Genomic DNA, 57,671 nt, shown 5'->3' with positions numbered 1-57,671 from the left:
CTGCCAGAACCGCCACAGCGCCTCGGTATAACCAAAACTCACCGAGAGATAGTCACATCCCGCCGCCCTCGCCCACGCCCGCGCTATCAACTGTTGTCCGATACCCCCGCGCTGACGCTGTGGGTGGACCGCAACCCGGCTAATACGCCGCCCGATAAGCGTCGCGGCCAGCGGGCTGCCACCATGAGCCGCCAGTGACTGTGCTACCAGATTCCCTCGGGGACGACGAAAGCCCGCCCATACTGCCTGGCTCAGCTCGGGCGACAATCCGCCTTCATCGACCAGCCAGAGCGCACCAGCAAGCCCCTGCGGCGTTTCCGCGCTGATAAAATGCTGACCCGGCGCATCCATCATCCGCCGGAGGTCGAGCGGTGAGGTGCGGTAATGGGCGCCGGAAAGAAGCTGGTACAGCGCGGTAGGTTGTTCAGGGCTGGACCGCCAGGCGGATTGCGAAACGGGCACCAGCGTCACCTCACCGGTTGGCGATGTCGTGAACGCCTCATCGTGAAAAATCAGCGCATCGTTAACCAGCGCTTCCAGCGGGCACCCTGCCGCCCAGCGAATAGGCTGGTTGAGGGTGAAAACGTGACGTTCTGGAAACACAGCGCAGAGTTTAAGTAAAAAGCCGCGTCCGGTGCCCTCGTAACCCTGCACGGTTGTGGTCAGCAGCGTACGGGGAAAGCGAGCGATAAGTTTCTGGAGTAGTGGTGCGGGGATAGCAGCGGCTTCATCAACCACCAGCCAGTCGGCGCGTTCATCCGACGCCAGCAGCGCATCAGGAGCCATAAAGCGAAAACGATCGCCAGCAAAGGCGGCAATGACCTCCGCAGCAGCACGGGAAGGCGCGGTGACGATAGCCTCACCGGGCAGACGCTGGATGTGCATACCCGCCAGCGCTGACTTTCCACGCCCGCGTTCTGCCGTTATTACCGACACCGGTGCACTCGCGTTCGCCAACGCCGCTAAAATCGTCTGCTGCTCGCGTGCGGGCTCGCCGTTAGCGCGATGCCAGTCAGCTCTTACGGAGAACGTAAGGAACGGCAACGGCACGCCCTGTCGCCAGACTAACGTCTCGGGATGTCGGGAGAGCGACCGGCAAAAATGGTCGACAAAGTTCGGCGTAGCGATAGGTTCCGGCGTGTCGCTCCAGCGCAGCGAATCCACATCGGCCTGATGGGACCATTGGCCCCATTCCGGCACCAGCAGTATCAGCCAGCTTCCGGCCCGCAGCGTGCCAGCCAGTGCGGCAAAAGCGGAGACATCAAAGCCATCGCGGGCGTCGAAGATAGCGTGCTGGAACTCACGCCCCAGCAGCATCACCAGCTTAGATGACGGGCAAAAGGGCTCGGAGACCGGACTCAGGCCGACCCAGAGCACATCATCACCCACCGCGGCGCGAAACGCCGTGGCCTGCTGCTCGCTCCATGCGCGTTCGCCGCTTATCACCAGCAGGCGGCGAATTCCTTCCTGCGCCATGCGCTCAGCGTGCGCCAGCAGTTCATCCATGACCTTCGGCATGTCGTCAGAGCGATTTGCTAAAGGTATTGCACTGCGCCGGGTCACCGCTATCAAAGCCGCGTTTCAGCCAGGTATAGCGCTGCTGTGAGGTGCCATGCGTAAAGCTATCCGGCACCACACGTCCCTGACCCTGCTGCTGCAAACGGTCATCGCCAATGGCCTGGGCGGCGTTCAGCGCCTCTTCCAGGTCACCGGCTTCCAGAATGCCCTGCTTCTGCATATTATGGCCCCAGACACCGGCAAAGCAGTCCGCCTGCAGCTCCATACGCACGGACAGGCGGTTCACCTCCGCCTGCGACGCGCCCTGCTGCATTTGGCGCACCTTAGGCTCGATGCCCAGCAGCTTTTGTACATGGTGGCCGACTTCATGCGCAATAACATAGCCCTGCGCAAAATCACCGCCCGCGCCAAGCTTGTTTTTCATGTCGTCGTAGAAAGAGAGGTCGATATAGACCGTGCTGTCGGTCGGGCAGTAGAACGGCCCCATTACCGATTGCCCGGTGCCGCAACCGGTACGGGTCGCACCGCGGTACATCACCAGACGCGGCGGCTGATAGGTTTTACCCATCGCCTTAAACTCCTGCGCCCAGGTGTCTTCCGTAGTGGCAAGGATAACTGAGGTAAATTTCGCCGCCTCATCATCTTTCGGGCCGCTCACCCGCTGAGAGTTTTGCTGCTGGCCTACAGGTTCACCGGTCATGAGGCCCGTGAGGTCCACGCCATAGTAACCGGCCACCAGCACGATAATCAGCAGAACAATGCCGCCTTTACCGCTCGGGATGCGAAAACCAGGGCCGCGCCCTCCCATCATCGGGGATTCCGAACTGTTCCGCCGGTCTTCTACATTGTCACTTTCGCGACGACCTTGCCAACGCATAACTACCTCAGTCTTATTCTCAGAAATACTGATACGATCGTAGGCGGTTACGGGGGGGATTACCACTGGAAATGTTGTGCGGGGATTCCCGACGGTGAGGATGTAGGCCTGATAAGCGTAGCGCCATCAGGCAAGCAACCCACACCTTGCCGGATGGCGGCGTAAACGCCTTATCCGGCCTACGCGCAGGGCGAGGCCGGGGAGTGCATCACTTAGTCGAGCTTAACGCCTAAACGATGTGCCACTTCTTCGTAAGCTTCAATCAGGCCGCCCAGGCTCTGACGGAAACGGTCTTTGTCCATTTTGTCCATGGTCTTTTTGTCCCACAGACGGCTGCCGTCCGGCGAGAACTCATCGCCCAGCACCACTTCGCCTTTAAACAGACCGAACTCCAGTTTGAAATCGACCAGGATCAGGCCCGCATCGTCAAACAGCTTTTTCAGCACGTCGTTCGCTTTGAAGGTCAGTTCCTGCATACGCGCCAGGTTCTCTTTGCTCACCCAGCCGAAGGTTTCACAGTAGGATTCGTTAACCATCGGGTCGTGCATCGCATCGTTTTTCAGGAACAGGTCAAACAGCGGTGGATTGAGCTCGATACCTTCTTCAATCCCTAAGCGTTTCACCAACGATCCTGCAGCACGGTTACGCACAACGCATTCCACCGGCACCATATCCAGCTTTTTCACCAGGCATTCGGTATCAGACAACAGCGCTTCCATTTGGGTTGGGATCCCCGCTTCTGCCAGTTTGCTCATAATGAAATGGTTGAACTTGTTGTTCACCATGCCTTTACGATCGAACTGCTCAATGCGAGCACCATCCCCTGCTGACGTATCGTTACGGAATTCGAGTACCAACAGATCCGGGTTTTCGGTGCTGTATACGGTTTTCGCTTTACCACGATACAACTCAGCTAGCTTTTGCATCTTTGTCACTCCAGTGATGATTACGATAAATATTTGTGCATTTTCTGCCGACGCACACGATTGCGTCACTATACAGAAAAAAGGGCCGGATTGCTCCAGCCCTCTTTAATTACTTCGTAAATGCTGCCTGGAATGCTGCTACCAGGGCGTCATTCTGAGACTGCGTCAACGGATGGCCTTTCGGATCGATGAACTGCAGGCTACTACGGTTGTCCAGGTCACCGACCTGAAGTTTGTAGTCACCGGATACCATGCCCGGATCGCTTGCGCCCAGATCTCTCCAGCTGCTGTCGGACAGCGGTTTGTAAGTCACCGCGATGCTGCCCTGAGAGCGGGTGCTATCGGTCACTTTCATGCCCACTTTTTCCAGCGCTGCTGGCAGACGCTGCCACACCTGGTTGAACGGACCACGGACGACCAGCATTGGCAGACCGGTATCATCAGCAGCGCTCTGAACGTCGAAGGTTGCACCGGCAGAGCCTCTGGCGTTGTTCGCGGCATCCGTCGCGTTCTTATCCAGGCCCGCAGAGATAACGTTCAGCATTTCAGCGCTATAACGCTGCAGGGAAGCACGGTCAGCAACCGGCTTGCCAGCCTGTTCGAGGTTAATCAGCTTCACGTTTACAGCCTGCTGATAACCCTGAGGCTGTACGGAGATCTGATAGCGACCACGGTACTGCTGGTCTTCATCAAGACGGTTCCACTCAACCCAGTCCGTCGTCAGCGTCTGACTAGCATCATCACGTTTGGTGATGGTGTAGTTTTTCGCCTGAACGATGCTGACAACCTGCGGCCACAGAGAACCGCTACGGCTATTTTCTACCAGCAGCGTGGCGGTATCACCCGTAAACTGGGTACGCGCACCGGAAACCAGCGCCAGCGGCTGTGCCGGCGGACGGATATCCAGCGCTTTGCCGACGGCACCGCTGCCGTTGGCGACTGGAATGTTATAGTCGCCATTTTCAACCGGCAGAATCATGCCCGCAGGGGCGTGAAGTTCACTTAACGGTGTTGCTTGCAGGTAGGATTCATCACCGCTCACCTGGCGCTTATAGCGCGAGTCGGAACTACAGGCCGCAAGCAGTAAAACCAGCGATACCCCCGCAACCTTCGCCAGGCGCGACTTCTGTACTGAGTAAGCCATCAAATCTCCCTAAACTTTACAGCAAACCGGCATGCTTCAATGCAGATGCCACAACATCACGACCGTGGTCGGTGATAGGTGTCATCGGCAAACGCATGGTGTCGGTCGCCACAAGTCCCAATTCCTTACATGCCCATTTCACTGGGATCGGATTGGGTTCGACAAATAATTTATTGTGCAGCGGCATCAGACGCTGGTTAATGATACGCGCTTTATCAAACTGGCCATCAGCTGCCAGTTTGCACATTTCCGCCATATCACGCGCCGCAACGTTCGCCGTCACTGAAATAACGCCCTGACCGCCGAGCTGCATGAAGTCCAGACCCGTTGCATCATCACCGCTCAGCAGGATGAAGTCATCTGAAACCAGCTCTTTGATCTGATGAACACGGCTTAAGTTCCCCGTGGCTTCCTTAATCGCGATAATATTTTTAATCTTCGCCAGGCGACCTACGGTTTCCGGCAGCATATCGCAACCGGTACGGGACGGCACATTATACAGAATTTGCGGCAGGTCAGTATGCTCAGCGATCGTTTTGAAGTGCTGGAACAAACCTTCCTGGGTCGGACGGTTATAATACGGGGTAACGGTAAGACAACCTACCACGCCGCTATTATTAAAACGCTGGGTCAGGCTGATCGCCTCTGCGGTTGCATTTGCCCCCGTACCCGCGATAACCGGAATGCGGCCGTCGGCCAGCTCCAGCGTGGTCATCACGACATCGCCATGCTCTTCGTGGCTGAGCGTTGCTGATTCGCCGGTAGTCCCTACCGAGACAATCGCCGAGGTTCCGCTGGCGACATGGTAATCAATCAGTTTTTTCAGGCTTGAACGGTCGACATTACCTTTTTCATCCATCGGCGTGACAAGCGCTACAATACTTCCCGTGAACATGGGCCATCCTCTGTGCTGACGTGCGGACATGAATCTCAATGGTACGTTTGGTCTTGTAATAAAAGCAAGAGACTGAAGCCCTTCAGAATGTTGTATGCCGGTTTTTTTTATGCTTTCCTAAGGAATACCGCACCTTTTTAAAGGAAGAACAGGTTTGACAGCCTCATTACAACACTATCTGGTCATTACAGCCCTGGGCGCGGATCGCCCTGGCATCGTCAATACGATTACCCGTCACGTGAGCAGCTGCGGCTGTAATATCGAAGACAGTCGCTTGGCCATGCTGGGGGATGAGTTCACTTTTATTATGCTGCTTTCCGGTTCCTGGAATGCGATTACGCTGATTGAGTCCACCCTGCCGCTAAAAGGCGCAGAGCTGGATCTGCTTATCGTGATGAAACGTACCACCGCGCGTCCACGTCCGGCGATGCCGGCAACGGTCTGGGTGCAGGTCGAGGTGCCTGATTCGCCGCATATTATTGAGCGCTTTACCGCGCTGTTTGATAGCTGGGAGATGAACATTGCCGAGCTGGTGTCACGCACGCAGCCGGGCGATAACGAAGGCGTCGCACAGCTGTTCATCCAGATTACGGCCCACAGTCCCGCTACGAAAAATGCATCAAATATTGAGCAAGCGTTCAAAGCCCTATGTACAGAACTCAATGCACAAGGCAGTATAAACGTGATCAATTATTCACAGCATGACGAACAGGATGGAGCTGAGTAATGAACCCACTGAAAGCCGGTGATATCGCACCGAAATTTAGTTTGCCCGATCAAGACGGCGAGCAGGTAAATTTAACCGACTTCCAGGGACAACGTGTTCTGGTCTATTTCTACCCGAAAGCAATGACCCCTGGCTGCACCGTGCAGGCCTGCGGCCTTCGCGACAATATGGATGAGCTGAAAAAAGTGGGCGTTGAAGTGCTGGGCATCAGCACCGATAAGCCTGAAAAGCTCTCCCGCTTTGCCGAAAAAGAGCTGCTGAACTTCACGCTGCTCTCCGATGAAGATCACCAGGTTTGCGAGCAGTTTGGCATCTGGGGTGAAAAAACCTTTTGGGCAAAACCTATGACGGCATTCACCGTACCAGCTTCCTGATTGACGCAGATGGTAAAGTCGAGCACGTCTTTGACGACTTCAAGACCACCAACCACCACGACATCGTGCTGGGCTGGCTGCAGGCAAATTCTTAAGCCAATAACGTAGCCCGGCCGAGCGCAGCGACGCCGGGATTTCCCCGGGGTCGGCGTAAACGTCTCGCCCGGGCTACACGTCAATTCGACACATCTTCTTCCGTCACCAGCCCATCTGGCCAAGCGTGCACCACCGCTTTAATCAGCGTGGCCAGCGGAATCGCAAAGAACACCCCCCAGAAGCCCCACAGCCCGCCGAAAATCACTACCGAGAGAATAATCACCAGCGGGTGAAGGTTCACGGCTTCGGAGAACAGCACCGGTACCAGCAGGTTTCCGTCCAGCCCCTGAATAATCAAATAGACCGCGAACAGGCTCCAGAACTCGGTGCCCAGGCCAAACTGGAACAGCGCCACGCAGACCACCGGAATGGTAACCACAAATGCGCCGATATAAGGAATAAGTACCGACAGCCCAACCAGCACGGCAAGCAGCAGCGAGTAGTTAAGACCAAACATCAGGAAGCCAAGCCACGTAGCAACCCCAACGACGATCATCTCCAGCACCTTACCGCGTATATAGTTGGTAATCTGCTGATTCATCTCTTTCCACACCTGCCCCGCCAGGCCCCGGTTGCGCGGCAGCACGCGGCGCACGGCGTTCAGCATTTGCTCTTTATCCTTCACCAGGAAGAAGACCATCAGCGGCACCAGCACCAGATAGACCGCGAGCGTCAGCAGCCCGACCAGCGAAGCGACGGAATATTTGACCACCGAATCGCCCAGCGTCAGCATGCGCGTACGCATGTTTTCAGCCATCGCATCAATAATGCCCGCATCCATCAATGCAGGGTAACGACGCGGCAGCGTGGCGGCAAAATCGGAGAGTTTATTCAGCATGCCGGGCATATCGTGGATAAGGTTAATCCCCTGCTGCCAGGCAATCGGCATTACCACAAAGGCCATCAGCAGCAGAATGCCGATAAACAGCACCATCACCGCGGTAGTAGCCCAGGTACGAGACCAGCCCAGCCGCTCCAGACGGACGGTCGGCCACTCCAGCAGGTAGGCCAGCACTAGCGCAACCAGCAGCGGCGCCAACAGGCCGCTGAAGAAGAACAAAATGCAAAAACCTGCCACCAGAATAACCAGCAGCGCGATCGCCTCCGGGTCACTAAATCGGCGGCGGTACCACTGCATCAACATCTCGAGCATAAATCGATTCCCTGAACGTGTTGCTTTCACACAGAAGATGAATTGTATCGAAGTGTCACAAAAAAGACTCCGCTTTTTATATTTATCCCAACAATCACGCGATTATCATTTTCAACCCGTGAGCAGATAGATACACTCCCAGAGCAGCACATAATGGAACGTAACATTAGGCTGTTGGTCAAAACAGGCACATCCCCACATTACAGGACAGAGGTTATGTTCAGGCAGTTGAAAAAAACGCTGTTGGCATCCCTTATTGCAACGCTTGCGCTCGGGCAAATTGCTCCCGCCTTTGCAGATTCTGCGGACAACCTCCCGGATATGGGCACCTCCGCAGGAAGCACGCTCTCCATTGGTCAGGAGATGCAGATGGGGGATTATTACGTACGCCAGCTGCGCGGAAGCGCGCCGCTGATTAACGACCCGCTGTTGGTCCAGTACATCAACTCACTCGGCATGCGTCTGGTCTCGCACGCGTTTTCCGTGCGGACACCGTTCCACTTTTATCTGATTAATAACGACGATATCAACGCCTTCGCCTTCTTCGGCGGTAACGTGGTGCTGCACTCGGCGTTGTTCCGCTATTCTGACACCGAGAGCCAGCTGGCTTCGGTTATGGCGCACGAAATCTCTCACGTGACGCAGCGCCACCTTGCGCGCGCAATGGAAGACCAAAAGCGTAACGCTCCGCTGACCTGGGTCGGCGCGCTCGGCTCAATTCTGCTGGCTATGGCCAGCCCACAGGCGGGTATGGCCGCATTAAGCGGTACGCTGGCGGGCACCCAACAGGGCATCATCAGCTTTACCCGACAGAATGAAGAAGAAGCTGACCGTATTGGTATTCAGGTACTGCAACGTTCAGGCTTCGACCCACAGGCCATGCCGGCCTTTATGGAAAAGCTGCTCGACCAGTCGCGTTACTCATCGCGACCACCGGAAATGCTGCTGACTCACCCCCTGCCGGAAAGCCGTCTGGCCGATGCGCGTAACCGCGCGAACCAGATGCGCCCGGTGGTCGTGCAATCTTCCGCGGATTTCTACTTTGCTAAAGCACGTACGCTGGGCATGTACAACTCCGGGCAAAACCAGCTCGGCAGCGACCTGCTTGACGGCTGGTCGAAGGGCAATATTCGTGAACAGCATGCCGCCCAGTACGGACGTGCGCTGCTGGCAATGGAAGCCAAGAACTACGCCGAAGCAAGCAAACAGCTTCAGCCGTTGCTGAGTGCCGACCCGCAAAACGCCTGGTATCTTGACCTGGCAACGGATATCGATCTCGGGCAGAAGAAAACCAACGAGGCCATTACTCGTCTGAAGAATGCCCGTGAACTGCGCACGAACCCGGTACTACAGCTCAACCTGGCGAACGCCCTGCTTGAAGGCGGGCAGCCAGCGGAAGCGGCAACCATTCTTAATCGCTACACCTTTAACAATAAAGACGACACCAACGGCTGGGATTTGCTCGCCCAGGCGGAAGCCGCACTGGGTAACCGAGACCAGGAGCTGGCCGCTCGCGCCGAGAATATGGCGTTGGTGGGAAGGCTCGACCAGGCAATTTCCATGCTCAGCGCGGCCAGCGCGCAGGTGAAATTGCGCAGCCTGCAGCAGGCTCGTTACGATGCCCGTATCGATCAGCTGCGTCAGCTGCAGGAACGCTTCCGCCCTTATCAGAAAATGTAATAGGAGAGACGATGACGGATTCGGTCACGATTTATCACAACCCGCGCTGCTCAAAGAGCCGCGAGACCTTAAGCCTGCTGAAGGATAACGGTATCGACCCTGAGGTCGTGCTTTACCTCGACACGCCACCGGATGCCGACACGATCGGCAAGCTGATCAAGATGCTGGGGCTTGGCAGCGCACGCGAACTGATGCGCCAGAAAGAAGATCTCTACAAGTCGCTGAACCTTGCCGATAGCCAGCTCAGCGAAAAACAGCTTATTCAGGCGATGGTAGAGAACCCGAAGCTGATTGAGCGCCCTATCGTGGTCCACAACGGGCAGGCACGCATTGGCCGCCCACCGGAGCAGGTCCTGGAAATCGTCCGCTGATTCCCCCTAAAGCCGCAGCGCTTCCAGAAAAGCCTGCGGCGTCATATTCCCCAGTTTTTTCTGTTCCTTTCCGCCGTTAAATAACGCACACAGCTTCATGATGAGTTCGTCTGGCGTACAAGCACGCAGCGCGGGGATAATCGTCACCAGCGGTACGGTGACCGCCACCGCCTGATGCTTCCGTTCCGTCGTCGTTACGCTGACGTTTATCTCGCGCTCGGCCAGATGCTGACTTAGCGCGGTAATATACGTTTCGCTTAACCACTCATCACTTTTAATCTCAACAGATTGGATATCACCCGGAAACTGTTCCAGCACCGCATCCAGCCAGTGGATAACCAGCGGCGATGACATACCCGAGTAGATTCGCGCCGCACACCAGCCGCTTAAGGGCTCCTGCGCCCACAGCAGGTGATGGTCACCGTCATCGTCCATATGCAGCGACAAAAAGCGGTAATGCAACGTCAGCGTTTGTGGCTGAATGCCCGCTTTAAGCGCCTTCTTACCTTGCAGTATGGCCTCACCATTTTTCGGATAAGACGGCGTCAGGTAACGGCTGAGCGTCGCGCGGGACAGCGGAATGCCTAGCCCTTCCTGCACCATAAACAGCAGATCGTCTAACGGCGCGCGGAGGATTTCGCGCAGCGCGTTAATCAACACAATCTGCTCTTGTCTCATCGCTTTGTGTATCACCACAGGCGTCGTGCTTTTATCCGCCGTCTGCTCACGCTTACGCCAGCGCCGTACTGTCGTCACGGAAATACCCAGTTCCAGCGCCAGTTCACGGTCACTTTTATCCGATTCCTGGAGGTATTTACGAATACGCGGTGTCGTTGTCGCGTTAGCATGCAGCTTAATTTCCATGGCTTTCCTTAAGGTGTTTATAACTAATCATATGAGATTTATATGAATCAAGTCGGTGCATTGTGACCCGTTTCACCTTTCCGGGCCAGGCTTTCTCCCATAATCCCTTTCGTCGTTTTCTATTACATAACACACACAATGTCCGTTAATCTTATACGGAGTTCACAATGAACAATGTTCTGGGATTTTTAGAAGAGAAATTGATGCCGATTGCGGCGAAAACCGCACAGCAACGTCATCTTGGCGCCATCCGCGGTGCCTATGTTTCCTTTATGCCGTTTATTATCGTCGGCTCCATTCTGTTGGTTATCTCGTCGTTCCCGAATCAGGGCTATCAGCAGTTTATGTCCAGCACCTTCGGCGCAAGCTGGAGCGCCATTATCGAGATCCCGTTTAACGCGGTCTTCTCTACTATGTCGCTGTTTATCAGCTTCCTTGTCGCCTACCGACTCGCAGAGCACTACGGCGATGACCGCATCTCCAGCGGCATTCTGGCGCTGGTCTGCTTCCTGATCCTGACGCCGTTTATTAAGGTTGCCGAAAACGGCGGCATTACCGTGATGCCGGTTGAATGGATTGGCACCAAAGGTCTGTTCGTCGCCATGATTGGCTCACTGCTGTGGACCGAGCTGTTCTGCTGGCTGAAGCGCAAAAAACTGGTCATCAAAATGCCGGAAGGGGTACCACCTGCGGTACAGGAATCTTTCGCTGCGCTGATTCCGGCACTGGTGGTGATGATTCTGGTGCTGGCGATTCGCATCGGCTTTGAGAACACCCACTACAGCACCATTCATCAGTTCATTTATGACGTCGTCGCCACCCCGGTTCGCCATTTCGGCACCTCCTATTTTGGCGCACTGATGACCGTATTCAGCATCACCATTCTGTGGTCTGTGGGGATCAACTCGGGTTCGATGGTCAACGGCATCATCCGTCCGCTGTGGATGGAAAACCAGACCGACAACATTGCAGCCATTCAGGCAGGCGTCACACCGCCGCACATTATTACCGAACAATTTTTCGACATGATCTGGATGGGTGGCGCAGGGGCCACGCTGTCGCTGGTCATCGCCATGCTGATTTTCGCACGCAGTAAAAACATGCGCGAAGTGGCGCGACTGGGCGCGGGGGCATCCATCTTCAACATCAACGAACCGGTGCTTTTCGGCCTGCCGGTGATTATGAACCCCATCATGCTGATCCCGTTCAACCTGGTGCCACTGGTGCTGGTGACTATCCAGTATCTGGCGATGAAAGTGGGTGCCGTCGCCGTGACCACCGGGGTGTTTATCCCGTGGACGCTGCCGCCGGTGATCAGCGGATTTATCGTTACCGGGCATATTTCCGGCAGCGTGATGCAAATCATTAACCTGCTGATTGGCGCGATGCTGTACCTGCCGTTTATGCGCATCGTCGATAAGCAGTACCGTAATGCGGAGATCAGTACCGTTGAGGAATCCAGCACGCTAGCAAAACAGGAGTAACAAAAAGATGTGGGGAATTATTGCAACCTGGCGTATGGCGCTGGAAGGCGTAGAGGAGTCGGCGTCCGCGCTGGCAGCAGGCAGTGCAGCATCAACGTCCGTGGTGGATGCCGTGGTCGCAGTAGAAGATTTTCCGTTCTACAAATCGGTAGGCTATGGCGGCCTACCGACCGAGAACGGCGAGGTAGAACTGGACGCCGCCTGGATGGACGGCGATACGCTGGCCTTTGGCGCGGTGGGTAATCTGGTCGACATCGCTAACCCGGTGAAAGTGGCGCAGGCGCTGGGTCGCCAGCGCTACAACTCGCTGCTGGTCGGCCAGGGCGCGCGCGAATGGGCGCTGAGCCAGGGCTTTGCCGAGAAAAAAATGCTCACCGAACGCGCGATGCAGCACTACCGTAAACGCTGCCGCGAGACGCTGGACAAAGGGCTAAGCCCCTACGACGGTCACGACACCGTCGGCGTTATCGCTCTCGACAAAAAGGGATCGATGAGCGTGGCCACCTCCACCAGCGGCCTGTTTATGAAAAAACGCGGACGAATTGGCGACTCACCGATTATCGGTTCCGGCTTCTACTGCGACAGCCTTATCGGCGCGGCTACCGCCACCGGCGTGGGCGAAGATTTAATGAAAGGCTGCACCAGCTACGAAATCGTCCGCCGGATGGAACAGGGTATGACCCCGCAGCAGGCGGCGGATTCGGTGGTGTACGAACTGGAAGATAAGCTGATGTCGCGCTTTGGCCGTGCGGGGGATCTCTCCGTGGTTTGCATGAACCGCAAAGGCGAGTTCGGCGCGGCAACCAACATCAAAACCTTCTCGTTTGTGGTGGCCACCGCCACTCAGCCGCTGACGGTGTTCCGCGCCGAGCGCGTTAAAGAGAAAACCCATTATCAGCCGGTAGACGACGCCTGGATGCAGGCCTATGCCGACCGCATTCGCGCCCATATCGAGGAATAAACGATGATTAACTACCGCTTAGTGACGACGCTCGGAAGCGAGCAAGAACAGAGCCATCTCATCACCTGGCCCGACAGCCCTTTGCTCCAGCAGGATGTGCTGCGCAATAACCCGCTTATTGCCGAGATGACGGCGCGCGCAGCCCAGGGAAAGCTGGCGGACACCGGTTTCGGCTGTGGGCCATTCGCCCGTATCACCATCGTGCCGCAAAACGCCTGGCAGGACAGCCTGACCGACTCGCTGCTCACCTTCCTGCGTCCGCTGTTTGCCACGCCGATATGCAGCAACGTGCTGCTCGACTGTACGCACATTCACAACACGGTCCTGACTAAAACGTTGCGTTTCCTGTTTAACCAGGCCCACACCTTGACGGACCTCGGGCTAAAAACGTCCGCACGAAGCGATGTACGCCTGACGCATATTGATGCTTTCTGTTCCGACGCTGAACAGGCACGTCTTGAAACCCTGTTCAGCCAACAGCAGGCGATAGCCAACGGCATGATTGCCGCCCGCCGCCTGGCGGATACCCCTTCCGAGCAGTGCACGCCGCAGTATGTGGTGGAAGAAGCCCTGCGTCTGTGCGCCCCCTTCCCTACCCTGCGTTGTGAAGTGCTGGATGAAAAGGCCATTGTCGAGCAAAGCCTTGGCCTGCTGCATGCGGTAGGCAAAGGTGCCAGCCGCCCACCGCGCCTGCTAGCCATTCATTATGAAGGGGCAAGCCATGGCCCGGTGCGCAGCTATGTCGGCAAGGGCGTAACTTTCGACACTGGCGGCCTGTGGCTGAAAGAAGGCGCGGGCATGTACACCATGAAGTATGACATGTGCGGTGCAGCCAACGTCCTTGGGCTGATGCTTTGCATCGCTGAGCTTAAATTACCGGTGCGGGTGATGGGCGTGCTGGCGCTGGCGGAAAACGCCATCGGCCCCGACGCCATGCAGCCGGGCAGCGTGGCCCGCGCCTGTAACGGCATGACGGTGGAAATTAATAATACCGACGCCGAAGGCCGCCTGGTGCTCTCCGACGCTATCGCCTGGGCCAGCCAGCGTCATGCGCAAACGCAGTATATTATCGACCTCGCCACGCTAACCGGTGCTGTGGTTAAAGCGCTGGGCTATGATCTGAGCGGGCTGATGACCCAGGATAACGCGTTGCGTTCGGCCTTAACCACCGCCGGGGAACAGAGCGGCGATGAAGTCTGGTCGCTGCCGCTGGATGCCAGGTTGAAAAAGCAAACGGAGAGCGCCATTGCCGATCTATGCAATACGCCGACCAACAACGCAGCGATCAGCGCCTCTGCGGCCTGGCTGCTTCACCACTTCTGCCCGGCAGATATTCCGTGGGCGCATCTGGATGTCAGCGGTACGGCGCTGTGGCGCGAAGGGGGGAAAAGCGTGGCATCAGGCAGGCCAATTCCGCTGCTGATGCAGCATTTGCTTAACGATCTGGATATTAGAGAGTAAACCCGGCGTCACTGCGTTCGGCCGGGCTACTGCTTCGTGTAGCCCGGCCAAGCGAAGCGCCGCCGGGAAATGTACTACAGCTTCAGAATCTCTTTCACAAACGGAATGGTTAGCTTGCGCTGAGCGGTAATGGAGGCATGATCGAGCTGATCCAGCGTCTGGAACAGCGTGCGCATTTCGCGATCCAGGCGTTTAAGCATGAAGCGACACACATCGTCCGGCATTTCAAAGCCGCGCAGACGAGCACGTAATTGCAAGGCCTGTAATTTATCTTCATCAGACAGCGGCTGGAGCTTGTAGATTTGCCCCCAGTCGAGGCGCGAAGCAAGATCCGGCAGGCCCAAATTCAACTGACGCGGCGGACGATCGCCGGTGATCAGCAAGCGGGTGTTGCCCGACTCTAAGATCCGGTTATAGAGATTAAAAATCGCCATTTCCCACAATTCGTCTCCCGCCACGCACTCGATGTTATCGATGCAAACCAGCGAAAGCTGCTCCATCCCTTCCAGCACTTCCGGCACAAACCAGGTGCGTTTATCCAGCGGAACGTAGCCCACGGCATCGCCGCGCTGGGAGAGTTCTGCACAGGCCGCATGCAGCAAATGGCTGCGCCCGGCGCCTTCGCGCGCCCAGATATAGATGTATCCGCTGTGTTCCTGCCGCAGCACGTTTTGCAGTGCAGCAAGTAAAGAAGGGTTATCGCCTGGGAAGAAACTCGCAAAGGTTTCATCATCAGGAAGATAAAGTGGCAAAGAGAGCTGTGCCGGTGCGTTCAGAGGAGACCTCAACATGGGCTTACGAAAAAACGGGAAGAGTTTAACACAGAAATAGCTGGGGAGAGAACCGGGCGGCGATCCGCCCGGCTTTAGGATCACGACTTAGAGGTTTCACTGTCTTCCGCGTCCAGCACCACTTCTTCCGGGCGTAGGACGCTGATCAGTTTGAAGACCAGACTCAGACAAATACCCACGATCGTCGCCAGCGCCATGCCTTTCAGCTCAGCCGCGCCGATGTGCACTTTCGCGCCGCTCACGCCGATGATCAGGATAACGGAGGTCAGGATCAGGTTCTGCGCTTTGCTGTAGTCCACTTTGGATTCGATCAGCACGCGGATACCGGAAGCCCCGATGACCCCGTACAGCAGCAGAGAAACACCGCCCATGACCGGCAGTGGGATAATCTGAATCGCCGCCGCCAGCTTACCAACGCAGGAGAGCAGAATCGCAATGATTGCCGCACCGCCGATAACCCAGGTGCTGTACACGCGAGTAATCGCCATCACGCCGATGTTTTCGCCGTAGGTGGTGTTCGGGGTAGAGCCAAAGAAACCGGAGATCACGGTGGAGAGACCGTTAGCAAACATCGAGCGGTGCAGGCCCGGGTCACGAATCAGGTCTTTCTTGACGATGTTCGCCGTCACCACCAGGTGGCCGACGTGTTCGGCAATGACCACCAGCGCCGCTGGCAGGATAGTAAAGATGGCAAACCACTCAAAGCGTGGGGTATAGAAGGTTGGCAGCGCGAACCAGTGCGCCTCGGCAATCGGGGTGGTGTCCACGACGCCCATCACGAAGGAGAGCGCATAGCCCACCAGCACGCCGATAAGAATCGGGATAATAGCCAGGAAGCCACGGAACAGTACCGAGCCAAACACGGTTACCCCCAGCGTCACCAAGGAGATGATGATGGTTTTAGTATCCGCAGACTGACCGTCCGGCGGCAACAGACCCGCCATGTTAGCCGCAACGCCCGCCAGTTCCAGGCCAATAACGGCAACGATTGCGCCCATCGCCGCAGGGGGGAACATCACGTCAAGCCAGCCGGTGCCCGCTTTTTTCACGATGAAGGAGACCAGGCAGAACAGCACGCCGCACATAATAAAGCCGCCCAGCGCCACTTCGTAGCCTAACGGCAGCAGCAGCAGTACCGGGGAGATAAAGGCAAAGCTGGAGCCCAGATAAGCCGGGATTTTGCCTTTACAGATGAAGAGGTACAGCAGCGTCCCGAGACCGTTGAACAGCAGGACGGTGGCCGGGTTGATGTGAAACAGGACTGGCACCAGCACGGTTGCGCCAAACATGGCGAATAAATGCTGCAAGCTAAGCGGGATGGTCTGTAACAACGGTGGTCTTTCGCTTACCCCAATTGCACGGCGCGTCATTGTGTTTTCCTCTGTGTTATTAGTCTCAGTTTTTTTATTCAAAAAAAAGCCGACTATCAAAGTCGGCTCTTTTTATTTTTCGTTTACTTAGTACCAAAAATCTTATCGCCGGCATCGCCGAGGCCCGGAATAATGTATCCGTGCTCGTTCAGGCCCTGGTCAATCGACGCGGTGTACAGCTCGATGTCCGGATGCGCTTTTTCCAGCGCCGCGATACCTTCCGGCGCAGCTACCAGCACCAGCACCTTAATGCTGGAGCAGCCCGCTTTTTTCAGCAGGTCGATGGTAGCGATAACGGAACCGCCGGTTGCCAGCATTGGGTCAACGATCAGCGCCATACGCTCATCGATATTAGAGACCAGCTTCTGGAAGTAAGGAACCGGCTCCAGCGTCTCTTCGTCGCGGTACATACCGACCACGCTGATACGCGCGCTTGGTACGTTTTCCAGTACGCCGTCCATCATGCCCAGGCCTGCACGCAGGATTGGCACAACGGTAATTTTCTTACCTTTGATCTGGTCGATTTCTACCGGACCGTTCCAGCCTTCGATGGTCACTTTCTCGGTTTCCAGACCGGCGGTAGCTTCATAAGTCAGCAGGCTGCCGACTTCGGAGGCGAGTTCACGGAAGCGTTTGGTGCTGATGTCGTTCTCGCGCATCAGGCCCAGCTTGTGTTTGACGAGTGGGTGTTTAACTTCCACAATCTTCATTCTCTTTCTCCTTTAGATGGGGCAGCCACAAAAAAAATCGCGGGATTATACCGCTTTTTTCCGATTGCGCCATACCTATGATGATTGACCAGGATCAAGCAAAGCGGCGAATGGGTCCTCAGAGAGTATAAGACAGGATAAAAATAAACCCCGACTCGCGGGGTTTTATATTACGTATTCAGCGAGTTAGAGCTCGCTGCCGTTGGTCGCAATCACCTTCTGATACCAGGCAAAAGATTTTTTACGGCTGCGCGCCAGCGTACCGTTGCCTTCGTTGTCTTTATCGACATAAATAAAGCCGTAGCGTTTCTTCATTTCGCCGGTACCGGCGGAAACCAGGTCGATGCAGCCCCACGGGGTGTAGCCCATCAGATCCACGCCGTCTTCCACGACCGCTTTTTTCATTTCGGCGATATGCGCAGCAAGATAGTCGATGCGGTACTGGTCGTTCACCGTGCCGTCGCTCTCCAGCACGTCAATCGCGCCGAAGCCGTTCTCCACGATAAACAGCGGCAGCTGATAGTGGTCGTAGAACCAGTTCAGGGAGTAGCGCAGCCCCACCGGGTCAATCTGCCAGCCCCAGTCAGATTTCTGTACATACGGGTTGGAAACCAGACTGGTGGTTTCGTCGTAGTCGAGTTGCGGGTTATCGTCGGTAGCCTTAGTGGCAAACGACATATAGTAGCTAAAGCCGATGTAGTCGACGCAGCCTTCAGCCAGCGCCTGGCGGTCTTCATCGGTGATATCGAGTTCAAAACCACGACGCTCGAAGTAGTTCAGCAGATGCTGCGGATACTTGCCGCGCACGTGCACGTCGGTGAACCAGTAGCGACGGTGCATGGCGTTCATCGCCATCATCATGTCATTCGGCGCGCAGCTCAGCGGGTAGATTGGGCACATGGCAATCATGCAACCAATTTGCAGCGCAGGGTTGATTTCATGCCCGACTTTCACCGCCAGCGCGCTCGCCACCAGCTCATAGTGTGCGGCCTGATACATCACCGGCTCGCGGTCTTCACCCGGCTGATACTTCAGGCCAGAGTTGGTGAAAGGCGCAAAATCTTCGTGGAAGTTCGCCTGGTTGTTGATTTCGTTGAACGTCATCCAGTACTTCACTTTGTGCTGGTAACGGGTAAACACCACTTTGGCAAAGCGAACGAAGAATTCAATCAGCTTACGGTTGCGCCAGCCGCCGTACTCGGTGACCAGGTGATACGGCATCTCGAAGTGCGACAGGGTAATGACCGGCTCGATACCGAGCTTCAGGCATTCGTCGAACAGGTCATCATAGAACTGCAGGCCCGCTTCGTTCGGCGTCAGCTCGTCGCCGTTGGGGAAAATACGCGTCCAGGCAATAGAGGTTCGGAAGCACTTGTAGCCCATTTCGGCGAACAGCTTCAGATCGTCTTTATAACGGTGGTAAAAGTCGATGGCTTCGTGGTTCGGATAATTTTTTCCTGGCAGGACGCCGTTGGTAATTTCGCGCGGCACGCCGTGCGCCCCGGCGGTCATCACGTCCGCCACGCTCACGCCCTTCCCGCCTTCCTGCCAACCGCCTTCAAGTTGGTGTGCGGCTACCGCGCCGCCCCAGAGAAACCCAGCTTTAAATCCAGACATATCTTTCCCTCGTTAAACAGTAAGTTGTCGCTGCGAATAGTGCTGATTGAAATGGTAAACCGCGCCGATAAGCCCGGCATCGTTGCCGTGGCTGACGGTATCGATATATTCAGCGATGCCGAACCAGGCCAGATGTTCGCGCATCAGCGCCAGGAAGCCAGGCCGCTCCACGATGCCGCCACCAATGAAAATGGTCTGCGGGTCAAACAGGTTCACCAGGTTATAAAGGCCGGTGCCGATATCATTGAGAAACTCCGACACCAGTCGCTGGCAGACGGCATCCCCCGCCTCAAAGCGGTCAAAAATTTCCTCGCCCGTCACCTCGTCCAGCGTTTTGCCGATATGCTGCGCGTAGCGATAGCGCAGCACGCGCAACGTGCAGTTTTCATTCATCGAGTAGCGACGGACGTCGCGAGAGCCGGGACGGGTGGTTTGCATATATCCGAATTCGCCAGCGCGAAAACGGGCGCCGTGCACCAGTTGGTTGTTACAGAAGATAGCGCCGCCGATGCCGGTGCCGATGGTCATCACCAGGCAGTTAGCCATATCGCGAGCCTTGCCCTGCCAGCGCTCGGCCAACAGCACACAGTTCGCATCGTTCTCAATAGCGACCGGAAGCCCGGTTCGTTCTTCCAGCCACGCGTTAATGGCAAAGTTATCGAATTTACGAATGGCACCGCCCATTTCGATATAACCGGTATGGGGGTTAACGTAGCCCGGCGCGCTGATAGCGATACCGGTGCATTCAGGATGGGCCGCAATCCAACTTTCCATTACCGCCAGAATCTGGTCGCCATCGCTGTCGCTGATGGGCTGTTTTCCTTTTTCGAGCAGTTCACCGCTTGCGGCAACAACGCCCATCTTTAACGCCGTACCTCCAATATCAAAGGCAGCAATCTTCATTCCGTTCATCCCTTGTGGCCGTTTTCACATCTGCTATTGGCTCTGCTGAAACAAAGACAGAAACCGGTTTCAGTGACATGATGTGGATTCGCCGTAATGGATGCAAGAACAAGGGTGTACCCGGTTTCATTTTCGTGAGCAGTATCATATTTGACCGATATATTGATGGAAACGATGGAAAAACCGGGCCACGAAAATTGGGATCAGAATAGGCTCGCAAACGTTTGCCTGGACTGATAGAATTGCGCCGATTTTTCTTGCTATCGCAAACGCGTGGAGACTTAGCAGTGACCGACAAAACCTCTCTCAGCTATAAAGATGCCGGTGTTGATATTGACGCAGGAAACGCTCTGGTTGACCGTATCAAAGGGGTGGTGAAGAAAACTCGCCGTCCAGAAGTGATGGGTGGATTAGGCGGTTTCGGCGCACTGTGCGCGCTGCCACAAAAATATCGCGAACCGGTGCTGGTTTCCGGCACTGACGGCGTTGGTACCAAATTGCGTTTAGCGATGGATTTAAAACGTCACGACACCATCGGGATCGATCTCGTGGCAATGTGCGTAAACGACCTGGTGGTTCAGGGCGCTGAGCCACTGTTCTTCCTCGACTACTATGCGACCGGTAAGCTCGACGTCGATACCGCAGCAAGCGTTATCAACGGCATCGCTGAAGGCTGCCTGCAGTCTGGCTGTGCGCTGGTTGGCGGCGAAACCGCTGAAATGCCGGGCATGTACCACGGTGAAGATTACGATGTGGCCGGTTTCTGCGTCGGCGTCGTTGAGAAATCAGAAATCATTGATGGCAGCAAAGTGACCGACGGTGACGTGCTGATTGCCCTCGGCTCCAGCGGCCCGCACTCCAACGGCTATTCGCTGGTGCGTAAAATTGTTGAAGTCAGTGGCTGCAACCCGGACACCACCCAGCTTGAAGGCAAAACACTGGCTGACCATCTGCTGGCACCGACCCGCATCTATGTGAAATCTATCCTGGAACTGATCGCCAGCGTTGATGTTCACGCCATTGCGCACCTGACCGGTGGCGGCTTCTGGGAAAATATCCCGCGCGTGCTGCCAGACAATACTCAGGCCGTTATTGATGAATCCTCCTGGCAGTGGCCAGCAGTATTCAACTGGCTACAGGATGCCGGTAACGTGAGTCAGCATGAAATGTACCGTACCTTCAACTGCGGCGTGGGCATGGTTATCGCGCTGGCGGCTGACCAGGCTGACAAAGCCATTGCGCTGATGAACGAAAAAGGTGAAAACGCGTGGAAAATCGGCTATATCAAAGCCTCTGATTCCGAACAGCGTGTGGTCATCGAATAAATGAAAAATATCGTGGTGCTGATTTCCGGCAGCGGCAGCAACTTACAGGCGCTAATTGACGCCTGCGAGCAGAAAAGGATTCCTGGCACCATTCGAGCGGTATTCAGCAACAAGGCCGATGCGTTCGGCCTTGAGCGGGCGCGCGAGGCGGGCATTCCCCAGCACGCGCTGGCGGCAAGTCAGTTTGCCAGCCGCGAAGCCTTTGACCGCGAGCTGATGCATGAAATTGACGCCTATGCGCCCGATGTCGTGGTGCTGGCGGGCTACATGCGCATTCTGAGCGCTGAGTTCGTTCAGCACTATCAGGGCAAGCTGCTCAACATCCACCCTTCCCTGTTGCCAAAATACCCAGGGCTTAATACCCATCGTCAGGCGCTCGATAACGGCGATACGGAACACGGCACATCGGTGCACTTTGTTACCGAAGAACTGGACGGCGGGCCGGTCATTTTGCAGGCCAAGGTACCGGTTTTCGACGGCGATGATGAAGAGGAAATCACCTCTCGCGTTCAGGCGCAGGAGCACGCTATCTATCCTCTGGTGGTGGGCTGGTTCCTCAATGGTCGTCTCAAGATGCAGGATAACCATGCCTGGCTGGATGACGTGAAGCTGCCACCGGAAGGCCATGCAGCAGAATAAATCCTGTAGCCCGGACGAGACGCGTCAGCGTCGACTCCGGGGTATCTCCCCGGCGTCACTTCGTTCGGCCGGGCTACCTTACTAAGAGGGCCTTATGGCCCTCTTTTTTATGCAAATCAGGATAACTGTCATACTTAGATGACACAGTTGGACATAGCCCGGCAAAGCTAGCAATATAAACAGTGAGACGACTTTGCCGCGTCCCGTGAACAAACCGGAGTGTAAGTAGTAATGGGTCAGGAAAAACTGTACATCGAAAAAGAACTGAGCTGGTTGTCATTCAACGAGCGCGTCCTCCAGGAAGCGGCAGACAAAAGTAACCCGCTGATTGAGCGCATGCGTTTTCTGGGGATCTACTCCAACAACCTCGACGAATTCTATAAGGTCCGCTTTGCAGAGCTGAAGCGCCGCATCATCATTAGTGAAGAACAGGGCGTAACCACGCATTCCCGTCACCTGCTGAGCCGTATTCAGGCTCGGGTGCTGAAAGCCGATCAAGAGTTTGATGGCCTGTACAACGAACTCTTGCTGGAGATGGCCCGCAACCAAATCTTCCTGATTAACGAACGTCAGCTTTCCGTTAACCAACAGGGTTGGCTTCGTCACTACTTTAAACAGCATCTGCGCCAGCATATCACCCCGATTCTGCTGAACCGGGAGACCGACCTGGTCCAGTTCCTGAAAGACGATTACACCTATCTAGCGGTAGAAATCATCCGCGGCGACGAGATCAACTACGCGCTGCTGGAGATCCCGTCAGATAAAGTGCCGCGCTTCGTTAACCTGCCACCCGAAACGCCGCGCCGTCGTAAACCGATGATCCTGCTCGATAACATCCTTCGCTACTGTCTGGATGACATCTTCAAAGGCTTCTTCGACTACGATGCCCTCAACGCCTACTCCATGAAAATGACCCGTGATGCCGAGTACGATCTGGTACACGAGATGGAGTCGAGCCTGATGGAGCTGATGTCCTCGAGCCTGAAGCAGCGTCTCACCGCTGAGCCGGTACGCTTTGTGTATCAGCGCGATATGCCGGACGCCATGGTAGAAATGTTGCGTAAAAAGCTGACCATTTCCCGCTACGACTCCATCGTGCCGGGCGGTCGCTATCATAACTTTAAAGACTTTATTGGCTTCCCGAACGTCGGCAAAGCCAACCTGGTCAACAAGCCGATGCCGCGCCTGCGCCACGTCTGGTTTGATAAGTTCCGCAACGGCTTTGATGCCATTCGCGAACGCGATGTGCTGCTCTACTACCCGTACCACACCTTTGAGCACGTGCTCGAGCTGCTGCGTCAGGCCTCGTTTGACCCGAGCGTGCTGGCCATTAAGATCAATATCTACCGCGTGGCGAAAGACTCACGCATTATTGATGCGATGATCCATGCCGCCCATAACGGTAAAAAAGTCACCGTAGTCGTGGAGCTGCAGGCACGCTTTGATGAAGAAGCCAACATCCATTGGGCGAAGCGCCTGACCGAAGCGGGCGTTCACGTTATCTTCTCCGCGCCGGGGCTGAAAATTCACGCCAAGCTGTTCCTTATCTCCCGTAAAGAGGGCGATGACGTGGTGCGCTACGCGCACATTGGTACCGGCAACTTTAACGAGAAAACGGCGCGAATCTACACCGACTACTCGTTAATCACCGCCGATGCCCGTATCACCAATGAAGTGCGTCGGGTGTTCAACTTTATTGAGAACCCGTACCGCCCGGTCACCTTCGACTACCTGCTGGTATCGCCGCAGAACTCCCGTCGTCTGCTTTACGAGATGATCGACCGTGAAATTGCCAATGCGCAAAACGGCCAGGCCGCGGGGATCACCCTGAAGCTGAACAACCTGGTCGATAAAGGGCTGGTCGATCGCCTGTATGCGGCCTCCAGTTCTGGTGTGCAGGTTAATCTGCTCATCCGCGGCATGTGTTCTCTGATTCCAGAATTGGAAGGGATCAGCGATAATATTCGCGTAATTAGTATCGTTGACCGTTTCCTTGAGCACGATCGCATCTATATTTTTGAGAACGGCGGCGATAAACGCGTTTATCTCTCCTCCGCTGACTGGATGACCCGAAATATCGACTACCGTATCGAAGTAGCCACACCGCTGCTCGACCCGCGTCTTAAACAGCGGATCCTCGATATTATCGATATTCTGTTCAGTGATACGGTGAAGGCCCGCTTTATTGATAAAGAACTGAGTAATCGCTATGTGCCACGCGGTAACCGACGCAAGGTCCGCGCGCAGCAGGCGATTTACGATTACCTCAAATTACTTGAACAACCTGACTAACCTATGCCAATAAAAAGCAAAGCACCCCGGCCGCAGGAGTTTGCGGCGGTTGATCTCGGTTCGAACAGTTTTCATATGGTTATCGCGCGCGTTGTCGACGGCGCGATGCAGATTATCGGCCGTCTGAAGCAGCGCGTTCATCTGGCCGATGGGCTGGATGAAAACAACATGCTGAGCGAAGAGGCGATTGAACGCGGGCTGAGCTGCCTGTCACTGTTTGCTGAACGCCTACAGGGGTTCTCCCCTTCCAGCGTTTGCATCGTGGGTACTCACACCCTGCGTCAGGCGGCGAACGCCACCGAGTTTCTGACGCGTGCAGAAAAGGTGATCCCTTACCCCATTGAAATCATCTCCGGGAACGAAGAAGCCCGTCTGATTTTTATGGGCGTAGAGCACACCCAGCCTGAAAAAGGCCGCAAGCTGGTTATCGATATCGGCGGCGGCTCTACTGAGCTGGTGATCGGTGAAGACTTTGAACCTCGCCTGGTTGAAAGCCGTCGCATGGGCTGCGTGAGTTTTGCGCAACAGTTCTTCCTCGCCGGGACCATCAACCGTGAGAACTTCCAGCGTGCTCGCCTTGCGGCGGTGCAGAAGCTGGAGACGCTGGCATGGCAGTACCGTATTCAGGGCTGGAATTTTGCCATGGGCGCGTCAGGCACCATCAAAGCGGCGCATGAAGTGCTGGTCGAGATGGGCGAAAAGGACGGGTTTATTACCCCAGAGCGACTCGAGATGCTGGTTGAAGAGGTGCTGAAGTATAAAAACTTCAATAGTCTCAGTCTGCCTGGCCTGTCGGAAGAACGTAAAGGCGTGTTCGTACCCGGGCTGGCGATTCTCTGCGGCGTGTTTGATTCGCTGGCGATTAAAGAGCTTCGTCTTTCCGACGGCGCGCTGCGTGAAGGCGTGCTGTATGAAATGGAAGGCCGCTTCCGTCACCAGGACGTGCGCAGCCGCACCGCGCAAAGCCTGGCAAATCAGTACAACATCGACCGTGAACAGGCGCAGCGCGTACTGGAAACGACCATGCAAATGTACGATCAGTGGCTGGAGCAGAACCCTAAACTGGGCAATCCGCAGCTGACCGCACTGCTGAAATGGGCATCGATGCTGCATGAAGTCGGGCTGAATATTAACCACAGCGGTATGCATCGCCACTCTGCCTATATTCTGCAAAACAGCGACCTGCCGGGCTTCAACCAGGAGCAGCAGTACCTGATGTCGACGCTGGTTCGTTTCCACCGTAAGGCGATTAAGCTCGATGAGCTACCGCGCTTTACGTTGTTCAAAAAGAAACAGTTCCTGCCGATGATTCAGCTACTGCGCCTTGGCGTGCTGCTGAATAATCAGCGACAGGCAACGACAACGCCGCCGACGCTGAAGCTGACGACGGAAGCGAACCACTGGACGCTCTGCTTCCCGCACGACTGGTTTACCCAGAACGCGCTGGTGCTGCTCGATTTGGAAAAAGAGCAGCAGTATTGGGAAAGCGTCACCGGCTGGTTGTTAAAAATCACTGAGGAGCGGGAGCCCGACGAAGTCGTCGCCGCCTGATTCACACGCCGCTGTTTCCGCTACCGCCAGCTCCTCCAGGGGAGCTGGCTTGCCAATACCGTACCCCTGCAGATAATCAATCCCCAGCGCAATTGCCGCCGTGCGAATCTCTTCGTTCTCGACGTATTCCGCCACTACCCGCATTTTCTTCATCCGCGCCAGATGACAGATAGACGAGACAATCTGGTAATCCAGGCTGCTGGTCGCAATATTGCGGATAAAGCTGCCGTCGATTTTCAGAATATCGGCGCTAATATGCTTGAGACGCGCGTAGCTGGCATAGCCGGTACCGAAGTCGTCAATTGCCACCCGACAGCCCAGATCCTGAAGTTCATGCAGCGTTCGCCGCGCCTGATCGGCGTTAACCAGCGAATGGCTCTCGGTAATTTCAAAGACCAGCTGCCAGGCCTCAATACTGTACTCTGCCAGAAGGTCTTTAACCTGCTGAGAAAACCCGGTTCCGCTCGCGGTTGATGGCGAGAGATTCAACGCCAGACGCATACCCGGATTGCTCTTCCGACGACTCGCCATAAAGCGCAGCGTATTTTCCAGCACCCAAAGATCGATACGCGACGCCATGCCAAACTCATAGGCAACGGGCAAGAACAGCAGCGGTGAAATCAGCTCGCCATCGTCACCCAGCATACGCAGCAGGACTTCGTGATAATCATCGCCACGCACGCCGACAATCGGCTGCGCCATCAGGCGGAAACCATTGTTCTCCAGCGCCTGCTGCACCCTTACCATCATCGCAATCTTATCTTTCAGCTCCTGCTGCAGATACTGTGCACCACGGCGCTGCAGGTTTTCCGGCCGATTAGTGACCAAAGAGAGTTCTGCCACCGTATTCAGCTCGCCTAGCATTAAAGAGAGATGAGAGATTGGCGAATGAATATAACAGTAGCTGATCCCAACCTGCGGCTGGAGCGGCATCCCATTCCAGCTGTAGCGGAATTGCTGTATATGGGCATACAGGTCGTCAAGGCGATCTTTGTAGGATTCGGTATGCAACAGCATCGCCAAATCGCTACCGGTGAGCTGGTACACGTCCTCGCCGGGGCGAAGTACATCGCAGATATATTTAGCCAGATTCTGCTTGTAGTTAATGCGCAGCATAATGCCGTAGTGGCGTGTCAGTACTTCGAGGTCCGGCATTCGCAAAAAACAGAGCACCGACCAGGGAGTATGGTTAATCGCTCGGCTCAGCGCGCGCATATTGGGCAAGCTGACAACCGGATCGATAAACGCAATACGGCGTACGCGCTCATGAATCGCCCGCTGACGGCTGGAGAGCATCGCCATGTACGCGATAATGAACGAGAAAATAAGAAAGCTGGATGACGTAATCGCCATCTGCACGCTGTAGCCCGCGCTTCGAGGAACAAAGTGGTAATGATAGTGGATAGCCACAATCAGCATCATCGTCCAGACCACAGAGATAAAGCGGTAGCCAAAACGCATTGCGCCCCAGAGCATCACCGGCAGCAGCAAAGATATCGTGTAGTTCGTACTAAAAATCGAGCTCGCTTTCGTCAGTGGGGACATCAGCATCGAAAAGATACCGGCAACCATCACCGCCCAGACCAGCATCTCCAGCCCTGTCACCTTAGGATCGAAATCGCGTCGAACCTGCGATAAAAAGCTGCGGAAGTAGTTAGGATTACGGATTAAGCGAATCAGCAAATAGCACAGCGGTACCCCCGTGAGATACCCCATCAGCAGCGACTGATAGTTAATTAAATTACGCTGGGTCAGCGGCGAGGCCCACGCCGTATTCCTCTGGCTCGGGTAGAGCCCCAGGTATAAGGTAAACTGCAGCAAAAGCAGGAAAATAGTCGCCGGGATGAACATCTGCCAGAACAGCCTATACGCCATCAGCCGTGTATCGCCATGCGAGACCATCTTTCTCTGCTGGTTAAAAAACTGATAGCCTCCCCACGCCACTATCGTCGGAATGAGGAACTGTAGCGCGATGCCCAACTTTTCAACGAAGTGCATATCTTTCGTCAGATAGCAGCCAATACCGGCAATCAGACCAGGCAGTGCTTTCCAGCTAAAAAACAACATCATGCAAAGCATAAAAGGCAGAGGAAGGTAATAAAGATAAGTCCTGGCACCGCCAATATAGGTATATGTATTAGCAATTTTGATAACGGGTAACACAAGAAGAGGCAATATCAGGGGTAACCCCCACCATTCATCTCGATATTGCTTATATAATTTACAGAAATTCATAGATGCTCTAAGGATACCCCAAATCCGGCTGGGTATTTTCAGACAGGCATCCAACCTGGCTTAAAAAGGCCGCGATAGAAGCTATTACGCGGGTCAGGCGAAGATTTTAGTTATCGGTTACGAATGAAGTTTGATATGAGTCAACAAATAGCACACATCAAAACATTAATTTTCTATTTTTAGGTCTATCGCCAATTATCAACGCTAGCTTGTGAATACGAATAATATCTTATATAACATTAATTAATGTTTTATCTGACGGTTCTTTACATTCACCGCAATTGACCCCCGCCCCTCTCTGTGCCTTAATGTACCCATCGCCCGTCTATGGGTATAACAAAAGGACCCCTTTGTGAGCCAGGTTACCAGCCTACGCAAGCGACACCGATTTAACGGTCGAATGACCCGAATCGTACTGCTTATCAGCTTTATCTTCTTCTTCGGACGCTTCGTCTACTCCTCTATCGGTGCGTGGCATCACCACCAGGACAAAAAAGAATCCCAGCAAAGCAGCCTGTCGCAAAAGACGCCTCCCGCACAAACAGACGTTCGTTAACGCCCTGCACCCACCATTTTTTTACACCGAGATTCCTTACCGGATGGCTAACAACCCGACTTTTAACCATCCGGTAAGGAATTTGGCTACCCCTCTTTCTGGCTGAACCCCGATCTTTATCTGCCGATATTGGTAAAAAAACTAATTCCCGCACAATTACACAAACTTTTCTTTTTCTACAGTCGCAACATGCCGCGCTGATTTTTTACAGCTCTGATAAAGAGCATAAAAAAGAATCAGTAAGCGCACTAATAATCACCAAGGCATAACTCAAAAATCACCCCAATATATAAAAAATTTATATATGTTTTGAATATTTAATTGTTTTACCCACTATTAACTTTAACGCGACAGGGTTTGAGCATGACTGGTTTTACGTTATTTCCAAAAATAAAAAGCGGTCTGGAGTGGATGTCAGGGCACAGTGACGCCGTTATCCAGTTTGGCTGGAACATCGTTGCCGCGATTATTCTATTATTTATCGGTAAATTTATATCCCGCGTGCTCTCCCGTGGCCTGGAGAAACTGCTGTTAAAGCGCAAGGTTGATATCACCATTGTGCAGTTCTTTACCGCACTGGTGCGTTACATCACGCTCGCCTTTTCCGTGGTCGCCGCGCTGGGTCGCCTGGGCATTGAAACATCCTCCATCATTGCGGTCATCGGTGCTGCGGGTCTGGCCGTTGGTCTGGCGCTGCAAAGTTCGCTGTCAAACTTTGCCGCCGGCGTGATGCTGGTCTCCCTGCGTCCTTTCCGAGCCGGTGAAGTGGTGCAGATTGGCACAATGACCGGCACCGTTGAGAAGGTTCATATTTTCTCCACCACCCTGCTTACCGGTGACAGTAAAGAAGTGGTTATCCCGAACGGTAAGATCATCGCCGACAACATCATCAACTACTCACGCCACCCATTCCGCCGTATCGATCTGGTCATTGGCGTTGGCTATCAGAGTCGTATCGCTGATGTGAAAAGCGTGATTACGCACATCATCGAACAGGATAAACGTATCGACCAGAACCGGGGGACGACCGTACGTCTGGGTGAGCTGGGAGCCTCATCGCTGAACTTCTACGTTCGCGTATGGGTACGTAACGCCGAATACTGGAACACCTATTACGATCTGCTGGAAAACATCAAAGAAGCGATGGATGCCAATCACATCGACCTTCCGTACCCACAGATGGATATTCGCGTGGAGAACGTCACCAACCGGCCTCAGCGACAGCTGCACCGGGTAGGCTAACTGCCGTCTCCCCTCTTTTCAGAGGGGAGTATTCCACTCATGCTGCTGTAATAACCGGATAACTTCCGTTATCCCTTTACTGCGAATTTTATCCTGACGCAGCACCACACCCAGCTGACGATAAAGCAGCGGCGACAGCGACTGAACATGCAGCCCTTCACTATCGTAGCGACGCGCAACGGCCATACGCGGAATAATGCTGTACCCCAAACCTGCGGCCACCATTCGTTTAATGGCTTCAATGCTGCCAAGCTGCATCACGGGTGTCACCTGCAACCCGGCCTGCTGAAACCAGCCATCAATCAGCGTGCGCGTCCCGCTCCCGGCTTCAAAGGCAATCAGCGGCAGGTTCTGTAACGCCTCAGGGCTGAGTTCGGCCTGAGCACTAGCGCTAATAAACACAAACTCTTCGCGTAATACCGCCGTGATATCCAGACCGCGTCCGCTAGCAGGGAGCGTAACCAACCCCATATCGAGACGGTTCTCTTCCACCGCACGGGCAATATCCTGCGTATTACCGGTGGTTACCCCCACCACCAGCAGCGGGTATCGTTCACGCAGCTGCTGCAAAAGCGGCGGTAACAGATGAATACAGGCCGTGGCGCCGGTCCCAAGCGAAACGGTGCCGCTCACGTTCTGACTGCAGTCATTGACCGACTGCACCGCTTCATTCACCGCTTGTTCAATACGTTCACCATGCAACAGTAGCGCCATGCCCGCCGCCGTTGCCTTCACACCGCGCCCGGTACGTTCAATCAGCCTGGTCTGCAAAAACTGTTCAAGCTGCCGCACCTGTAGGCTCACCGCAGGCTGGGAAATACCCAGCACATCCGCCGCCGCGGAAAAGCTGCCGCGTTGGGCGACCAAACGAAACGTCGCCAGATATCCCAGGTTCAGCGTCATCATTCAAAGTTTCTCTTATCAGGGTCATAAACGGAGGGCTCTGCCTGCACAATAGCGCGCAGGTTATGCTGCCAGCAACTGCATAACTTACGGAAAGCTAATGAAAACACCTGCCGCACCGCTCTCCATCACGCTCGCTGCTGGGGGTAACCAGCTCATCAACTGGGGGATTTCATTTTATATGCCGGGCACCTTCGCCCGCGCGATTGCGCAGGATACCGGATGGGCATCAACGCATATTTATCTGGGACTGACGCTGGCGATGCTGATGATGGCGCTACTCTCCCCCTGGGTTGCCCGCCTGCTGGCGCATTTTGGCGGTCAGCGTGTGGTCGTGAGCGGCACACTACTGATAGCCGCTAGCTGCCTGCTGATGTCCGTGATTAACACGCTCATGGGTTGGTATGCCGCCTGGCTGATAACCGGTATCGGTATGCGGCTGGCGCTCTACGACGGGCTTTTCGCCGCACTGGTGAATTTGTACGGCCAGCGCGCCCGCCCGACACTCTCTCGCGTTACGCTTGCCGGTGGACTTGCTTCCGCCCTGTTCTGGCCGCTGGGTGCGGCGCTATTGACGGTCATTGGTTGGCGAGATGCGTTATTGGTTTACGCCCTACTGGGGGTTACCAGCGCCCTGCTGGTAACAACGTTGCCAAACCAAAAATTACCCTCGGTGAAGTCTTTACAACGCGCTCCCGCATCACAGCACGATCGCCACACCGGCCTGCTCTTCGCGTTGCTGATTGCGCTGGTGACCTTTATCTCCAACGGCACCTCCACGCACCTACCAGAGTTTATCGCGGCCCACGGTCTGCCCGTCACTATTGGCATACTCTGGGGCGTCGGGCAGACCGGCGCACGTTTTCTTGAGGTGGCCTCAGGCTCAGCGTTAACGCCGATGAAACTCACGCTGCTCACCACGTTTTCCATCCCGCTCTGTTTTCTTCTCGGCATCAGCAGCGCACATATCGCCTGGGCTGCCAGTGGCTTTGTTTTCGGCTATGGCGCTATCAATGGGCTAACCACCGTCTTTAAGGCCACCTTGCCACTGCAACTCTTCGCTGCAGAAGACTATGCCCGACGCACCGGCATATTGTTGATTCCCGCACAGCTGCTGGCCGCCGCTTCGCCGTTTGCCTATGCCTGGCTAAACCTGCATCTGGGCATCAATGGCAGCCTGATGATATCTGCCGTACTGGCACTTATCGTTGCGGGGCTGGCGGTGTCGATTGCGCTGTGCCAGGCTAGTCGCACAATAAAAACGCGCGATGAACAACCTTATCGACAAGGATAATCCCCATGCATCTGCAATCCGAACATCTCACCTTACGCCCGGCAACGGCAGACGATCTCGACGATCTTTATCGCATTTACGGTGACCCGGCGACCAACACCTTTAACCCCGCAGGCCCGCATGCAGATATCGCATATTCGCGCCAGGTGCTGTCGGGGTGGCTTGAACATATTGAAAGCTATGGCTACGGCAACTGGGCGATTAGCCTGCGGGCAAACCCGCAGCGAATCATTGGTTTTGGTGGTATACGCATTGTCGATTATCCCGACTTTACGGTGAACAACCTGGGGTATCGTTTTTCCCCCGAAGCCTGGGGCAAAGGCCTGGCAACCGAGTTTGCCCTGCTGGCTATCGATTACGCATTCAACGTGCTGAAGCTGGAAGACGTGGTGGGCATCGTGCGCAAAAACCATCTTGCCTCGCAGAAGGTGCTGCTAAAGTGCGGGCTGACGTTGGTGCGGGAGATTGATGATGTTCCGGGGAAAGAGCCGAGCTTGATGTTCAGGCGGTTACGTGGGTAAGAAGCAGCTATAAAAAAAAGCCTCTGCTAGCAGAGGCTTTTTAACGTCACTACCGCAGGAATATTATTCCCACTCAATCGTAGCCGGTGGCTTACCGCTGATGTCATACACCACGCGGGAGATGCCGTTGACTTCGTTGATGATGCGGTTGGATACGCGGCCGAGGAAATCGTACGGCAGGTGCGCCCAATGTGCCGTCATAAAGTCGATGGTTTCGACAGCGCGCAGGGAGACAACCCAGTCGTACTTACGGCCATCGCCCATCACGCCAACGGAACGGACCGGCAGGAACACGGTGAACGCCTGGCTCACTTTGTTGTACAGGTCAGCTTTGTGCAGTTCTTCAATGAAGATAGCGTCCGCGCGACGCAGCAGGTCGCAGTACTCTTTCTTCACTTCGCCCAGCACGCGAACGCCGAGGCCTGGACCCGGGAACGGGTGACGGTACAGCATGTCGTACGGCAGGCCCAGTTCCAGACCAATTTTACGCACTTCGTCTTTGAACAGCTCACGCAGCGGTTCAACCAGACCCATCTTCATCTCTTTCGGCAGGCCGCCCACGTTGTGGTGAGATTTGATGACGTGCGCTTTACCGGTAGCGGAAGCCGCAGATTCGATAACGTCAGGGTAGATAGTGCCCTGCGCCAGCCACTTAACGTCTTCCAGCTTCAGCGCTTCTTCGTCGAAGACTTCAACGAACACGCGGCCGATGATTTTACGTTTGGCTTCCGGATCGTTTTCGCCTTTCAGCGCATCGAGGAAGCGTTGCTCACCTTCAACGTGAACGATGTTCAGACCGAAGTGGTCGCCAAACATATCCATCACCTGCTGCGCTTCATTCAGACGCAGCAGACCGTTGTCGACGAACACGCAGGTCAGGTTTTTACCGATTGCGCGGTGCAGCAGCATCGCGGTCACGGAAGAGTCCACGCCGCCGGACAGGCCGAGGATCACTTTATCGTCGCCAACCTGCTCACGGATGCGGGTAACGGCGTCGTCGATAATTTTCTCTGGAGTCCACAGCGCTTCACACTGGCAGATGTCGCGTACAAAACGTTCCAGCATACGCAGACCCTGACGGGTGTGGGTCACTTCCGGGTGGAACTGCACGCCGTAGAAGCGTTTTTCTTCGTGCGCCATAATGGCGAACGGACAGGTCTCGGTGCTGGCAACGGTGACAAAGCCTTCTGGGATGGCAGTCACTTTGTCGCCGTGGCTCATCCATACGTCCAGCAGCGGTTTGCCTTCAGCGGTCAGGGAGTCTTCGATACCGCGAATCAGCGCGCTGTCGGTCTGCACTTCAACCTGCGCGTAGCCAAACTCACGCTCGGTGGAGCTTTCAACGTGGCCACCGAGCTGCATTGCCATAGTCTGCATGCCATAGCATACGCCGAAGACCGGCACGCCAGCGTTGAACACGTACTCTGGCGCACGTGGGCTGTTTGCTTCGGTGGTGCTTTCCGGGCCGCCGGAGAGGATAATACCGCTCGGATTGAACTCACGGATTTGGGCTTCAGTAACATCCCATGCCCACAGCTCACAATAGACGCCCAGTTCACGTACGCGACGTGCAACCAGCTGGGTGTACTGGGAACCGAAATCAAGGATGAGAATGCGATGTTTATGAATATTGTCTGTCATTTGACATTAATTCCGAGGCAAGTGAAACAATAACAAAGCGCCCGGTGAAAACCGGGCGCGGAAACTTATCAGGAGCCCATGCGGTAGTTCGGGGACTCTTTGGTGATGGTCACGTCATGAACGTGGCTTTCCTGGATACCCGCGCCGCTGATACGCACGAATTCAGCCTTCGTACGCAGCAGGTCGATGGTACCACAGCCGGTCAACCCCATACAGGAACGCAGGCCGCCCATCTGCTGGTGAATGATCTCTTTCAGGCGACCTTTATAGGCTACGCGACCTTCGATACCTTCCGGTACCAGTTTGTCGGCAGCATTATCGCTCTGGAAGTAACGGTCGGAAGAGCCTTTAGACATCGCGCCCAGGGAGCCCATACCACGGTAAGATTTGTAAGAACGGCCCTGGTAGAGTTCGATTTCGCCCGGGGATTCTTCGGTACCTGCCAGCATGGAGCCTACCATCACGGCAGCAGCACCTGCGGCGATCGCTTTGGCGATGTCACCGGAGAAACGGATGCCGCCGTCGGCGATAACCGGGATACCGGTGCCTTCCAGCGCTTCAACCGCGTCAGAAACGGCGGTGATCTGCGGTACACCTACGCCAGTTACAATACGAGTCGTACAGATGGAGCCAGGACCGATACCCACTTTAACCGCGCTGCAACCGGCTTCAGCCAGGGCACGAGCGCCTGCACCAGTTGCCACGTTGCCGCCGATGATCTGCAGGTCTGGGTATTTTGCACGGGTTTCACGGATACGTTGCAGAACGCCTTCGGAATGGCCGTGGGAGGAGTCAATCAGCAGGACGTCAACGCCCGCCGCAACCAGCGCATCAACGCGGTCTTCGTTGCCCGCACCTGCACCAACCGCCGCGCCTACGCGCAGACGACCTTTCTCATCTTTACAGGCGTTTGGTTTACGTTCTGCTTTTTTGAAGTCTTTAACGGTGATCATGCCCAGCAGGTGGAAGCTATCGTCAACCACCAGCGCTTTCTCTACGCGGCGTTCATGCATTTTAGCGAAGACCACTTCACGTGATTCGCCTTCGCGAACGGTAACCAGGCGCTCTTTCGGCGTCATATAAACGCTCACCGGTTGGCTCAGGTCGGTCACGAAGCGCACGTCACGACCGGTGATGATACCGACCAGTTCGTTTTCTTCGGTCACAACCGGGTAGCCCGCGAAGCCGTTACGCTCGGTCAGCTCTTTCACTTCAGCAAGCGTCGTGGTTGGCAGAACGGTCTGTGGGTCGGTAACCACGCCAGATTCGTGTTTCTTCACGCGGCGAACTTCTTCCGCCTGGCGCTCGATGGACATGTTTTTGTGGATAAAACCAATGCCGCCTTCCTGTGCCAGGGCAATTGCCAGGCGCGCTTCAGTCACGGTGTCCATTGCCGCAGAGAGCATAGGAATGTTCAGACGAATCGTTTTGGTCAGCTGGGTGCTGAGGTCAGCAGTGTTCGGCAGAACGGTAGAATGAGCGGGAACGAGGAGGACGTCGTCAAACGTCAGGGCTTCTTTTGCGATACGTAGCATGGGCAATATCTCACCTGGGAGGTTATTAAATATTGCCGCGGCATTATACAGAGCGTAAGCGATTGCATCTACACTTTTTTGCAAAAAATGCTTGCGATCGCCCCCCGGCAGGTTACTATCGACTGAATAACCTGCTGATTTAGAATTTGATCCCGCTCACATGTTATCCTCACAAAGCCCCTCAATTTTTACCGTTAGCCGCCTTAACCAGACGGTGCGTCTACTGCTTGAGCAGGAGATGGGCCAGGTGTGGATTAGCGGCGAGATTTCAAACTTCACTCAACCTTCTTCTGGCCACTGGTACTTCACCTTAAAGGACGATAACGCCCAGGTGCGCTGCGCGATGTTCCGCAACAGCAACCGCCGCGTGACGTTCCGCCCTCAGCATGGGCAACAGGTGTTGGTCCGCGCCAATATTACGCTGTACGAACCGCGCGGTGATTATCAAATCATCGTCGAGAGCATGCAGCCAGCGGGCGAAGGGTTGTTGCAGCAGAAATACGAGCAGCTGAAGGCGAAGCTCCAGGCCGAAGGCCTCTTTGACCAACAGTTTAAACAGCCGCTCCCCTCACCGGCGCACTGCGTTGGGGTCATCACCTCGAAAACCGGGGCAGCGCTGCACGATATTCTGCACGTGCTGAAACGCCGCGATCCGTCGCTGCCGGTGGTGATTTACCCTACCGCCGTCCAGGGCGAAGATGCGCCGGGGCAAATCGTGCGCGCCATTGAGCTGGCCAACGCCCGCGGCGAATGCGACGTGCTGATCGTCGGGCGCGGCGGTGGTTCATTGGAAGATTTATGGAGCTTTAACGACGAGCGCGTGGCGCGGGCTATTTTTGCCAGCCGTATTCCGGTGGTAAGCGCCGTCGGCCATGAAACCGACGTCACCATTGCTGATTTCGTTGGCGACCTACGCGCGCCGACGCCGTCCGCCGCAGCGGAAATCGTCAGCCGCAATCAGCAGGAGTTAGTTCGTCAGATCCAATCCGCTCAGCAGCGTCTCGGCATGGCGATGGACTACTATCTTGCCAACCGCAGTCGCCGCTTTACCCAGATGTTCCATCGCCTCCAGCAGCAGCACCCGCAGCTGCGACTGGCGCGCCAGCAGACGACGCTAGAACGTCTTCGCCAGCGCATGAGCACGGCGCTGGAAAACCAGATGAAGCAGGCCAATCAGCGCCAGCAGCGCACGCTACAGCGCCTGAATCAGCAAAACCCGCAGCCGCGCATTCATCGCGCCCAATCGCGTATTCAGCAGCTGGAATATCGTCTGGCCGAGAATATTCGCGCGCGCCTCAGCGAGCAGCGCGAGCGCTTTGGCAATGCGGTTACGCATCTGGAAGCCGTCAGCCCGCTAGCAACGCTTGCCCGTGGCTACAGCGTCACTACCGCCAGCGATGGCAAAGTGCTGAAGCAAACGAAGCAGGCGAAGGCGGGAGAGATGCTGACTACGCGTCTGGCAGACGGCTGGGTAGAAAGTGAAATCCGCACGGTCACCGCACAGAAGAAAACGCGAGCGCGTAAAAAAGCGTTGTAAGAGACCGATGATAAGGCCAATGCCTGATGGCGCTGCGCTTATCAGGCCTACTACCGGGCACAAACGCACGTAGGCCGGGTAAGGCGCAGCCGCCGCCCGGCATAAACGTGCTACCACCATAAAATTATTCGCCGACCGGCACCCACTCCACCCGCTTTTTCGATATCAGGCCGTGGCCGTTCTGGCAGAAGTAGTCCACCGCGCCGCAGGCTTTCAACACCTCCAGCGGTTTGTGGCATTCCGGGCAGCGCGCCTCCAGCGTAAAATCTTTCTCGCAGTGGTCGCAGTGTGCCTGGTTACCCAGCACCTCCAGCGAGGCCTGACAGGTTGGGCAGATGAATTCCATGACGACTCCTTAACGCGGTTCTTGTGCCACTATTTTACCACGACTCACCGCTCAGTGTTCCCCGCGTAGCTGCTGCTGGATACGTAAAAGCGTCTCCACTTCCGCCATGCGTCGCTGAGTGAGTTTTGCCACTTCATCCGGCGCGCGGAAAAACAGGCTACGCTTGCCGAGGATTTGCTCTCCGAGACAGTGCGCATAAATGGCACCCGGTCGCGTCCAGCGCATCACGCTATCGCCATCAATCAGCTCCACGCTTTCACCCCCGGGGGCACGGGTCTGGCTGATAATGCGCCCGTCGCGCAGATAAATACGGATCCCTTTGCGCTCAACGCCCGGCCCGGCGTATTTGTTCAGCCACAGGTTAACCGGAATATGACCCAGCGTGCCTTTGAGATGTGCCTCCCCTTCCGCCGTTTCGGTATCGCCATGCGCGATAGGCCGCCCCAGCCGGTCTTTCACCTGTTCCGCCACCAGCTGAATCTCATCGCTACCGCCGAGATAGCGCACCGTCTCACGCATCATCGCCAGCACGTGGGTGCCGATATCAACAATCACGCCATCAGGATGGCGAAACTCACGGGTGTCGGGCTCGCCGGTGGTAAAGTTCAGGGCGATAGGCTCGCCTGCGGCATTAAAGCCGCTCGGCTCCAGCAGAAAGCCGTCGATGCTGACAATATCGTCCAGCGAAGTCACCAGCGGCGCGGTCACGCTCGCCGAATCCTCCGGCCGCCAGCGGTCATCCATTTTCCCCTGCGCCAGACACCACGCGCCATCGCGAGCCATCCAGTGGTCCAGCGCCAGCACGCGTCGGGCATTGTCTTCATGGGCAAGACGTTGGCGCAGGCTATCAATTTGCGCAAGCGTGGCGGCGACCGGTTTCTCCACCACGATGCGGGGAATATCAGAGCGCAGCGCCTGCTCGAGCGCGGGCAGATGCTGCAACGAGACGGTGGTGATAAACAGCACATCAAGCGGCTTTTCCAGCAGCTCAGCCAGTGACGCGCAGGCGTTCACGCCCGGGAGCGTGCGCTGCGGATTCAGGTCGTATCCCCAAAGCGAGGAGATAGGGAATGACAATCGTGCTAGCGCAGGAAGATAGGCGGTTTCTACCACTGCGCCCAGGCCGATAAATCCAATATTCATAATTTCCGACTCACGTATAAGAAAACGACATTTAGCGCCATTATGCGTGAAGCGCCACCGTGAAGTATTGTCCGCGGTGGCGTATCGGGTTACACAACTGCACGTAATCGGGCAAAACCTTCGGCCAGATCGGTCTTCAGGTCATCCATATCTTCGAGGCCAATCTGAATGCGCAGCGTCAGGCCGCCCGGCTGCCAGGTAGTGGCGGTACGATAGTCAGCGCAGTTGAATGGAATCATCAGGCTTTCAAAGCCGCCCCACGAATATCCCATGCCGAAAATACCCATATGATCCAGCATGTTCGCCACGCCCGCTTTGGTAAATTCCGGCTTAAGGACGAAAGAAAACAGCCCCGATGAACCGGTAAAATCACGCTTCCACAGTTCATGCCCCGGGCATTCCGGTAGCGCCGGGTGCAGTACCTTCATCACTTCAGGGCGTTCACTTAACCAGTGCGCCATCTCCAGACCGCGTTTTTCCGCCTCTTTCAGCCGCAGATGCATGGTGCGCAGGCCGCGTAGCGCCAGGAAGCAGTCTTCAGCGCCGGGCAGCATCGCCATCAGATCGTAGGTCTGGCGAAGCTTAGGCCACCAGCTTTCATTAGCCGACACCACCCCCATCAGCAGGTCAGAATGCCCACCGAGGTATTTCGTCCCCGCTTCCAGCGACAGGTCGCAGCCGTGTTCGTGGGCGCGGAAGAAAATCGGCGTCGCCCAGGTGTTATCGATAATGGTGGCAATATTGTGCTTTTTTGCCGCGCGGGTCATCGCCGGAACATCCTGAATCTCAAAGCTTTGCGAACCCGGCGATTCCAGAAACAGCGTGGTGGTATTGGGCTGAAACAGGCTCTCAATCTCCGCGCCAATCAGCGGGTCATAGTAGGTGGTCTCAATGCCCATTTTGGTCAGCATCCCGGCGCAGAAATTGCGGGTTGGCCGATAAACGCTGTCGGGCATCAGCAGGTGATCGCCCGCTTTCAGGGTGGTCAAAAGCGATAGCGCAATCGCCCCCAGGCCAGACGGCGATAGCACCGTACCCGCCGCGCCCGCCAGCGCGCTCCAGGCATTTTCCAGGCTGGCGATAGTCGGCGTGCCCATCGTGCCGTAATTAAACTCGGCGCGATTATGCTCAAGATCGTTTACCGTCGGGAAAATCACCGTCGAGCCGCGATAGACCGGTACGTTCACAAACCCCGCCTGTTTGCTGGCATCCCGGCCAAGCTGGGTGATTTGGGTACTGATGTTAAAGTCGGATGTGGATCGATTACTCATGGATTACCTCATTAATTTCCCTGGTCGCGAAAACATCGTAACCACCGAACGTTACTCAAAGAACTTAAAGAAAGGCGATAAGCACAGCAAGATGCCGAAGAAAATGATGAACCAGACACCTACCCCTTTGAACTGATGCAGCACCTTCACCTTATAAACCAGATAGCAAGGGATCAGACAGGAAACCAGGCCAAATAGCGGACTCCCCAGTTGCATAAAGAACAGGATCGAAAAGCGCGTGGAGATCCAGACCCACAGCCCGAGGATCACCCCAATGCTGATGGCCACATGCAGCACCTTCTGGTTAATTTTTTCTTCTGGAATAAACCGGGTAATCACGTTAACAACGATCCCCTTGATGGCTTCCTGAAAACCAAGATAGATACCAAGAAACGCCGTCAGAATGGCAAAGATATTTAGCAGCGCGCTCATCGCCTTAACGACCGAACCAGGAATAACCTGAGCTGCAATAGCAAGCGCCGATATATTCTGTTCAAAAGCCGATACGGCCTGCTCGTGGCTAATGGCAAAGGTGAACGAAAAAGCAAAAAACAGTACCGCAACGGCCAGAATAATATAGGCCACTCGATTGGCGCGAATCGCCCGATAAGTCGCAATACGTTTATCGGCTTCTATCTTGCGATACGCGATATTCATTGGGCTTAATATCTGTACAAATAAAATAGAAAATAACGTAAAGGGTAGCGTCAGGAAAACGTCACGCATAAACTCCAGAACGGGCGGAAATGCGCTGATATTGCTGAAGTTCCAGTACGGCACCATCACCAGACCCAGCATTACGATAATACCGAACTTCACGCACACCATCGGGCCAGAAACCTTAAACAGCAGCTTTTCACCCTGCGAAGCAATGCAGACCAACACCGTCAGAATTATTAGCCCATACCAGATAGAATCAGACAGCAGCCCTTCCGTCAGGCCAAAGGTTTGAATATAAGATGCACTATCAAAACTTACCGCCAGCGAGTAAGAAAACATTCCGTGTAGCAGCATCAGGAAGTAGGCAATACCTAAGCCTATCCCCCAGTTTTTCCCCAGATATTGGGTGATGACGCTGGCGTAATCCTGGCAATCATCCGTTTCTGACAGCGTTTTCAGATAAAGACTCTGCAGGATGTAAATGGCGGGGTATGAAATTGCCACCGAAACAATAAAGACCCAAATCCCTTTAATACCTACCTGTACTGGCATAAAAACGATGCCAGAACCAATGGCCATACCAATGCAGAGAATCACCCAGCCAACATCATATTTCGTGAAGGGAATGGACTTATATAAATTATTAGATTTATTTTCGAGTATCTCAGCCATTATATGCATTCCTATTTATAAGTGTTATTTAGAATAGAAACTCAAAAAACCGTATTGATGTACCTGTCAGTACAAATGGTAGGGGATCTGATAGGGATAAAGAAAGGTCTGAACGGTGTTAATCACTAACAATACCTTTGCGTTTAACGCAAAAATTGACGAGCCTCTCGATTTTTATGAAGAGATAAATAACACCATTAAAAACAAAGCATTAAACCATAAAAAGATTCTATTTTTCTTTCCTGCTTCGTTCGGGTAAGGTAGCAGAAGACGGCGTTTTTTATTGCGCATAGCGAATAGATGGGGCGTCGAGTCATGTTTACTGTGATTGGCCTCAAATTTCAAAACCGTCATGGCTATAAATCGTTAAAAAAGGAATAGCGATGTCATCAAATAAAAATGCGGCACTCGCGAAATTAAAAATTGATAACTATTCCATTTTTCATCACCTGAAAACGTTTATCAAAGTGGTGGAATGCAATAGCTTTTCTGCAGCCGCACACAAGCTGAACCTGACTCCCTCTTCCGTGAGTCGCAGTATCAGCCAGCTTGAGGATCAGCTCGGTGTCGTGCTGTTAAAGCGAACCACCCGTACCCTAATTCTGACCGAGCCGGGGCAATATCTGCTGTTCCGCGCACAGCGCCTGTTAGAAGAGCTGGACGAGTCGTTGGCCAATATCGCCAGCTTCAACCATCACCCGCAGGGCAAGCTGCGCGTCACCTGCTCTATTGCCTTCGGCGTCTGCCATCTTATGCGAATTTATAGCGAATATCGCCAGGATAATCCGGACGTCACGCTCGGTGTCGATTTAAATGACCAGAACGTTAATCTTAACGAAGAAAATTTTGATATAGCCCTTAGGATTACCGCACACCCGCCGACCAATTTTGCATTGCGTAAAATCTGCAAAATAAACTGGGTGTACTGCGCCAGCCGGGACTATTTTGCGCGGTGCGGCATACCGCAAAGACTGGAAGATCTTGAGCAACACGACTGTCTGATAAACCCCAATGTTTCCGATAACTGGCGCTATCAGAACGTCAATGGCGGCTTTAGCGCGCTAAAGGTGAAGAGCATAATCGAAGTGAACAGTACGCTCGGGCTACTTCATGCCGCGTTGCATCATCAGGGGATTGTCAGCCTGCCGACCTACATGCTGGGCGATTCAATCGCCAGAGGGGAACTGGTGCCTGTACTGACGGAATACAGCGCACGGGAAAATGATTACAGCCTGTATGCACTGTATCATCCGGGGCATTACCAGGATCCCAAAGTCAGAAGTTTTATCGATTTTCTGGTCGAAAGCATCGGGGAAAACCCCGACTGGGATCGCTGGATGCAAAGCCCCGGAGAGGCGTAGCAAATTACTCGTTGCCCCACTCATTGAGGAAGTTGGCAATCTCATCAATACGCTGGGCGCTGATACCGGCTTCAGTCGCCATCTCCTGCTGCGCCTCTTCGCTGATCTCTTCGTTGTTCATTAAACGGGTCAGCAGCAGCTGGAAGTAATGCGCCAGTGAATCCAATTCAGACTCACCGACGGGCTTGGCTGATTCTGAGGCGTACTCTTCGGCAATATCGTAATACTTCAGTGGAATGTCATTATTCATACATCGCTCCTGGGGTTAGTCTCATTCTTCGACGCTGTACAGGTTTCAGACCTTCAGCATTTTCACCGTGGCTTCAATATCAATCTCATCTTCTGAGAAGATAAGCGTCGTGCCCTGGAAAGTGGTGATCGCCAGCTTCTTCAGCGTACGCATTTCACCCTTTTTCTCCGCCGATTTCGGCTTGATGCTGTTCATCAGAAGCCCCACGGACAGCACGGCATTCTCTTTATCAATCGGGGCATCGGCAGGTACTTCCTCACTGTAAACCAGGAAGGATTTGATCGACGTGAGCTTGATACGCTCGCCCGCGATATAGATATGCTTGCTTTCCGGAATGACCTTCACCGCATAAGCAGACAGCCCTTTGTTATTCGTCGTGGGTTCGAAGGTCACCGCGGCATCTTTCTTAATTAGATCGGGGTTGGCAACCTTAATCACATGAAAATAGCGGTTATCGCCGTTTTCATCTTTGATAAACCCAAAACCTTTATCTTTAAACCAGGTTGTGATTGTTCCGTTCATCGACCTTACCGCCTACTTTAATCGTTTATTGACTCAATTTTTGCAGCGCGCAGTGTAAAGCACAATGCGTGCACAAACTATGTCTTTGACTTAAGCCTGGGTGATAATTTTCAGCTACGCGAGCAAACTCCGTTATAAGCCACCGCTTAGGTTCATTTATTCTGACCACGGCCGGGCCACATTCAACCGTCGGTACATCGAAGGCGTGATGCCGACGCGTTTGATAAAAGCCCTTCGCAGCACGTCGCTGCTGGAATATCCGCACTGGCTGGCGATGGTTTTCAGCGGCAGCGTACCGCTTTCCAGCAGCATTTTCGCGCGGTCAATGCGCCCGGCCTCCAGCCACTCACCGGAGGCCATATTCATCTCCTGGCGAAAAAGCCGGCCCAGATGGCGAGCGCTCAGACCAATATGGTCGGCCATATCCTGCAGGTTCAGCACCGTTGCCAGATTCGCGAGCGTCCAGCGCTGTAAATCCTGGAACGCGTTGCGACCGGTCGTGGAGACTGCGCTGTGGCGTATAAAATGTCCCTGATTAACCGGGCGGCGGAAAAACATGACCAGATTACAGGCAATCTCCTGCGCCACCTCGCGCCCCAAATCCTCTTCCACCAGTCGGATGGCTAAATCCATACCCGAAGTCACGCCCGCCGCCGTTCTGACCGGGCCGTCCGCCACATACAGTGCATCCGCATCCACCTCAACGTCTGAAAACGTCGCCATAAACCGGGAGGTCATGGCCCAGTGCGTGGTGATTTTACGCTGGGTCAGCAGCCCCGTTTGCGCTAATAGAAACGCGCCGGTACAGACGGAGCCATAACGACGACTGTTTTCACAAAGTCTGCGGATACGCGCGATTTGCTCATCGTTCAGCGTCTGCTGCCAGACTTCCGGCGCACCGGCCAGCAAAAACGTATCCGGCTGAAGTGCATCTGTGTCTGCCAATCGCGCGTTCGCCACCAGCTTCACGCCAGACGAGGCGCTCACCGTCGTCTCCTCCAGCGCGATAACGGCAAACTCATACACCTCGCGATGCAGGATCCGGTTAGCCTCAGCAAAGACATCCAGCGGGCCGGAAACGTCCAATAGCTGAACGCCAGGCACGGCAAGAAGGGCAATAACACGTTTCATAAATGGGGGAGTCCTGATTCGATGCAATGTCTTAAATCGTCGTAAAACGACAATTCATGACATATAGAATGCCTTGTAAACTCCCCTTCAACAACCCGTGAGGAGGAAAATATGACTATCAACGTGCAAGGCATCCGTATTCCCGACAGCAAACTGGCCCGCGAAACCACTGAATTTATTCGCGATACCGAAAGCGATCTGCTGTTCCATCATTCCAGCCGCGTCTACTACTGGGGCGCACTGGCCGGTTTACGCCGCGAACTGAAGGTAGACCACGAGTTGCTGTATGTCGGCTGCATGTTCCATGATATTGGCCTGACACATGAGCACTGCAGCTGTGATAAACGTTTTGAAGTGGATGGCGCTAACGCCGCCCGCGCCTTCCTGGAAGGGCACGGCGTGGCACCCGCCGATATCAATAAAGTGTGGACGGCGATAGCGCTGCATACCACGCCGGGTATCCCGGAATTTATGGCACCCGAAATTGCGCTGTTAACCGCTGGTGTAGAAATGGACGTGCTGGGTATCGGTTACGAGGAATTTAATGACGAGAGCCGTGAAGCCGTGGTTCAGCAACACCCGCGCCTCGACAATTTTAAAGAGAACATCATCAGCGCATTCTACGACGGTATTAAGGGCAAAACGCAGACCACCTTCGGTAACGTAAAAGCAGACGTTATTGCCGACAAAGACCCAACGTTTGTTCCCGGCAATTTCTGCAGCGTGATTCGTCAGTCGCGCTGGAAATCTTAGCGCGGGCAACGTGCGCTTTGACGCCGGATGGCGCTCTGCTTATCCGGCCTACAGCGACCATAAAAAAACCCGCTTCCGCGGGTTTTTGGCTATTCGGCGCTAAAAGAATTGCTTATTTGCTCTTCTTAATGTGTCGAATCAGACGCTGACGCTTACGCATCTGGGTTGGCGTCAGCGTATTGCGTTTGTTCGCATACGGGTTCTCGCCTTCCTTGAACTGAATACGGATAGGCGTACCCATCACGTCCAGCGATTTGCGGAAGTAGTTCATCAGATAGCGCTTGTAGGAATCCGGCAGGTCTTTCACCTGGTTACCGTGGATAACCACAATCGGCGGGTTATAACCACCGGCGTGGGCATATTTCAGCTTCACGCGACGACCACGAACCAGCGGTGGCTGGTGATCTTCAGTCGCCATGGTCATGATGCGGGTCAGCAGCGCGGTACCGACGCGACGGGTCGAGCTATCATACGCTTCACGGATAGATTCAAACAGGTTACCTACGCCGCTGCCGTGCAGCGCGGAGATAAAGTGTACGCGAGCAAAGTCGATAAAGCCCAGACGGTAGTCCAGGGTCTCTTTCACCTGCTCTTTCACTTCCATGCTCAGGCCGTCCCACTTGTTGACGACGATAACAAGTGAGCGCCCACTATTGAGGATAAAGCCCAGCAGCGACAGGTCTTGATCGGAGATACCTTCACGGGCATCAATGACCAGCAGACAAACGTTAGCATCTTCAATGGCCTGCAGGGTTTTGATAACGGAGAATTTCTCAACCGTATCCGTTACCTTGCCGCGCTTACGCACACCTGCGGTATCAATAAGCACGTATTCACGCTCATCGCGCTCCATCGGGATATAGATACTGTCACGGGTAGTGCCCGGCATATCGTAAACCACCACGCGGTCTTCGCCGAGGATACGGTTAGTAAGCGTAGACTTACCTACGTTCGGGCGACCGACGATAGCGATTTTGATTGGCAAATCCTGCGGGTTGAAGTCGTCTTCCGGCTCTTCTACCCCTTCGCCATTTTCAGCGTCGAATTTGGCCCAATACTCGGCGTCTTCGTCCACTTCTTCCGGCGGGTTGATGTCGTCAACGAACGGCAGCAGAACGGTTTCCAGCAGGGTGGTCACGCCACGGCCATGAGAGGCCGCAATCGCGTGGATTTCACCAAGGCCCAGCGACCAGAAGTCAGCAACGGCCTGATCCGGGTCAATACCGTCCGTTTTGTTCGCCACCAGGAAGGTTGGCTTTTCACGAGCACGCAGATGTTTGGCAATACCTTCGTCCGCAGGCATCAGCCCCGCACGTGCATCAACCATAAACAGCACAACGTCGGCTTCTTCAATCGCCAACAGTGACTGCTCCGCCATGCGCGTTTCCACGCCCTCTTCCGTGCCATCGATACCGCCGGTATCGATACAGATAAACTCACGCCCTTCAACTTCAGCACGACCGTACTTACGGTCACGAGTCAGACCCGGGAAATCCGCAACCAGCGCATCACGAGTGCGCGTCAGGCGGTTAAAAAGCGTGGATTTTCCAACATTAGGGCGCCCGACAAGCGCGACCACAGGTACCATGTTAAAGCCTCATATACTCAAAATTTTGACAAAATCTATAAATAGCAAACGGCCCCTGAGCATTCAGGAGCCGTCCATTGCCGAATTAACGCCGGTGTTAACGCGTAATCGCGTAAACCGTACCGTCTTTCGCCTGAATCAGCAGTTTACCGTCGGCAACAACCGGGTCCGTCAGGAAGCCCGCGCTGTCAACTTTTTGCTGAGCCACGAAACGGCCATCTTCCGGGTTAATCCAGTGCATGTAGCCTTCTGCATCACCTACCACCAGGCTGCCATTATACAGCGCCGGAGAGGTCAGCAGACGGTGCAGCAGATCGCTCTGCGTCCACAGGGTCACGCCACCGTCGGTGGTCAGCGCCAGCAGACGGTCATTCTGGTCAACGATGTAGATACGGTCGCCGTCAACGATGAAGTCGTTCACCGAGCCCAGCTCGCGTTTCCACATAATCTGACCGCTACGCAGATCCAGCGCCGTCAGGTTACCATTGTAGGCTAACGCGTAGACAACGCCATTCACGATAACCGGAGTGGTATCTACATCGCTCAGACGGTCGATTTCGGTAGAGCCGGTAGCCTGAGAAATACGCTGCTGCCAGATCATTTGACCCTGCTGCATCAGTACCGCGCTCACGCGACCGTTATCGCCGCCAACAATCGCCGCGCCATAAGCAACAGCCGGTGCAGATTCGCCGCGCAGAGAAAGCGCTGGCATATCCAGGTTCACCGTCCATTTCACAACGCCGCTGTTTTCATCCAGCGCCTGCAGCTGACCGTTGCTGGTGTGAACCAGAACCAGGCCATCGCTGACGGTTGGACGAGAAAGCACTTCGCCTGCTGCCGTGGTTTTCCAGACAACAGCGCCGTCGCCCGCATCCAGCGCATAAACCTGCGCTTTTTCGCTGCCCACGTACACGTGGCCACCGGCAACGGTCAGGCCGCCGGAGAGCAGCGCTGGCTTACGAGAGAACCAGCCATCTTTTTCTGCCAGGTTAACGGACCACACTTCTTTCCCGTCATCCGCGTTCAACGCTTTCACGGTACCTTTACGGTCAGCCGCGTAAACCACGCTGTCCGCATAGGCCGGATGCAGGTTGGAGTAGAAATCACCGATACCGCTGCCGACGGAAACATCCCATGCGGTAGACGGCGTAAACTGGTTTTCTACGGTTGGCAGAGGAGACATTTTAACAACATCTTCTTCGCCGCTAAACAGTGAACAACCACTCAACAGAGTGACAGAAAGCAGTCCTGGCAAAAGTAATTTACGCAATTGCATCGGGTCCCTCTCAGACGGACAAATTATTAATTTTCATGCGCATCATTTCGCTCAGCGCGGGCGATGCATCGCTCTTAGCGCCAGCTTCCCACGCCGCACGTGCGCCCTGCTTGTCACCTTTACTGAGCAGGATTTCCCCGCGTAAATCAGCAACAATTGCCGTCCAGCCTTCGCCCTTCACGCCTTCCAGCGTTTTCAGAGCAACGTCAGGCTGCTTCAGCTGTAGCTGAACGCGCGCCAGACGCAGGCTGATAACGGATTTCAGATTATCATCAGATGCGGCTGCCAGGCCCTGCTGCAGCTGTTTTTCAGCCTGAGCAAGGTCGCTTTTGTCCACGAAGACCTGAGCCAGTTCCAGAGAGGCAAACGCACCATAGGTGTTTTTGGTCTCTGCGGCAAATTTCTGAGCCGCGGCCAGCGCTTCCGGTTTCCCTGAACTAAGAGAAGAAACGGCATTTTCGTAAGCCGCGGAAGATTCCCGGGCCGAGTCTACCTGATGGGAATTCCAGTAACGCCAGCCAACCAGCGCACCGATCCCTAAAATTACCCCAACGGCCAGCGCTTTGCCATTTTCAGCAAAGAAGCTTTTAAGCGCCTCAACCTGATCGTTTTCGTTATTTATTTCCACGCAGCCCTTCTCCTGATAATGATGTCCTGGAGATTAACCCAGAATAGTGCGCAAATGCGCGGCAACGCCTTCCTGCGTTACGGTTGTCTGCTCACCAGAGCGCAAATCCTTCACGACAACAGTGGCTTGCTCAACTTCTGACTCACCCAGAACCAGGGCAATACGTGCGCCCCATTTATCAGCGCGCGCGAACTGTTTCTTAAAGTTGCCGCCGCCGTGGTTGGTCATCAGTTTTACACCCGGTAATGCATCACGCACCTGTTCTGCCAGACGCATTGCGGCTGACTGAGTATCGGTGCCTGAAGCAACCAGGTATATATCGACAACAGGATCTGCTTTAAATTCCGGATTAACTGCCTGAACTAATAAAACAAGACGTTCCAGACCCATCGCGAAGCCTACCGCAGGGGTAGCGCGGCCGCCTAACTGCTCAACCAGACCATCATAACGACCGCCGGCACACACGGTACCCTGCGAGCCGAGGCTGTTGGTAACCCATTCGAAAACGGTACGGTTGTAGTAGTCCAGGCCGCGAACCAGACGCTGGTTAACGGTGTAGGCGATACCGGCAGCATCAAGCTGTGCGCACAGGCCAGCAAAGTGCTCACGGGATTCTTCATCCAGATAGTCGCCAAGCGCAGGAGCGTCATTCAGCAGCGCCTGAACGTCTGCGTTTTTGGAATCCAGCACGCGCAGCGGGTTGCTGTACATACGACGTTTGCAGTCTTCATCCAGCACTTCAACGTGTTGCTCAAGGAAAGCGACCAGCGCGTCACGGTAGTTGGCTCGAGCTTCCAGAGAACCGATGGAGTTCAGCTCCAGATTCACGTGTTCAGAGATACCCAGCGCACGCCACCAGCGCGCAGTCAGCATAATCAGCTCTGCGTCGATGTCAGGGCCCTGCAGACCGAAGACTTCGCAACCCAGCTGATGGAACTGGCGATAACGTCCTTTCTGAGGGCGCTCGTGGCGGAACATCGGCCCGATGTACCACAGACGCTGCTCCTGATTGTACAGAAGACCATGTTCGATGCCGGCGCGTACACAGCCCGCAGTACCTTCCGGACGCAGCGTCAGGCTATCGCCATTGCGGTCTTCGAAGGTATACATCTCTTTTTCAACCACGTCGGTCACTTCACCGATAGCGCGTTTGAACAACGGGGTCTGCTCTACAATCGGCAAACGGATTTCGCTATAACCGTAGCTGCCGAGCACCTGCTTGAGTGTGCCTTCAATGCGCTGCCAGATGGCGGTTTCGCCAGGCAGATAATCGTTCATGCCGCGAATGGCTTGAATGTTTTTTGCCACGTTAATTCTCTTTATATATAAAAATGAACCCTCAGCGCGTTCAGCGCCTGGGGTTCAATCATACACAGGAAGCAAGCCGCTTCCCATCTCGTTATTTTTCAACCTGCTGAACGTCGATACGGCGCGCTTCATCAAGCACCGAGGCTTTCGCGCGGATTCTTGCTTCAAGCTGGCTAATCATATCGTCGTTATCAACGCGGTCTTTACGCACGCCGTCTTCGTACAGGCCGCTTTTTTTGTTGCCGCCGGTCACGCCCAGCGTCGACACCAGCGCTTCGCCAGGGCCGTTTACCACGCAGCCGATGATCGATACGTCCATCGGGGTGATGATATCTTCGAGACGCTGTTCCAGCGCGTTGACCGTCCCGATAACGTCAAATTCCTGACGTGAACAGGTTGGACAGGCGATGAAGTTGATCCCGCGCGCGCGGATGCGCAGTGATTTCAGAATATCGAAACCAACTTTGATCTCTTCAACCGGATCCGCCGCCAGCGAAACGCGCAGCGTATCGCCGATCCCTTCGGACAGCAGCAGACCAAGGCCAATCGCCGACTTCACGGAGCCGCTACGCAGGCCGCCCGCTTCGGTGATCCCAAGGTGCAGCGGTTGATCGATCTGTTTCGCCAACAGGCGATAAGATTCCACTGCCAGGAAAACGTCTGACGCTTTCACGCTGACTTTAAACTGATCGAAGTTCAGACGATCGAGGTGATCCACGTGACGCATGGCTGATTCCAGCAGCGCCTGCGGCGTAGGCTCGCCGTATTTTTCCTGCAGATCTTTTTCCAGCGACCCGGCGTTAACGCCGATACGGATAGGGATGTTTTTATCGCGAGCGCAGTCAACAACCATGCGAATACGCTCTTCGTTGCCGATGTTACCCGGGTTAATGCGCAGGCAGTCAACGCCGTACTCCGCCACTTTCAGGGCAATACGGTAGTCGAAGTGAATATCGGCAACCAGCGGGACGTTAACCTGCTGTTTGATAAGCTTGAAGGCTTCTGCAGCGTCCATCGTCGGTACGGATACGCGAACGATATCCGCCCCAACGCGTTCTAACGCCTTAATTTGATTAACCGTCGCTTCAACGTCTGTTGTGCGCGTATTGGTCATCGACTGTACGGCGATAGGAGCCCCATCGCCGATCGGCACGTTCCCAACGTAAATGCGTGTGGATTTTCTACGTTGAATTGGAGCCTGGTTGTGCATGAAAAATCTCCCGCATTACGCGTCTGTTATTGTGCTGGTGATTGTTCAGCACTCACGGTCAGGCGCGCAACCTGGTTAGTTCTGATAAAGCGGCTCAGATCGACAGGTTTACCCTGGTATTCAATCTGTACTGCGGCCGGTGCACCAATTTTCAGTTTGTAAGGTGCCTGACCGCTCAGGTTCAGGTTACCACCTTTACGCTGCAGGCCGCTGAACAGTTTCTTACCGGTAGCGTCGGTGACTTCCAGCCAGCAGTCGGCGGAGAAGTTCATCACCAGCGCGTTGCCATCAGCAACCGGGGCAGTTGTCTGAGCCGAGTCAGTTGGCAGTGCGCCCGGCGTAGCGGTCTGTGGTGCAGGAGTTGTGGTTTGCGCTACGGTACCGTCGACGTTAGCCTGAGACGGTGCCACAACGGCGTTATTCTGTGCTGTCGCTGCTGGTGCGGTAGTCGCAGATGGTGCGGCATCCGTTGGTGCGGCGGTCGCGGTATCTGGTGCTGTTGCGGAATCAGCGGTTGTTGGAGCCTGGTTAGCATCCGCGCCAGTGTTCAGCGGGATATCCTGCGCGTCGCTGCCGTTCGCTTTCAGCTCAACGGAGGACTGATCGGCCATGGTGGTGATCTCTTCCTGCTGCGCTTTGTGGTTCTGCCACCACCAGGCGACGGTTAAACCGACCACCACGAACAGCACGAGCCAGGTAAAGCTCATCAGCCAGCCATCGCGTTTTTTGCGACGTTTACCCAAGGAGAAGGTCTGCATCGGTGCGACTTTCGCCGCGCGTACCGGCGCTTGCTTTTCCATCATCGGCAGCAGCTCTTCCTCGGGGATATGCACGAGGCGAGCGTAGGAACGGATATAACCACGCAAGAATGTTGAAGCGAGTTCAGCAGGCGCCTTATCTTCTTCAATATCACGAACGGTGGAAACCTTCAGGCACAAGCGTTCTGCAACGGCTTGCTGGCTGAGTCCGAGTTGTTCACGGGCATTACGCAAACGGACACCCGTGGTCTGTGCTTCTTGTTGGTCGTGGTTGGTTTCAGTATTCATTCGCTACAACTGCTGATTCGTGAAATTTAAGGTTCTGATGCGGAATCTTGCCCGCACCGCGAAACATCCGGTCGTGTGTTCGAACTGACAGACTGGCTGTCGGGTGTACCCTATCCAAAACAGCGTCAAAGGCAGTATTCACGCTGTAATTGCAACGCTACATACTGCCTCAATACTTGTCGAAACGCACCGTAATTATTAACCAGATCAGTACGTTTCGCCTAATCCTTAAGCACTTGACTCTACGTGCGCCCTTTCAGGCGCTCGTCACGCTGAATTACAGCGCTTTTACTTCGATGGTTTCACCCTGCATACGCTTACGCATTGTACGCTTGGTACGGTCGATAACATCACCGGCCAACTGACCGCAGGCGGCATCAATGTCATCTCCGCGAGTTTTACGCACGATAGTGGTAAAACCGTAGCCCATCAACACTTTACAGAAACGGTCGATACGGCTGTTAGAGCTGCGACCATACGGCGCACCCGGGAACGGGTTCCACGGAATGAGGTTGATCTTGCACGGCGTATCTTTCAGCAGTGCAGCCAGCTCATGCGCATGCTCGGTACCGTCGTTGACGTGGTCAAGCATCACGTATTCGATGGTCACGCGGCCCTGATTGGCGTTGGACTTCGAAATGTAGCCACGAACGGATTCCAGGAACGTCGCGATATTGTACTTTTTGTTGATAGGTACAATTTCGTCACGGATGGTGTCGTTCGGTGCGTGCAGGGAAATAGCCAGCGCCACGTCAATCATGTCGCCCAGTTTGTCCAGCGCAGGCACAACGCCTGAGGTAGACAGGGTAACGCGACGTTTAGAGAGACCAAAACCGAAATCGTCCAGCATGATTTCCATTGCTGGAACCACGTTGGTCAGGTTCAGCAGGGGTTCCCCCATGCCCATCATCACCACGTTGGTGATAGGACGTACGCCGGTCGCTTTGACGGCACCGACGATTTTCGCCGCGCGCCAGACCTGGCCGATAATTTCCGATACCCGCAGGTTACGGTTAAAGCCCTGCTGAGCCGTAGAGCAGAATTTACACTCTAATGCACAACCGACCTGTGAAGAGACGCACAGGGTGGCGCGATCGTCTTCTGGAATATAAACGGTTTCAACGCGCTGATCGCCAACGGCAATCGCCCATTTGATGGTGCCGTCAGATGAACGCTGCTCTTCCACCACTTCCGGGGCGCGAATTTCAGCAACTTCTTTGAGCTTGCCGCGCAGGACTTTGTTGATGTCAGTCATTTCATCAAAGTCGTCGCAGCAGTAGTGGTACATCCACTTCATCACCTGGTCGGCGCGGAAGGGTTTTTCGCCTAAGTCTTTAAAAAACTCGCGCATCTGCGGACGGCTAAGATCCAGCAGGTTAATTTTTCCATCTTTGTTGGGAACCGCCGGGATGGCGCTCTCAGGCGTGACAATTTGTTCAGACATTTTCTATTCCGGCCTCGTTGTTACACGTTATGGCCCCTGGAGGGTTGATAAAAAGAAGCGCCCCAGGAAAGCGGTCTGCTATTCCGGGGGCGCTGCATTGTACAAATTCTGGCGCACGGATGCCACGTCTGCACGCGGCATTCGCTAAATAAAGTGTAAACGTGCCCTTAGCGGGTACGTGGGCACACTTCGCCTTCTGCGAAGAAGAAAGCGATTTCGCGTGCGGCGGATTCTACGGAGTCAGAACCGTGGGTGCCGTTTTCGGTGAAGCTGTCCGCGTAGTCAGCACGCAGCGTGCCAGCCAGCGCGTTGTCTGGGTTGGTTGCGCCCAGCAGGTCACGGTGACGCTGAACGGCGTTTTCACCTTCCAGTACGGAAACCACGATTGGGCCGGAGGTCATGAACTCAACCAGACCGTCGAAGAATGGACGACCATCGTGCTCAGCGTAGAAGCCACGAGCCTGCTCAACGGTCAGGTGCAGCATTTTGGTGCCAACAATCTTAAACCCTGCTGATTCAAAGCGAGAGAAGATGCTGCCAATAACGTTTTTTGCCACCGCGTTTGGTTTGATGATGGAAAAAGTACGTTCAATAGCCATGATTACCTCTAATTTTATGTTGTCGTGCATACAGCAGTTGTATGACCTGGCGCGGATTATAAAGACCGGATGCGTCGTTGCCTATGGATGAAGGTAACATTTTTTTAAAATAAAACACTTTTAAGCAACACATTTTGTAACACGCTCGGTTTGGTTATTGCGCGCCGGTTTTGCCCGATGGCGCTACGCTTATCGGGCCTACGGGTCGATGCCATATTGTAGGCCGGGTAAGCGCAGCACCAACCGGCAACGTCACTCACTGTAGCGTAAAATTCACCACCGACGTCTGCCCTGCTTCATCCATCACCACCAGTTGATAAGCCGCCGGGTCTGTCAGCGTTAACGTCAGACTATCGCCTGCACTCGCCTGCGGTTCACCGTTGAGGAACCACCAGCGTCGCCCTTCCCCACCGCTTGCCTGCAGCACGACTTTTGCGCTCGGCTCACCGGGCAAACGTCGAATCACCGCATCTTCACGAATACCGGAAAGCATCAGCGGGGCGGCATTCTGCAATTGGCGCGGCGGGCAACTCGTCGAAACCGGCGGCAGTCGCGCGGCGCGGCGCTCTCCGGCGGGCAGCCACGGCTCCAGCGGCAGCGGCCAGACGTCGAGCGTGATTTCACGGGCGTCAGGACAATCCGCCGCGACGCGCTTACCTTCAGCGTCCAGCCACAGCGGGAAACGAATTCCCTGCATCCCTTCTTGCTCCGGCAGCAGCAGCGTCGGCGGCAGGCTGTTATCCAGCACCCAGGTGGACAGCCGTCGGCGGCAGTTACTATCTCCAGCCGGCAAGGGTTGCCCACCTGGCCAGCAAATCTCCGCCGAGCTTACCGATGCAGGGCGCTGGTCGCGGCCTTCCTGCTGGCGCGTAGTGCTGGCCAGCAGCAGGTTACTCACCTGATTGAGCAGCGGAATCGCGCTGGCAAAACCAAACTGCCCGGCTACCGGCGTGCCGTCCGGTCTGCCCGTCCAGATACCAATGCTATAGCGAGCGTTTACGCCAATGGCCCACGCATCGCGATAGCCATAGCTGGTACCGGTTTTCCATGCCAGCGGCACGACCTGCGGTAATGAGGCATCGGGCACCGGCTGGGCTTCTCCGGCAAGAATGCGGCGAATAATCCACGCCGCCCCCGCAGAGAGCAAGGGGCGCTCTACCAACGGATCGCTGGCCAGCAGGCGCAGTTTGCCCACTTTGCCATGACGGGCGAAGGCGCTATAGGCGGCGGTAATATCCGCAAGCCTTGCCCCCGAGCCACCAAGAATCAGCGACAAGTTTGGCTCCGCCCCCGCAGGCAAAATCAACGGCAGCCCGGCATTACGCAAACGAGCAGCGAACTGCTTAGGCCCGTAGGCATCCAGCACCTGCACCGCCGGAAGATTCAATGAACGCACCAGCGCATCGCTCATGCTTACCGGGCCGTGAAAACCGCTGTCAAAATTGCCGGGTCGGTAGTCACCTACTCGCCGTGGCACATCCTGCAACAGCGAAGCCGGATGGATCAACGCGCTGTCGAGCGCCATGCCGTACAAAAACGGTTTCAGCACCGAGCCCGGCGAGCGAACCGCCGTCACCATATCGACATGACCAAACCGGCTGTCATCGGAGATATCCACTGAGCCCACCCAGCCGCGTACTTTCATGTCTCGATTATCCACCACCACTATCGCGAGCGAACTACGCGGCGGCAGGCGCGATTTCCAGTTCAGAGCCATCTCTTCAAGCTGGCGCTGTAACCCGGCATTCAGAGTCGTGACCACTTTCTCATCCCGACTGCGAGCCAGCATATGACGTGAAAAGAGCGGTGCAAGCTGCGGCATTTGCCGTGGAAACAGCCAGACCGGCTCCTCTTTCGCCTCTTTCACCACCTCGGCCGACCAGACCTTTTGCACCAGCATGCGGTCCAGCACTTTATTACGCGCCGCCTGAGCGCGAGCGGGCCAGCGGTCCGGGCGCAGGCGGCTCGGTGCCTGCGGCAACACCGCCAGCAGTGCAGCATCGGCGTAGCTCAGCTGGGCGGGAGGCTTACCCAGATAGGCCCAGCTTGCCGCGCCAATACCCTGTAGCGTGCCGCCAAACGGGGCACGATTGAGGTAAAGAGTAAGGATGTCTCGTTTAGAGAGGTGCCACTCCAGCTGCATCGCGCGCCAGAGCTGGCGAAATTTTCCGCCGAAGGTTCGCGGGTGTGGGTCGAGCAAGCGCGCTACCTGCATGGTCAGGGTGCTGCCGCCGGACACTACGCGCCCCGAAGTCACATCCTGCCAGGCCGCACGCGCAATAGATAACGGATTCACGCCGGGATGATCCCAGAACCAGCGGTCTTCATACTGAATGAGAGCATCAAGATAGCGCGGCGACACCTCTTCGATAGTCACCGGATAGCGCCAGATCCCCTGCGCATCGGCAAAACGCCACAGCGGGCTGCCGTCCTCCGCCACTACTACCCGAGCGGGGGTGACCTCATGGAGCGGCAACGGCCAGAGTTTATCAGCCAGCACAACGACAGCGCACAACAACACGACCGCCCCGGCTAGCCATCGCCAGACGGGGCGTTTAATCCAGGCAAGACGCATCCTACGGCACAACGATTAGCATATCGTCCGCTGCCCCAACGGCGCGCCAGCCCGGAACATACATAGACTCAACCTGAGACGGCGGCACGCGGTAGGTGCCCGGCATCACCGCACGAGCGAGGTAGATAAGCGTCACCGGTTGATTGGCGCTCACCGAAACCGCCGCCACAAAGCGATCGTCGCGGAATTCCATATGCTGGATATCCGCCTGCTGCATCTGGTTTAGCCACTCCTGCACCTCAGCGCCGTTGTCCTGTAGATTGGCGCTGCTGTTCGCCAGGTTCTGGTTTTCTAACTCCAGACCCGCCGGCAGCATATCAACAACCAGGGCATCCGGTACGTTCTGGCTGGCGTTAACGTCCAGCTTCACCAGTACCAGTTCACCGCTGCGCAATGATGAGAGCGATTTACGCTGCCCGTCGGTGCCGTAGAACTGCCGCTCGATATGCAGCACGTTGCTTGACGCCGCAGGCGCATTCTCCGGATACCCTGTGCTATCAAGGCGCAGCCACAGCGGCTGTTCACCCTTGTTCGTCACCGTCAAGGTAGAAAGCTGGTCACCGTCGAGATTTCGCGTCAGGGCTTTCTCCCCTTGCAGCGGCTGGCTTTCAAACGAGGTTTGCGCCTGCCAGTTGCCCGGCAGGTCCAGTACACCTTTCGCCGCCAGGAACAGCGCATTGTTCTCCTGGGTCGAC

Annotated in this window: 49 protein-coding genes and 2 pseudogenes (2 of these 51 cut by a window edge); 18 read left to right on the top strand and 33 right to left on the bottom strand. The window is 55.1% G+C overall.

The annotated features are described in order from the left end of the window. From GKAS_RS01185 to dapA, 5 genes are all read right to left on the bottom strand, one after another. Positions 1-1,506, bottom strand: partial view of a tRNA(Met) cytidine acetyltransferase TmcA gene (locus tag GKAS_RS01185; RefSeq protein ID WP_035891530.1) — the 5' portion only. Its footprint begins 495 nt before the window's first position; only the first 1,506 of its 2,001 coding nucleotides appear in the window; its start codon is at positions 1,504-1,506; its stop codon lies beyond the left edge, outside the window. A 16-nt stretch (positions 1,507-1,522) separates the two neighbouring features. Beyond that, on the bottom strand, positions 1,523-2,395 hold the full coding sequence (ypfJ, locus tag GKAS_RS01180; protein ID WP_035891481.1) for a KPN_02809 family neutral zinc metallopeptidase: 873 nt from the start codon (positions 2,393-2,395) through the stop codon (positions 1,523-1,525). A 212-nt stretch (positions 2,396-2,607) separates the two neighbouring features. Continuing rightward, a complete protein-coding gene (gene purC / locus GKAS_RS01175) occupies positions 2,608-3,321 on the bottom strand; it encodes a phosphoribosylaminoimidazolesuccinocarboxamide synthase (protein WP_035891480.1) in 714 nt (237 codons plus the stop codon). A gap of 109 nt (positions 3,322-3,430) precedes the next feature. Continuing rightward, the gene (bamC, locus tag GKAS_RS01170; protein ID WP_035891476.1) at positions 3,431-4,465 is read right to left on the bottom strand and encodes an outer membrane protein assembly factor BamC; all 1,035 of its coding nucleotides are present in this window, start codon (positions 4,463-4,465) and stop codon (positions 3,431-3,433) included. A 16-nt stretch (positions 4,466-4,481) separates the two neighbouring features. After that, positions 4,482-5,360: a 4-hydroxy-tetrahydrodipicolinate synthase gene (gene dapA / locus GKAS_RS01165; protein ID WP_035891474.1), complete on the bottom strand. Its 879-nt coding sequence runs from the start codon at positions 5,358-5,360 to the stop codon at positions 4,482-4,484. Between the two features lie 154 nt (positions 5,361-5,514). On the opposite strand from dapA, the gene GKAS_RS01160 reads away from it, so the two are divergent. Together GKAS_RS01160 and bcp are read left to right on the top strand one after the other, a co-directional pair. Further along, entirely contained in the window at positions 5,515-6,087 is a 573-nt protein-coding gene (locus GKAS_RS01160; protein WP_035891472.1) for a glycine cleavage system transcriptional repressor, read from the top strand. After that, positions 6,087-6,556, top strand: a pseudogene (gene bcp / locus GKAS_RS01155) (thioredoxin-dependent thiol peroxidase). Before GKAS_RS01160 ends, bcp begins: the two are co-directional and overlap by 1 nt. Positions 6,557-6,636: 80 nt before the next feature. Here bcp and GKAS_RS01150 read toward each other — a convergent pair. After that, positions 6,637-7,710 (bottom strand): AI-2E family transporter, encoded by a 1,074-nt coding sequence (locus tag GKAS_RS01150; RefSeq protein ID WP_035891470.1) that lies wholly within the window; start codon positions 7,708-7,710, stop codon positions 6,637-6,639. A 216-nt stretch (positions 7,711-7,926) separates the two neighbouring features. Here GKAS_RS01150 and bepA point away from each other — a divergent pair, with 216 nt between their 5' ends. Both bepA and arsC read left to right on the top strand, forming a co-directional pair. Beyond that, positions 7,927-9,390 carry a beta-barrel assembly-enhancing protease gene (gene bepA, locus GKAS_RS01145; protein WP_035891468.1) on the top strand — a complete coding sequence of 488 codons (1,464 nt, stop codon included), beginning with the start codon at positions 7,927-7,929 and terminating at the stop codon, positions 9,388-9,390. A gap of 11 nt (positions 9,391-9,401) precedes the next feature. Next, positions 9,402-9,761, top strand: coding sequence for an arsenate reductase (glutaredoxin) (arsC, locus tag GKAS_RS01140; RefSeq protein ID WP_035891466.1), 360 nt, complete (start codon positions 9,402-9,404; stop codon positions 9,759-9,761). A 6-nt stretch (positions 9,762-9,767) separates the two neighbouring features. Here the strand turns inward: arsC and GKAS_RS01135 are convergent, their stop codons facing one another. After that, on the bottom strand, positions 9,768-10,625 hold the full coding sequence (locus GKAS_RS01135) for a homeodomain-like domain protein (protein ID WP_035891465.1): 858 nt from the start codon (positions 10,623-10,625) through the stop codon (positions 9,768-9,770). 167 nt (positions 10,626-10,792) lie between these two features. On the opposite strand from GKAS_RS01135, the gene celB reads away from it, so the two are divergent. Genes celB through GKAS_RS01120 form a run of 3 tightly spaced genes read left to right on the top strand, consistent with a single transcriptional unit; the run spans position 10,793 to position 14,531 of the window. After that, positions 10,793-12,109, top strand: coding sequence for a PTS cellobiose transporter subunit IIC (gene celB, locus GKAS_RS01130; RefSeq protein WP_035891463.1), 1,317 nt, complete (start codon positions 10,793-10,795; stop codon positions 12,107-12,109). A gap of 7 nt (positions 12,110-12,116) precedes the next feature. Continuing rightward, complete coding sequence (locus GKAS_RS01125) at positions 12,117-13,070, top strand: glycosylasparaginase (RefSeq protein ID WP_035891461.1); 954 nt, start codon at positions 12,117-12,119, stop codon at positions 13,068-13,070. 3 nt (positions 13,071-13,073) lie between these two features. Next, positions 13,074-14,531: a leucyl aminopeptidase family protein gene (locus GKAS_RS01120; RefSeq protein WP_035891458.1), complete on the top strand. Its 1,458-nt coding sequence runs from the start codon at positions 13,074-13,076 to the stop codon at positions 14,529-14,531. A gap of 74 nt (positions 14,532-14,605) precedes the next feature. Here GKAS_RS01120 and GKAS_RS01115 read toward each other — a convergent pair whose 3' ends face one another. From GKAS_RS01115 to bglK, 5 genes are all read right to left on the bottom strand, one after another. After that, positions 14,606-15,307 carry a DnaA inactivator Hda gene (locus GKAS_RS01115; protein WP_185668937.1) on the bottom strand — a complete coding sequence of 234 codons (702 nt, stop codon included), beginning with the start codon at positions 15,305-15,307 and terminating at the stop codon, positions 14,606-14,608. A 95-nt stretch (positions 15,308-15,402) separates the two neighbouring features. After that, positions 15,403-16,692, bottom strand: a complete 1,290-nt coding sequence (gene uraA, locus GKAS_RS01110; RefSeq protein ID WP_035891455.1) for a uracil permease — start codon at positions 16,690-16,692, stop codon at positions 15,403-15,405. 83 nt (positions 16,693-16,775) lie between these two features. Further along, the gene (upp, locus tag GKAS_RS01105) at positions 16,776-17,402 is read right to left on the bottom strand and encodes a uracil phosphoribosyltransferase (protein WP_035891452.1); all 627 of its coding nucleotides are present in this window, start codon (positions 17,400-17,402) and stop codon (positions 16,776-16,778) included. Positions 17,403-17,588: 186 nt separating this feature from the next. Then, positions 17,589-19,019, bottom strand: coding sequence for a 6-phospho-beta-glucosidase (locus tag GKAS_RS01100; RefSeq protein WP_035891450.1), 1,431 nt, complete (start codon positions 19,017-19,019; stop codon positions 17,589-17,591). Between the two features lie 12 nt (positions 19,020-19,031). Next, positions 19,032-19,922 (bottom strand): beta-glucoside kinase BglK, encoded by an 891-nt coding sequence (bglK, locus tag GKAS_RS01095; protein ID WP_035891448.1) that lies wholly within the window; start codon positions 19,920-19,922, stop codon positions 19,032-19,034. 287 nt (positions 19,923-20,209) lie between these two features. On the opposite strand from bglK, the gene purM reads away from it, so the two are divergent. The 4 genes from purM to ppx all read left to right on the top strand — a co-directional run bounded on the left by purM (position 20,210) and on the right by ppx (position 25,729). Next, the gene (purM, locus tag GKAS_RS01090) at positions 20,210-21,247 is read left to right on the top strand and encodes a phosphoribosylformylglycinamidine cyclo-ligase (RefSeq protein WP_035891446.1); all 1,038 of its coding nucleotides are present in this window, start codon (positions 20,210-20,212) and stop codon (positions 21,245-21,247) included. Continuing rightward, a complete protein-coding gene (gene purN, locus GKAS_RS01085; RefSeq protein WP_035891444.1) occupies positions 21,248-21,886 on the top strand; it encodes a phosphoribosylglycinamide formyltransferase in 639 nt (212 codons plus the stop codon). A 231-nt stretch (positions 21,887-22,117) separates the two neighbouring features. Next, the gene (gene ppk1, locus GKAS_RS01080) at positions 22,118-24,178 is read left to right on the top strand and encodes a polyphosphate kinase 1 (protein WP_035891442.1); all 2,061 of its coding nucleotides are present in this window, start codon (positions 22,118-22,120) and stop codon (positions 24,176-24,178) included. A gap of 3 nt (positions 24,179-24,181) precedes the next feature. Then, positions 24,182-25,729 (top strand): exopolyphosphatase, encoded by a 1,548-nt coding sequence (gene ppx / locus GKAS_RS01075; RefSeq protein WP_035891441.1) that lies wholly within the window; start codon positions 24,182-24,184, stop codon positions 25,727-25,729. On the opposite strand, the gene GKAS_RS01070 is transcribed toward ppx, so the two are convergent. Continuing rightward, positions 25,682-27,964: a sensor domain-containing phosphodiesterase gene (locus tag GKAS_RS01070; protein ID WP_081918512.1), complete on the bottom strand. Its 2,283-nt coding sequence runs from the start codon at positions 27,962-27,964 to the stop codon at positions 25,682-25,684. The two genes, ppx and GKAS_RS01070, sit on opposite strands and share 48 nt — an antisense overlap. A gap of 352 nt (positions 27,965-28,316) precedes the next feature. Here GKAS_RS01070 and GKAS_RS23525 point away from each other — a divergent pair, with 352 nt between their 5' ends. Together GKAS_RS23525 and mscS are read left to right on the top strand one after the other, a co-directional pair. After that, entirely contained in the window at positions 28,317-28,520 is a 204-nt protein-coding gene (locus tag GKAS_RS23525) for a YfgG family protein (protein ID WP_072011319.1), read from the top strand. Between the two features lie 363 nt (positions 28,521-28,883). Then, on the top strand, positions 28,884-29,762 hold the full coding sequence (mscS, locus tag GKAS_RS01060; RefSeq protein WP_035891439.1) for a small-conductance mechanosensitive channel MscS: 879 nt from the start codon (positions 28,884-28,886) through the stop codon (positions 29,760-29,762). Positions 29,763-29,780: 18 nt separating this feature from the next. Here the strand turns inward: mscS and GKAS_RS01055 are convergent. Continuing rightward, positions 29,781-30,693 (bottom strand): annotated as a pseudogene (locus tag GKAS_RS01055) (LysR family transcriptional regulator). 72 nt (positions 30,694-30,765) lie between these two features. On the opposite strand from GKAS_RS01055, the gene GKAS_RS01050 reads away from it, so the two are divergent. Together GKAS_RS01050 and GKAS_RS01045 are read left to right on the top strand one after the other, a co-directional pair. Then, positions 30,766-31,959, top strand: coding sequence for an MFS transporter (locus tag GKAS_RS01050; protein ID WP_035891435.1), 1,194 nt, complete (start codon positions 30,766-30,768; stop codon positions 31,957-31,959). 5 nt (positions 31,960-31,964) lie between these two features. After that, positions 31,965-32,480, top strand: a complete 516-nt coding sequence (locus GKAS_RS01045) for a GNAT family N-acetyltransferase (RefSeq protein ID WP_035891434.1) — start codon at positions 31,965-31,967, stop codon at positions 32,478-32,480. A gap of 63 nt (positions 32,481-32,543) precedes the next feature. On the opposite strand, the gene guaA is transcribed toward GKAS_RS01045, so the two are convergent. Further along, positions 32,544-34,121: a glutamine-hydrolyzing GMP synthase gene (guaA, locus tag GKAS_RS01040; protein WP_035891432.1), complete on the bottom strand. Its 1,578-nt coding sequence runs from the start codon at positions 34,119-34,121 to the stop codon at positions 32,544-32,546. 68 nt (positions 34,122-34,189) lie between these two features. Continuing rightward, positions 34,190-35,656 (bottom strand): IMP dehydrogenase, encoded by a 1,467-nt coding sequence (gene guaB, locus GKAS_RS01035; RefSeq protein WP_035891430.1) that lies wholly within the window; start codon positions 35,654-35,656, stop codon positions 34,190-34,192. 160 nt (positions 35,657-35,816) lie between these two features. Between guaB and xseA the strand changes: the two genes are divergently transcribed. Further along, on the top strand, positions 35,817-37,193 hold the full coding sequence (xseA, locus tag GKAS_RS01030) for an exodeoxyribonuclease VII large subunit (protein WP_035891428.1): 1,377 nt from the start codon (positions 35,817-35,819) through the stop codon (positions 37,191-37,193). A gap of 124 nt (positions 37,194-37,317) precedes the next feature. Here xseA and GKAS_RS01025 read toward each other — a convergent pair whose 3' ends face one another. From GKAS_RS01025 to GKAS_RS01010, 4 genes are all read right to left on the bottom strand, one after another. Beyond that, positions 37,318-37,539: a zinc ribbon domain-containing protein gene (locus GKAS_RS01025; protein ID WP_035891425.1), complete on the bottom strand. Its 222-nt coding sequence runs from the start codon at positions 37,537-37,539 to the stop codon at positions 37,318-37,320. 51 nt (positions 37,540-37,590) lie between these two features. Further along, entirely contained in the window at positions 37,591-38,682 is a 1,092-nt protein-coding gene (locus GKAS_RS01020) for a Gfo/Idh/MocA family oxidoreductase (RefSeq protein ID WP_035891424.1), read from the bottom strand. Between the two features lie 89 nt (positions 38,683-38,771). After that, complete coding sequence (metC, locus tag GKAS_RS01015; RefSeq protein ID WP_035891422.1) at positions 38,772-39,953, bottom strand: cystathionine beta-lyase; 1,182 nt, start codon at positions 39,951-39,953, stop codon at positions 38,772-38,774. A gap of 51 nt (positions 39,954-40,004) precedes the next feature. Then, complete coding sequence (locus GKAS_RS01010) at positions 40,005-41,285, bottom strand: amino acid permease (protein WP_081918511.1); 1,281 nt, start codon at positions 41,283-41,285, stop codon at positions 40,005-40,007. 383 nt (positions 41,286-41,668) lie between these two features. On the opposite strand from GKAS_RS01010, the gene GKAS_RS01005 reads away from it, so the two are divergent. Next, positions 41,669-42,646, top strand: coding sequence for a LysR family transcriptional regulator (locus GKAS_RS01005; RefSeq protein ID WP_035891416.1), 978 nt, complete (start codon positions 41,669-41,671; stop codon positions 42,644-42,646). Positions 42,647-42,650: 4 nt separating this feature from the next. On the opposite strand, the gene GKAS_RS01000 is transcribed toward GKAS_RS01005, so the two are convergent. The 3 genes from GKAS_RS01000 to GKAS_RS00990 all read right to left on the bottom strand — a co-directional run bounded on the left by GKAS_RS01000 (position 42,651) and on the right by GKAS_RS00990 (position 44,549). After that, complete coding sequence (locus GKAS_RS01000) at positions 42,651-42,896, bottom strand: DUF2543 family protein (RefSeq protein WP_035891414.1); 246 nt, start codon at positions 42,894-42,896, stop codon at positions 42,651-42,653. Positions 42,897-42,941: 45 nt separating this feature from the next. Continuing rightward, positions 42,942-43,418, bottom strand: coding sequence for a cold-shock protein (locus GKAS_RS00995; RefSeq protein ID WP_035891411.1), 477 nt, complete (start codon positions 43,416-43,418; stop codon positions 42,942-42,944). Positions 43,419-43,574: 156 nt separating this feature from the next. After that, positions 43,575-44,549, bottom strand: coding sequence for a GlxA family transcriptional regulator (locus tag GKAS_RS00990; RefSeq protein WP_035891408.1), 975 nt, complete (start codon positions 44,547-44,549; stop codon positions 43,575-43,577). 111 nt (positions 44,550-44,660) lie between these two features. On the opposite strand from GKAS_RS00990, the gene GKAS_RS00985 reads away from it, so the two are divergent. Beyond that, positions 44,661-45,302: an HD domain-containing protein gene (locus GKAS_RS00985; protein ID WP_035891404.1), complete on the top strand. Its 642-nt coding sequence runs from the start codon at positions 44,661-44,663 to the stop codon at positions 45,300-45,302. Positions 45,303-45,414: 112 nt separating this feature from the next. Here the strand turns inward: GKAS_RS00985 and der are convergent, their stop codons facing one another. The 10 genes from der to GKAS_RS00935 all read right to left on the bottom strand — a co-directional run. Beyond that, positions 45,415-46,890 carry a ribosome biogenesis GTPase Der gene (gene der, locus GKAS_RS00980; protein WP_035891400.1) on the bottom strand — a complete coding sequence of 492 codons (1,476 nt, stop codon included), beginning with the start codon at positions 46,888-46,890 and terminating at the stop codon, positions 45,415-45,417. A 97-nt stretch (positions 46,891-46,987) separates the two neighbouring features. Next, entirely contained in the window at positions 46,988-48,166 is a 1,179-nt protein-coding gene (gene bamB / locus GKAS_RS00975; RefSeq protein ID WP_035891399.1) for an outer membrane protein assembly factor BamB, read from the bottom strand. Positions 48,167-48,176: 10 nt separating this feature from the next. Then, complete coding sequence (locus GKAS_RS00970) at positions 48,177-48,794, bottom strand: YfgM family protein (RefSeq protein ID WP_035891397.1); 618 nt, start codon at positions 48,792-48,794, stop codon at positions 48,177-48,179. Positions 48,795-48,827: 33 nt separating this feature from the next. Further along, complete coding sequence (gene hisS / locus GKAS_RS00965; RefSeq protein WP_035891394.1) at positions 48,828-50,102, bottom strand: histidine--tRNA ligase; 1,275 nt, start codon at positions 50,100-50,102, stop codon at positions 48,828-48,830. 91 nt (positions 50,103-50,193) lie between these two features. Continuing rightward, the gene (gene ispG / locus GKAS_RS00960) at positions 50,194-51,312 is read right to left on the bottom strand and encodes a flavodoxin-dependent (E)-4-hydroxy-3-methylbut-2-enyl-diphosphate synthase (protein ID WP_035891392.1); all 1,119 of its coding nucleotides are present in this window, start codon (positions 51,310-51,312) and stop codon (positions 50,194-50,196) included. Positions 51,313-51,338: 26 nt separating this feature from the next. Continuing rightward, complete coding sequence (gene rodZ, locus GKAS_RS00955; protein ID WP_035891390.1) at positions 51,339-52,358, bottom strand: cytoskeleton protein RodZ; 1,020 nt, start codon at positions 52,356-52,358, stop codon at positions 51,339-51,341. 277 nt (positions 52,359-52,635) lie between these two features. Next, positions 52,636-53,802, bottom strand: coding sequence for a dual-specificity RNA methyltransferase RlmN (gene rlmN, locus GKAS_RS00950; protein ID WP_035891388.1), 1,167 nt, complete (start codon positions 53,800-53,802; stop codon positions 52,636-52,638). A gap of 167 nt (positions 53,803-53,969) precedes the next feature. Next, complete coding sequence (gene ndk, locus GKAS_RS00945) at positions 53,970-54,401, bottom strand: nucleoside-diphosphate kinase (protein WP_035891385.1); 432 nt, start codon at positions 54,399-54,401, stop codon at positions 53,970-53,972. Between the two features lie 256 nt (positions 54,402-54,657). After that, positions 54,658-56,976: a peptidoglycan glycosyltransferase PbpC gene (gene pbpC / locus GKAS_RS00940; RefSeq protein ID WP_035891383.1), complete on the bottom strand. Its 2,319-nt coding sequence runs from the start codon at positions 56,974-56,976 to the stop codon at positions 54,658-54,660. 1 nt (position 56,977) lies between these two features. Continuing rightward, a protein-coding gene (locus GKAS_RS00935) for an alpha-2-macroglobulin family protein (RefSeq protein ID WP_035891382.1) crosses the window boundary here: on the bottom strand, positions 56,978-57,671 show its 3' portion. Its footprint extends 4,247 nt past the window's final position; only the last 694 of its 4,941 coding nucleotides appear in the window; the start codon falls outside the window, past its right edge; its stop codon occupies positions 56,978-56,980.

It is taken from the genome of Kluyvera ascorbata ATCC 33433, from assembly GCF_000735365.1.
Taxonomy (GTDB): domain Bacteria; phylum Pseudomonadota; class Gammaproteobacteria; order Enterobacterales; family Enterobacteriaceae; genus Kluyvera; species Kluyvera ascorbata.
This window is presented reverse-complemented; position numbering and strand designations above follow the sequence as displayed.

Coding starts and splice junctions, on each gene's coding strand:
- ypfJ (WP_035891481.1), bottom strand. CDS start 2,395: ATGCGTTGGCAAGGTCGTCGCGAAAGTGACAATGTAGAAGACCGGCGG.
- purC (WP_035891480.1), bottom strand. CDS start 3,321: ATGCAAAAGCTAGCTGAGTTGTATCGTGGTAAAGCGAAAACCGTATAC.
- bamC (WP_035891476.1), bottom strand. CDS start 4,465: ATGGCTTACTCAGTACAGAAGTCGCGCCTGGCGAAGGTTGCGGGGGTA.
- dapA (WP_035891474.1), bottom strand. CDS start 5,360: ATGTTCACGGGAAGTATTGTAGCGCTTGTCACGCCGATGGATGAAAAA.
- GKAS_RS01150 (WP_035891470.1), bottom strand. CDS start 7,710: ATGCTCGAGATGTTGATGCAGTGGTACCGCCGCCGATTTAGTGACCCG.
- bepA (WP_035891468.1), top strand. CDS start 7,927: ATGTTCAGGCAGTTGAAAAAAACGCTGTTGGCATCCCTTATTGCAACG.
- arsC (WP_035891466.1), top strand. CDS start 9,402: ATGACGGATTCGGTCACGATTTATCACAACCCGCGCTGCTCAAAGAGC.
- GKAS_RS01135 (WP_035891465.1), bottom strand. CDS start 10,625: ATGGAAATTAAGCTGCATGCTAACGCGACAACGACACCGCGTATTCGT.
- celB (WP_035891463.1), top strand. CDS start 10,793: ATGAACAATGTTCTGGGATTTTTAGAAGAGAAATTGATGCCGATTGCG.
- GKAS_RS01125 (WP_035891461.1), top strand. CDS start 12,117: ATGTGGGGAATTATTGCAACCTGGCGTATGGCGCTGGAAGGCGTAGAG.
- GKAS_RS01120 (WP_035891458.1), top strand. CDS start 13,074: ATGATTAACTACCGCTTAGTGACGACGCTCGGAAGCGAGCAAGAACAG.
- uraA (WP_035891455.1), bottom strand. CDS start 16,692: ATGACGCGCCGTGCAATTGGGGTAAGCGAAAGACCACCGTTGTTACAG.
- upp (WP_035891452.1), bottom strand. CDS start 17,402: ATGAAGATTGTGGAAGTTAAACACCCACTCGTCAAACACAAGCTGGGC.
- GKAS_RS01100 (WP_035891450.1), bottom strand. CDS start 19,019: ATGTCTGGATTTAAAGCTGGGTTTCTCTGGGGCGGCGCGGTAGCCGCA.
- bglK (WP_035891448.1), bottom strand. CDS start 19,922: ATGAAGATTGCTGCCTTTGATATTGGAGGTACGGCGTTAAAGATGGGC.
- purN (WP_035891444.1), top strand. CDS start 21,248: ATGAAAAATATCGTGGTGCTGATTTCCGGCAGCGGCAGCAACTTACAG.
- ppk1 (WP_035891442.1), top strand. CDS start 22,118: ATGGGTCAGGAAAAACTGTACATCGAAAAAGAACTGAGCTGGTTGTCA.
- ppx (WP_035891441.1), top strand. CDS start 24,182: ATGCCAATAAAAAGCAAAGCACCCCGGCCGCAGGAGTTTGCGGCGGTT.
- GKAS_RS01070 (WP_081918512.1), bottom strand. CDS start 27,964: ATGAATTTCTGTAAATTATATAAGCAATATCGAGATGAATGGTGGGGG.
- mscS (WP_035891439.1), top strand. CDS start 28,884: ATGACTGGTTTTACGTTATTTCCAAAAATAAAAAGCGGTCTGGAGTGG.
- GKAS_RS01050 (WP_035891435.1), top strand. CDS start 30,766: ATGAAAACACCTGCCGCACCGCTCTCCATCACGCTCGCTGCTGGGGGT.
- GKAS_RS01045 (WP_035891434.1), top strand. CDS start 31,965: ATGCATCTGCAATCCGAACATCTCACCTTACGCCCGGCAACGGCAGAC.
- guaA (WP_035891432.1), bottom strand. CDS start 34,121: ATGACAGACAATATTCATAAACATCGCATTCTCATCCTTGATTTCGGT.
- guaB (WP_035891430.1), bottom strand. CDS start 35,656: ATGCTACGTATCGCAAAAGAAGCCCTGACGTTTGACGACGTCCTCCTC.
- xseA (WP_035891428.1), top strand. CDS start 35,817: ATGTTATCCTCACAAAGCCCCTCAATTTTTACCGTTAGCCGCCTTAAC.
- GKAS_RS01025 (WP_035891425.1), bottom strand. CDS start 37,539: ATGGAATTCATCTGCCCAACCTGTCAGGCCTCGCTGGAGGTGCTGGGT.
- GKAS_RS01020 (WP_035891424.1), bottom strand. CDS start 38,682: ATGAATATTGGATTTATCGGCCTGGGCGCAGTGGTAGAAACCGCCTAT.
- metC (WP_035891422.1), bottom strand. CDS start 39,953: ATGAGTAATCGATCCACATCCGACTTTAACATCAGTACCCAAATCACC.
- GKAS_RS01010 (WP_081918511.1), bottom strand. CDS start 41,285: ATGGCTGAGATACTCGAAAATAAATCTAATAATTTATATAAGTCCATT.
- GKAS_RS01005 (WP_035891416.1), top strand. CDS start 41,669: ATGTCATCAAATAAAAATGCGGCACTCGCGAAATTAAAAATTGATAAC.
- GKAS_RS01000 (WP_035891414.1), bottom strand. CDS start 42,896: ATGAATAATGACATTCCACTGAAGTATTACGATATTGCCGAAGAGTAC.
- GKAS_RS00995 (WP_035891411.1), bottom strand. CDS start 43,418: ATGAACGGAACAATCACAACCTGGTTTAAAGATAAAGGTTTTGGGTTT.
- GKAS_RS00990 (WP_035891408.1), bottom strand. CDS start 44,549: ATGAAACGTGTTATTGCCCTTCTTGCCGTGCCTGGCGTTCAGCTATTG.
- GKAS_RS00985 (WP_035891404.1), top strand. CDS start 44,661: ATGACTATCAACGTGCAAGGCATCCGTATTCCCGACAGCAAACTGGCC.
- der (WP_035891400.1), bottom strand. CDS start 46,890: ATGGTACCTGTGGTCGCGCTTGTCGGGCGCCCTAATGTTGGAAAATCC.
- bamB (WP_035891399.1), bottom strand. CDS start 48,166: ATGCAATTGCGTAAATTACTTTTGCCAGGACTGCTTTCTGTCACTCTG.
- ispG (WP_035891392.1), bottom strand. CDS start 51,312: ATGCACAACCAGGCTCCAATTCAACGTAGAAAATCCACACGCATTTAC.
- rodZ (WP_035891390.1), bottom strand. CDS start 52,358: ATGAATACTGAAACCAACCACGACCAACAAGAAGCACAGACCACGGGT.
- rlmN (WP_035891388.1), bottom strand. CDS start 53,802: ATGTCTGAACAAATTGTCACGCCTGAGAGCGCCATCCCGGCGGTTCCC.
- ndk (WP_035891385.1), bottom strand. CDS start 54,401: ATGGCTATTGAACGTACTTTTTCCATCATCAAACCAAACGCGGTGGCA.
- pbpC (WP_035891383.1), bottom strand. CDS start 56,976: ATGCGTCTTGCCTGGATTAAACGCCCCGTCTGGCGATGGCTAGCCGGG.